Source organism: Burkholderia sp. BCC1972, assembly GCF_905339605.1.
In the GTDB taxonomy this organism is placed as follows: domain Bacteria; phylum Pseudomonadota; class Gammaproteobacteria; order Burkholderiales; family Burkholderiaceae; genus Burkholderia.
This window is the reverse complement of record NZ_CAJPGH010000035.1, coordinates 1-57,351: the sequence shown is the minus strand read 5'-3', so window position 1 is coordinate 57,351 and position 57,351 is coordinate 1. Positions and strand designations below refer to the sequence as shown.

General features: G+C 67.9%; 48 protein-coding genes and 1 pseudogene. 22 read left to right on the top strand and 27 right to left on the bottom strand.

What is annotated here, in order from left to right; all coding sequences use genetic code 11:
* Positions 1-467: 467 nt before the first annotated feature.
* From U5798_RS33290 to U5798_RS33265, 6 genes and pseudogenes are all read left to right on the top strand, one after another.
* Positions 468-1,769: pseudogene (locus tag U5798_RS33290) on the top strand (quaternary amine ABC transporter ATP-binding protein); the annotation flags it as partial.
* Positions 1,762-2,658: a choline ABC transporter permease subunit gene (gene choW, locus U5798_RS33285; RefSeq protein WP_124456470.1), complete on the top strand. Its 897-nt coding sequence runs from the start codon at positions 1,762-1,764 to the stop codon at positions 2,656-2,658. The pseudogene U5798_RS33290 and the gene choW, both read left to right, overlap by 8 nt.
* 392 nt (positions 2,659-3,050) lie before the next feature.
* A complete protein-coding gene (locus U5798_RS33280) occupies positions 3,051-4,049 on the top strand; it encodes a GlxA family transcriptional regulator (protein ID WP_124456469.1) in 999 nt (332 codons plus the stop codon).
* 103 nt (positions 4,050-4,152) lie between these two features.
* Positions 4,153-5,100 (top strand): choline ABC transporter substrate-binding protein, encoded by a 948-nt coding sequence (locus U5798_RS33275; protein ID WP_124456468.1) that lies wholly within the window; start codon positions 4,153-4,155, stop codon positions 5,098-5,100.
* A 303-nt stretch (positions 5,101-5,403) separates the two neighbouring features.
* The gene (locus U5798_RS33270) at positions 5,404-6,030 is read left to right on the top strand and encodes a trimeric intracellular cation channel family protein (RefSeq protein ID WP_322084485.1); all 627 of its coding nucleotides are present in this window, start codon (positions 5,404-5,406) and stop codon (positions 6,028-6,030) included.
* 126 nt (positions 6,031-6,156) lie between these two features.
* Positions 6,157-6,921, top strand: coding sequence for a hypothetical protein (locus U5798_RS33265; RefSeq protein ID WP_322084481.1), 765 nt, complete (start codon positions 6,157-6,159; stop codon positions 6,919-6,921).
* A 38-nt stretch (positions 6,922-6,959) separates the two neighbouring features.
* Here the strand turns inward: U5798_RS33265 and U5798_RS33260 are convergent, their stop codons facing one another.
* Complete coding sequence (locus tag U5798_RS33260) at positions 6,960-7,385, bottom strand: PACE efflux transporter (RefSeq protein ID WP_322084480.1); 426 nt, start codon at positions 7,383-7,385, stop codon at positions 6,960-6,962.
* Positions 7,386-7,532: 147 nt separating this feature from the next.
* On the opposite strand from U5798_RS33260, the gene U5798_RS33255 reads away from it, so the two are divergent.
* Positions 7,533-8,456: a LysR substrate-binding domain-containing protein gene (locus U5798_RS33255; protein WP_322084479.1), complete on the top strand. Its 924-nt coding sequence runs from the start codon at positions 7,533-7,535 to the stop codon at positions 8,454-8,456.
* Positions 8,457-8,508: 52 nt separating this feature from the next.
* Here the strand turns inward: U5798_RS33255 and U5798_RS33250 are convergent, their stop codons facing one another.
* From U5798_RS33250 to U5798_RS33235, 4 genes are all read right to left on the bottom strand, one after another.
* Positions 8,509-9,183: a hypothetical protein gene (locus U5798_RS33250; protein ID WP_124456464.1), complete on the bottom strand. Its 675-nt coding sequence runs from the start codon at positions 9,181-9,183 to the stop codon at positions 8,509-8,511.
* A gap of 184 nt (positions 9,184-9,367) precedes the next feature.
* On the bottom strand, positions 9,368-10,516 hold the full coding sequence (locus U5798_RS33245; protein ID WP_322084478.1) for an exo-alpha-sialidase: 1,149 nt from the start codon (positions 10,514-10,516) through the stop codon (positions 9,368-9,370).
* Positions 10,517-10,582: 66 nt separating this feature from the next.
* On the bottom strand, positions 10,583-10,852 hold the full coding sequence (locus U5798_RS33240) for a MoaD/ThiS family protein (protein WP_124456462.1): 270 nt from the start codon (positions 10,850-10,852) through the stop codon (positions 10,583-10,585).
* Between the two features lie 107 nt (positions 10,853-10,959).
* Complete coding sequence (locus U5798_RS33235) at positions 10,960-11,649, bottom strand: aspartyl/asparaginyl beta-hydroxylase domain-containing protein (protein WP_124456461.1); 690 nt, start codon at positions 11,647-11,649, stop codon at positions 10,960-10,962.
* A gap of 210 nt (positions 11,650-11,859) precedes the next feature.
* Here U5798_RS33235 and U5798_RS33230 point away from each other — a divergent pair, with 210 nt between their 5' ends.
* Positions 11,860-12,204 (top strand): DUF4148 domain-containing protein, encoded by a 345-nt coding sequence (locus U5798_RS33230; RefSeq protein ID WP_322084477.1) that lies wholly within the window; start codon positions 11,860-11,862, stop codon positions 12,202-12,204.
* Positions 12,205-12,275: 71 nt separating this feature from the next.
* Positions 12,276-12,551 carry a DUF4148 domain-containing protein gene (locus U5798_RS33225; protein ID WP_322084476.1) on the top strand — a complete coding sequence of 92 codons (276 nt, stop codon included), beginning with the start codon at positions 12,276-12,278 and terminating at the stop codon, positions 12,549-12,551.
* A gap of 179 nt (positions 12,552-12,730) precedes the next feature.
* On the opposite strand, the gene U5798_RS33220 is transcribed toward U5798_RS33225, so the two are convergent.
* The 3 genes from U5798_RS33220 to U5798_RS33210 all read right to left on the bottom strand — a co-directional run bounded on the left by U5798_RS33220 (position 12,731) and on the right by U5798_RS33210 (position 15,402).
* Complete coding sequence (locus U5798_RS33220; RefSeq protein WP_124456458.1) at positions 12,731-13,258, bottom strand: cytochrome b; 528 nt, start codon at positions 13,256-13,258, stop codon at positions 12,731-12,733.
* Between the two features lie 72 nt (positions 13,259-13,330).
* Positions 13,331-14,746 (bottom strand): ATP-binding protein, encoded by a 1,416-nt coding sequence (locus U5798_RS33215; RefSeq protein WP_322084475.1) that lies wholly within the window; start codon positions 14,744-14,746, stop codon positions 13,331-13,333.
* Positions 14,743-15,402 (bottom strand): response regulator, encoded by a 660-nt coding sequence (locus U5798_RS33210; protein ID WP_322084474.1) that lies wholly within the window; start codon positions 15,400-15,402, stop codon positions 14,743-14,745. The genes U5798_RS33215 and U5798_RS33210 overlap by 4 nt, the downstream gene beginning before the upstream one ends.
* A 295-nt stretch (positions 15,403-15,697) precedes the next feature.
* Here U5798_RS33210 and U5798_RS33205 point away from each other — a divergent pair, with 295 nt between their 5' ends.
* The 3 genes from U5798_RS33205 to U5798_RS33195 all read left to right on the top strand — a co-directional run bounded on the left by U5798_RS33205 (position 15,698) and on the right by U5798_RS33195 (position 18,365).
* Positions 15,698-16,048 carry a hypothetical protein gene (locus U5798_RS33205; RefSeq protein ID WP_124456456.1) on the top strand — a complete coding sequence of 117 codons (351 nt, stop codon included), beginning with the start codon at positions 15,698-15,700 and terminating at the stop codon, positions 16,046-16,048.
* A gap of 62 nt (positions 16,049-16,110) precedes the next feature.
* Positions 16,111-17,280: a bacteriohopanetetrol glucosamine biosynthesis glycosyltransferase HpnI gene (hpnI, locus tag U5798_RS33200; protein ID WP_322084473.1), complete on the top strand. Its 1,170-nt coding sequence runs from the start codon at positions 16,111-16,113 to the stop codon at positions 17,278-17,280.
* Positions 17,277-18,365, top strand: coding sequence for a lysylphosphatidylglycerol synthase domain-containing protein (locus tag U5798_RS33195; protein ID WP_322084472.1), 1,089 nt, complete (start codon positions 17,277-17,279; stop codon positions 18,363-18,365). The genes hpnI and U5798_RS33195 overlap by 4 nt, the downstream gene beginning before the upstream one ends.
* Positions 18,366-18,393: 28 nt before the next feature.
* On the opposite strand, the gene denD is transcribed toward U5798_RS33195, so the two are convergent.
* The 8 genes from denD to U5798_RS33155 form a co-directional block, all read right to left on the bottom strand.
* Positions 18,394-19,365, bottom strand: coding sequence for a D-erythronate dehydrogenase (denD, locus tag U5798_RS33190; RefSeq protein WP_322084471.1), 972 nt, complete (start codon positions 19,363-19,365; stop codon positions 18,394-18,396).
* A gap of 29 nt (positions 19,366-19,394) precedes the next feature.
* A complete protein-coding gene (gene otnI / locus U5798_RS33185; RefSeq protein WP_322084470.1) occupies positions 19,395-20,171 on the bottom strand; it encodes a 2-oxo-tetronate isomerase in 777 nt (258 codons plus the stop codon).
* Between the two features lie 67 nt (positions 20,172-20,238).
* On the bottom strand, positions 20,239-21,564 hold the full coding sequence (locus U5798_RS33180) for an MFS transporter (protein ID WP_322084469.1): 1,326 nt from the start codon (positions 21,562-21,564) through the stop codon (positions 20,239-20,241).
* A gap of 150 nt (positions 21,565-21,714) precedes the next feature.
* The gene (locus U5798_RS33175) at positions 21,715-22,353 is read right to left on the bottom strand and encodes an aldolase (protein WP_124456450.1); all 639 of its coding nucleotides are present in this window, start codon (positions 22,351-22,353) and stop codon (positions 21,715-21,717) included.
* Positions 22,350-23,651, bottom strand: a complete 1,302-nt coding sequence (gene otnK / locus U5798_RS33170) for a 3-oxo-tetronate kinase (protein WP_322084468.1) — start codon at positions 23,649-23,651, stop codon at positions 22,350-22,352. Before otnK ends, U5798_RS33175 begins: the two co-directional genes overlap by 4 nt.
* Positions 23,652-23,670: 19 nt before the next feature.
* On the bottom strand, positions 23,671-24,561 hold the full coding sequence (gene ltnD, locus U5798_RS33165; protein WP_059239096.1) for an L-threonate dehydrogenase: 891 nt from the start codon (positions 24,559-24,561) through the stop codon (positions 23,671-23,673).
* A 58-nt stretch (positions 24,562-24,619) separates the two neighbouring features.
* Positions 24,620-25,324, bottom strand: a complete 705-nt coding sequence (locus tag U5798_RS33160; RefSeq protein ID WP_322084467.1) for a FadR/GntR family transcriptional regulator — start codon at positions 25,322-25,324, stop codon at positions 24,620-24,622.
* A gap of 190 nt (positions 25,325-25,514) precedes the next feature.
* Positions 25,515-26,582, bottom strand: a complete 1,068-nt coding sequence (locus U5798_RS33155) for a GlxA family transcriptional regulator (protein ID WP_124456447.1) — start codon at positions 26,580-26,582, stop codon at positions 25,515-25,517.
* Positions 26,583-26,868: 286 nt separating this feature from the next.
* Here U5798_RS33155 and U5798_RS33150 point away from each other — a divergent pair, with 286 nt between their 5' ends.
* Genes U5798_RS33150 through U5798_RS33125 form a run of 6 tightly spaced genes read left to right on the top strand, consistent with a single transcriptional unit; the run spans position 26,869 to position 33,902 of the window.
* Positions 26,869-28,254, top strand: coding sequence for an L-serine ammonia-lyase (locus U5798_RS33150; RefSeq protein WP_124456446.1), 1,386 nt, complete (start codon positions 26,869-26,871; stop codon positions 28,252-28,254).
* Positions 28,255-28,268: 14 nt separating this feature from the next.
* A complete protein-coding gene (locus U5798_RS33145; RefSeq protein ID WP_006480591.1) occupies positions 28,269-29,513 on the top strand; it encodes a sarcosine oxidase subunit beta family protein in 1,245 nt (414 codons plus the stop codon).
* 22 nt (positions 29,514-29,535) lie between these two features.
* Positions 29,536-29,835, top strand: a complete 300-nt coding sequence (locus tag U5798_RS33140; RefSeq protein ID WP_124456445.1) for a sarcosine oxidase subunit delta — start codon at positions 29,536-29,538, stop codon at positions 29,833-29,835.
* Positions 29,832-32,843, top strand: coding sequence for a sarcosine oxidase subunit alpha family protein (locus tag U5798_RS33135; RefSeq protein WP_322084466.1), 3,012 nt, complete (start codon positions 29,832-29,834; stop codon positions 32,841-32,843). Before U5798_RS33140 ends, U5798_RS33135 begins: the two co-directional genes overlap by 4 nt.
* Positions 32,833-33,465 carry a sarcosine oxidase subunit gamma gene (locus U5798_RS33130; protein WP_322084465.1) on the top strand — a complete coding sequence of 211 codons (633 nt, stop codon included), beginning with the start codon at positions 32,833-32,835 and terminating at the stop codon, positions 33,463-33,465. Before U5798_RS33135 ends, U5798_RS33130 begins: the two co-directional genes overlap by 11 nt.
* On the top strand, positions 33,462-33,902 hold the full coding sequence (locus U5798_RS33125; RefSeq protein ID WP_322084464.1) for a dihydroneopterin aldolase: 441 nt from the start codon (positions 33,462-33,464) through the stop codon (positions 33,900-33,902). The genes U5798_RS33130 and U5798_RS33125 overlap by 4 nt, the downstream gene beginning before the upstream one ends.
* A 322-nt stretch (positions 33,903-34,224) precedes the next feature.
* Here the strand turns inward: U5798_RS33125 and U5798_RS33120 are convergent, their stop codons facing one another.
* The 6 genes from U5798_RS33120 to U5798_RS33095 all read right to left on the bottom strand — a co-directional run bounded on the left by U5798_RS33120 (position 34,225) and on the right by U5798_RS33095 (position 39,385).
* The gene (locus U5798_RS33120; RefSeq protein ID WP_322084463.1) at positions 34,225-34,926 is read right to left on the bottom strand and encodes a lytic transglycosylase domain-containing protein; all 702 of its coding nucleotides are present in this window, start codon (positions 34,924-34,926) and stop codon (positions 34,225-34,227) included.
* 218 nt (positions 34,927-35,144) lie between these two features.
* Entirely contained in the window at positions 35,145-35,540 is a 396-nt protein-coding gene (arr, locus tag U5798_RS33115) for an NAD(+)--rifampin ADP-ribosyltransferase (protein ID WP_322084462.1), read from the bottom strand.
* Between the two features lie 32 nt (positions 35,541-35,572).
* Entirely contained in the window at positions 35,573-36,340 is a 768-nt protein-coding gene (locus tag U5798_RS33110; protein WP_322084461.1) for an ABC transporter permease, read from the bottom strand.
* Entirely contained in the window at positions 36,337-37,290 is a 954-nt protein-coding gene (locus U5798_RS33105; protein WP_322084460.1) for an ABC transporter ATP-binding protein, read from the bottom strand. Before U5798_RS33105 ends, U5798_RS33110 begins: the two co-directional genes overlap by 4 nt.
* Complete coding sequence (locus tag U5798_RS33100) at positions 37,287-38,465, bottom strand: ABC transporter permease (protein ID WP_322084459.1); 1,179 nt, start codon at positions 38,463-38,465, stop codon at positions 37,287-37,289. The genes U5798_RS33105 and U5798_RS33100 overlap by 4 nt, the downstream gene beginning before the upstream one ends.
* Complete coding sequence (locus U5798_RS33095) at positions 38,462-39,385, bottom strand: ABC transporter substrate-binding protein (protein WP_124456435.1); 924 nt, start codon at positions 39,383-39,385, stop codon at positions 38,462-38,464. Before U5798_RS33095 ends, U5798_RS33100 begins: the two co-directional genes overlap by 4 nt.
* A gap of 166 nt (positions 39,386-39,551) precedes the next feature.
* Between U5798_RS33095 and U5798_RS33090 the strand changes: the two genes are divergently transcribed.
* The gene (locus U5798_RS33090) at positions 39,552-40,481 is read left to right on the top strand and encodes a 2-hydroxyacid dehydrogenase (protein WP_322084458.1); all 930 of its coding nucleotides are present in this window, start codon (positions 39,552-39,554) and stop codon (positions 40,479-40,481) included.
* 21 nt (positions 40,482-40,502) lie between these two features.
* Here the strand turns inward: U5798_RS33090 and U5798_RS33085 are convergent, their stop codons facing one another.
* Together U5798_RS33085 and U5798_RS33080 are read right to left on the bottom strand one after the other, a co-directional pair.
* On the bottom strand, positions 40,503-40,871 hold the full coding sequence (locus U5798_RS33085) for an NUDIX hydrolase (RefSeq protein ID WP_322084457.1): 369 nt from the start codon (positions 40,869-40,871) through the stop codon (positions 40,503-40,505).
* Between the two features lie 131 nt (positions 40,872-41,002).
* Entirely contained in the window at positions 41,003-42,967 is a 1,965-nt protein-coding gene (locus tag U5798_RS33080; RefSeq protein WP_322084456.1) for a Xaa-Pro dipeptidyl-peptidase, read from the bottom strand.
* Positions 42,968-43,523: 556 nt separating this feature from the next.
* On the opposite strand from U5798_RS33080, the gene U5798_RS33075 reads away from it, so the two are divergent.
* Positions 43,524-44,336: a hypothetical protein gene (locus U5798_RS33075; protein WP_322084455.1), complete on the top strand. Its 813-nt coding sequence runs from the start codon at positions 43,524-43,526 to the stop codon at positions 44,334-44,336.
* Positions 44,337-44,362: 26 nt separating this feature from the next.
* Here U5798_RS33075 and U5798_RS33070 read toward each other — a convergent pair whose 3' ends face one another.
* Entirely contained in the window at positions 44,363-45,631 is a 1,269-nt protein-coding gene (locus tag U5798_RS33070) for a lipoprotein-releasing ABC transporter permease subunit (protein WP_322084454.1), read from the bottom strand.
* A gap of 283 nt (positions 45,632-45,914) precedes the next feature.
* On the opposite strand from U5798_RS33070, the gene U5798_RS33065 reads away from it, so the two are divergent.
* Entirely contained in the window at positions 45,915-51,911 is a 5,997-nt protein-coding gene (locus tag U5798_RS33065; protein ID WP_322084453.1) for an MG2 domain-containing protein, read from the top strand.
* A 54-nt stretch (positions 51,912-51,965) separates the two neighbouring features.
* The gene (pbpC, locus tag U5798_RS33060; protein WP_322084452.1) at positions 51,966-54,377 is read left to right on the top strand and encodes a penicillin-binding protein 1C; all 2,412 of its coding nucleotides are present in this window, start codon (positions 51,966-51,968) and stop codon (positions 54,375-54,377) included.
* Positions 54,378-54,402: 25 nt separating this feature from the next.
* On the opposite strand, the gene U5798_RS33055 is transcribed toward pbpC, so the two are convergent.
* Positions 54,403-55,809, bottom strand: a complete 1,407-nt coding sequence (locus U5798_RS33055) for a methyl-accepting chemotaxis protein (RefSeq protein WP_322084451.1) — start codon at positions 55,807-55,809, stop codon at positions 54,403-54,405.
* Positions 55,810-56,047: 238 nt separating this feature from the next.
* Positions 56,048-57,118 (bottom strand): porin, encoded by a 1,071-nt coding sequence (locus U5798_RS33050; RefSeq protein ID WP_124456427.1) that lies wholly within the window; start codon positions 57,116-57,118, stop codon positions 56,048-56,050.
* Positions 57,119-57,351 lie beyond the last annotated feature (233 nt).

The window sequence follows — 57,351 nt, the reverse complement described above, 5'->3', positions numbered from 1 at the left end:
TTGCTCCCTCTCACTATCGTTATCGTCCATCGATCGCGGATCGCACCGGATCGAGGCGGTTTCAGCACGGCCGGCAGGCGAACCGGCATGCGCGTGCGGCATGGATGGACCCTGCGGCAACGTCGCGATCAGCGTGTTTGCGGGGAATGTATCACAGCGGCCTGTCGCGGATTTCCGCGGTTGGCGCGGTACCGCGGCGTGCGCCGTCCGGTGTCGCCGAACGGTTTTTTGCACGGTCATGCTTTTTACCGGTGAATGCGACGAGCGCTTTCGTCTGAACAGACGGCCGCCGGATCGGACGTGGATTTGTCGCAAAGCGACGTGCGGCCGACACGCTTTGGCGCAAAATCTCATGCGATGCGCGCCGCGCTGCTGCGCACAAGTCGGACGCGCGATGCCCGCCGTTGCTGGGTGTGCGCGTATTGCGCCGCCGCAATCGGGTGCCGCCGCGTGGCGCGGCCCGCCAGGCGGGGCTGGAGGCCGTGTCGTATTTGCGCAAGCGTTTGTCGTAATTCGTCGGCAGGTCGGGGTTTTTTCTGGCAACTATGTAGGCACGCTATGACAAGCGCGAGTCCCCGCTACACGAGGAGAAGGTTTCGATGGATGCCCCCAAGGTCGTGGTCGAAGGTCTGTGCAAGGTGTTTGGAAGCAACCCGCAGCAGGCGCTCGACATGCTCGCCGCCGGCGCGACGAAAGACGATGTGCTCAAGCGCACCGGTCAGGTCGTCGGCGTGCACAACGTCTCCTTCGATGTGCAGGAAGGCGAAATTTTTGTGCTGATGGGCCTGTCCGGCTCCGGCAAGTCCACGCTGATCCGCCTCGTGAACCGGCTGGTCGATCCGAGCGCCGGCAAGGTGATGATCGACGGGCTCGACGTCGCGTCGGCACGCCGCTCGGCGCTGACCGCGCTGCGCCGCAAGGACATGAGCATGGTGTTCCAGTCGTTCGCGCTGATGCCGCATCGCAGCGTCGTGTCGAACGCCGCGTTCGGCCTCGAAGTCGCGGGCATGGGCAAGAAGGAACGCGAGCGCCGTGCGATGGAAGTGCTCGAGCAGGTCGGCCTCGCACCGTTCTCGCACAAGCTGCCGTCGGAGCTGTCGGGCGGCATGCAGCAGCGCGTCGGCCTCGCCCGCGCGCTGGCCGTGAATCCGTCGCTGATGATCATGGACGAGGCGTTCTCCGCACTCGATCCGCTCAAGCGCCGCGAAATGCAGGATGTGCTGCTGCAACTGCAGAAGGAACAGCGCCGCACGATCATGTTCGTGTCGCACGATCTGGAGGAGGCGCTGCGCATCGGCAACCGCATCGCGATCATGGAAGGCGGTCGCCTCGTGCAGGTCGGCACGCCGCAGGACATCATCGCGAACCCGGCCGACGACTACGTGCGTGCGTTCTTCGACGGCATCGACACCAGCCGCTACCTCACGGCCGGCGACCTGATGCAGACGGGTGCGGTGCCGATCGTGTCGAAGTGCGACGCCGCGAACGTCGCGGCGACGCTGAACGGCAGTGCCGAATACGCGTTCGTGCTCGACGCCCAGCGCAAGATCCGCGGCTTCGTCACGCGCGAGGCGATCGGTCAGGACACGCCGTCGGTGCGGCCGATCGAAAGCATCCGGCGCGACGCGTCGCTCGAACATGTCGTCGCGCGTGTGGTCGCGAGCCCGAATGCACTGCCCGTCGTCGACGACGACGGCTGCTACTGCGGCTCGGTCGATCGTGCGCTCATCCTGAAGGCCATCACGCGTTCGCGAGGCTCCCATGTCTGAAATGATTCCGCTCGGTAGCTGGGTCGACCAGTCCGTTCACTACCTGCTCGACCATGACGCGAAGACGTTCGACGCGATCGGTCAGGCGATCGAAGGGCTCGCCGCATTCGTCGAGCATGGCCTGCAGGCAATCCCGATGTGGCTGATGATGGCGATCTTCATCGGCGTCGGGCTATGGCGGGTGGGCTGGCGCTTCGCGCTGTTCACCACCGCGTCGCTGCTGCTGATCTTCGCGACGGGCTTCTGGGATCAGACCGTCATCACGCTCGGCCTCACGTTGTCGTCGACGATCATCAGCCTCGTGCTCGGCATTCCGCTCGGCATCTGGGCTGCGAAGAGCAAGTGGGTCGCCGCGATCGTGCGTCCGATCCTCGACCTGATGCAGACGATGCCGGCCTTCGTCTACCTGATTCCGGCCGCGATGCTGTTCGGTCTCGGCCGCGTGCCGGGGATCCTGTCGACGGTGATCTTCGCGATGCCGCCGGCCGTGCGCCTGACGAGCCTCGGCATCCGCCACGTGAACCGCGAGATCGTCGAAGCCGGCCAGGCGTTCGGCTGCACGCCGTGGCAGCTGCTGTACAAGGTGCAGTTCCCGAATGCGCTGCCGTCGATCATGCAGGGCGTGAACCAGACGATCATGATGGCGCTGTCGATGGTGATCATCGCGTCGATGGTCGGCGCGGGCGGTCTCGGCAACGACGTGCTCGCGAGTATCCAGCGACTCGACATCGGCCTCGGTTTCGAAAGCGGTCTGTCGGTCGTGCTGCTCGCGATCATTCTCGACCGTATCACCGAAAGCTTCGGCCGCGCGCCGGGCACCGTGAAGGCGCCGCTGTTCGCCGGTCTCAAGCAGCTCTTTCGCGTGAAGGCCGCACCCGCACAGGCCTGAGCGCCGGTGGCCGGGAATACGCTCCGGCCGCTCACCCTGAATGGATAACGACTTCCGCGGCCTCGGCCGCGGGGTTGGCCCCCTGCAACCTCCTCTAGGGTCTGTTTCCAGATGGAACGCACATGCGAATGCCCGAAATCGCTCGCAGGGCAAGAAGTGAGGAGCGCCGTTTGGCCGGGCCAAACAAGCGACGAGCGACGCCGCCATGCGGGCGATTTCGGGCATTCCCGTGGAATAAATTTCAAGTTTGGGGTTGCCACGAGAACGGCCGCTCGCCGCGTTGCGCTCCTTGGCGATACGCCAAGTATTCGCGGCGTCGCGCGCCTCGCGAGCGGCCGTTCTCGTGGCAACGCATGTGCGTTCCATCTGGAAACAGACCCTAGGAGACCGATGTGACGTCCGCCGTCGCTGTTGCGCCCGCCGCCTGCGTTTCACCGGTTTCGTCCCTTGCCCATTTCGGCTTCCTGACGCTGCCGAACTTCTCGATGATCGCGTTCTCGAGCGCGGTCGAGGTGCTTCGGATGGCGAACTACGTCGGGCGTGCCGACCATTACAAGTGGTCGATCTACTCGCTCGACGGCGCGCCCGCGCATGCCAGCAACGGCATCGCGGTGCGGCCCACGCAGGCGCTCGACTACGAGAACCTGCCCGACGTGATGATCGTGTGCGGCGGCATCCGCATCCGCGACGTGGTCGACGAAGGCGCGCGCGATACGCTCGCGGCGCTCGCCGAACGCGGGCTGCCGCTCGGCGGCATCTGCACGGGTGCGTACGCGCTGATGTCGAGCGGGCTGCTCGACGGCTATCGCTGCACCGTGCACTGGGAGAACCTGTCCTCGCTGCATGCCGAGTTTCCGCAGGTCGGCTTCGCCGACGAGCTGTTCGTCGTCGACCGCGACCGGCTGACCTGTACCGGCGGCACCGCGCCGCTCGACCTGATGCTGAACCTCGTCGGCATGCGCTTCGGCCAGCAGCTGGCCGCGCAGGTGTCCGAACAGTTCATCCTGGAGCGCATCCGCAGCTCGACCGACACGCAGCCGATTCCGGTCGATGCGCGCGTCGGCTTCTCGCGCGCCGAGCTGATCGAGGTCGTGCGGCTGATGGAGGCGAACATCGAGGAGCCGCTGTCGCTCGAGGAACTCGCGCGGCTCGTGCGATTGTCGCAGCGGCACCTGCAGCGAATGTTCAAGGTGTATCTGAACGTGTCGCCGACCCACTATTACCTGACGCTGCGCCTGAAACGCGCGCGCGACCTGCTGCGCACGACCGACGCGTCGATCGCGCGCGTGACGACGGTCTGCGGCTTTCATTCGCCGTGTCATTTCAGCAAGGCCTACCGCGCGCAGTTCGGCCATGCGCCGAGCTACGAGCGCCGGTTGCCGGGGCGCTGAACGAGAAGATGATTCGGTCCGCGACGTCGCCGGGATCGTGGCGCGCGGCTTCAATAAACGGTCCCGCATTCAAGCAAACGACATCACTTTGAGGAGAAGAAAGATGAAGCGCCTATTGATCGCAGCGGTGTGCGGGGTCGGGATAACCGCGCCGATGTCGGCCGTGTATGCGGCCGATCCGCCCGTATGCAAGAACGTGCGCTTCGCGGATGTCGGCTGGTCCGACATCGCGGCGACCACGGGCCTTGCGTCGACGATGCTGCAGGGCCTCGGCTACAACCCGACGAAGACGATCGCCTCGGTGCCGATCACGTTCGCCGGGATCAAGAGCAAGCAGATCGACGTGTTCCTCGGCTACTGGTCGCCGACGATGGACCCGATCATCCAGCCGTTCACGAAGGCCGGCACGATCAAGGTGCTCGCGACGCCCAACCTGACCGGCGCGAAATACACGCTCGCGGTGCCCGACTACGTGTACCAGGGCGGCCTGAAGTCGTTCGCGGACATCCAGAAGTACGCGGACAAGCTGAACGGCAAGATCTACGGGATCGAGCCGGGCAACGACGGCAACGCGCTGATCAAGAAGATGATCGACGGCAACCAGTTCGGCCTCGGCAAGTTCAAGCTGGTCGAGTCGAGCGAGGCCGGGATGCTGGTCGAGGTGAATCGCGCGGCGCGCGACAAGCAGTGGATTGTCTTTCTCGGGTGGGAGCCGCATCCGATGAACGTCCAGATGAAGATCGATTACCTGACCGGCGGCGACGACGTGTTCGGTCCGAACTACGGCGAAGCGAAGGTGCTGACGGCCACGCCGCCCGACTATTCGCAGCGCTGCCCGAACGTCGCGAAGTTCGTGTCGAACCTGCAGTTCACGACGACGATCGAGAACCACGTGATGTTGCCGATCATGAACAAGCAAGACCCGAACAAGGCGGCGGCCGACTGGCTGAAGGCGAACCCGCAGGCGCTCGACAAGTGGCTCGCCGGCGTGACGACGCTCGACGGCAAGCCGGGTCTGCCGGCTGTGAAGGCGTACCTCGGCGTGCATTGAGCGTAACGCGGCGGGCTTCGCGGCTTCGACCGCAAGCCTGACGTGATTTCCGGGCCGGTGGAAGCAGGGTGCGCATCCTGCTTCCACCGGCCTTTTGCTTCCAGCTTCAGGTTCGGCCCGTCAGTCGGTGGACGATGCGCTAGACTGCTCGATCCCGATCGAGGAGACGGCAATGATACGCAGTGCGCTTGAGGTATCCGGATGGCGGCAGGTGGCCGGCAGGCGGCCGAGGCCGAATGGTGCGTCGGCTTGTCGCGACGCAGGCTGCAGCCGGACGATGCCGCACTGCGGCCATTCACGCGCATGAAGCGCATCGAGCAAGTGGTGCTCGCCGCCGATCTCGCGGGCACGGCGGTGTTCGCGGTCGAGGGTGCCAATGCGGCGATCGGCGCCGGGCTCGACCTGTTCGGCGTGATGGTGCTGTCGCTCGTCGTCGCGCTCGGCGGCGGCGTGATCCGCGATCTGCTGATCGGCGCGCGGCCGCCCAGCGCCGTGAGCGACTGGCGCTATCCGGCGCTCGCGTTCGCGTCCGGGCTGTTCGCGTTCGTCTTTCATGCGCGGGTGGCCGCGTTCTCGCCGTCGATGCTCACGACGCTCGATGCGGCCGGCCTCGCGTTGTTCGCGGTCGCGGGCGCGGTGAAGGCGCTCGAGTTCCGCGTCCACCCGTTCATTGCAACGCTGATGGGCGCCGTGACCGGCTGCTGCGGCGGCGTCGTGCGCGACGTGCTGCTCGCGCGGATACCGGTCGTGCTGGTCACGGACATTTACGCGAGCGCGGCGCTGCTCGGCGCGGTCGTCGTCGTTTCGTGCCGGCGGCTCGGTTGTCCGCCGGTCATCGCGGCCGTGCTCGGCGGCATCGCCTGCTTTGCGCTGCGGATGGCGGCGGTGCGCTTCGGCTGGCAGCTGCCGAAAATCGCGGGCGGGGCGTAAACGGCGTTTCAGGCACACTTCGCGCAGCCGCGTCCGCTTGCCGCGCGAAAAGGGATCGGACAGAATCGCGACGACCGACCCGGACCATACGTCCGTTTCGCGCAGCGCAGTGGATCGCAATCGGGTATGCCTATGCCGCCTCTCGTCGAAGCAATCCTGGGTTGGGCCACGGTCGCGCTGGGCGCACTGGGCTTGATCTGCATGATGATCTGGCCGTTGACGCCGGACCGGTGGGTATTCGAGGCCGGCTATGCGTGCGTGCCCGACGGCCGGGACCTGATCCTGGCGCCGCGGCGCATGCGCATGGGTCACTTCGTGTGGTGGTCGTTCGGCTTCGGGCTGAGTGCGTTGGGACTGGCCTGCATGACTGGCGTACCGCTGCTTGCCGGGAGCGTCACCGGTAATGAATTGCATGCGTGGTACGAATGGCTCGGGCTCGGCGTGTTCGGAGTGTTCGTCGTCGGCGTGGGCGTGCTGTTGATCTGGATCGGCCGCAAGCTGATGCGCGCACGCTGGTTTGCAGGCCCACTGCACGAAGCGCGTTTCTGCTGGCGCGACGAAGAGCGCTGGATCGATATTCGCACCACGCGCCTGCTGCGCAAGCCGGTGCTGAATACCTACGCGTGCCGCGAGCTGGAGCACCTGCTGGTCGGCGGCCGGAAGAGTATCGACGGCGCGGTCGTGGGCGGTTCGCTGGTGAAGATCCAGAGCGATCTGGCGCAGCTCGTGCTCGTGTTTCGCGATCGCCCGCCGGTCGACCTGATGGGGCGGATCAACGACGGCGAGCAAGCGCGCCGCATGGCCGGCATGATCGGCACCTGGTGCGGCGTCGACGTGCGGCGGGTCGATGGTTTGCCAGGCGTGACGCCGTTCAACTTCGACCGGATCTGACTCTGCCCGCCTCGCTGGATGAGTACCACGCGCCCGCCTCACGACTCCTTCGTCGCTGCCGGCACGTCGAACACGCGATCGAACGCCCACTGGAACACGAACGCGTAACAGAAGAAAAACGCGAACAGCCCGATATCGACGACGAACGCGTCGAACCACGAGATGTCGAGCCACCACGACACGACCGGCACCAGAATGAAAATCAGCCCGCCCTCGAATCCGGTCGCATGCAGGATCCGCCGCCCGAGCGTACGCGTCGGCTGCCGGCGCGACGCTTCCCAGCGCTCGAACAGCGCGTTGAAGATCATGTTCCACAGCAGCGCGATCGCCGACATCGTCGCCGACAGCGCTCCCGAATAGACGAGATCCCGCTTGAAGATCGCCGCGATCGCGGGCGAGATGCAGGAGATGGCGATCGCTTCGTAGAGTACCGCCTGCGTGATCCTGCGCGGTAGGCCTTGCACGTTGTTCCTCCGGTTCGACGGCACCCGCCGCGGCGCCGTGCCGCAACGTTCCGCAAGGCTATCCACGTTGCACGCGCGCTTCAATTCACCTAATCTCACCCCGATTGAATCGAATTCAACCCGGCCGCTTCCGGCCCGCGAGGCCCCGTGTTCTCGAAAATTCCCCTGACCGCGTTGCGTGTATTCGAAGCGTCGGCGCGGCTCGGCACGTTCAAGGCCGCCGCGGACGAACTGTCCGTGACGCCGGCCGCCGTGTCGCACCAGATCAAGTCGCTCGAAAGCCGGCTCGGCGTGCTGCTGTTCGAGCGCGGCGCGAGCGGCGTGCGGCTCACGGACGACGGAGCGCGCCTGTTTCGCACGAGCCACGATGCGTTGCTTGCGTTGAGTCGGGGACTGGACGCGGTGCGGCCGGACACCTCCGGCGAGCGCACGCTCGTGCTGACCACCACGCCCGCCTTTGCCGCGATGTGGCTGATTCCGCGTCTCGGTGCGTTTCGACGCGTCGATCCGCATCTGCACATCAAGGTCGAAACCGGCAACATGCTCGTCGATCTCGAACGCGATGCACGCATCGACCTCGCGATTCGCGCGACGTCGCGCACGTTTCCGGCGCTGCACGAGATTGCGTTGATCGACGAGTATTTCGGCGCGTATGCGGCGGCAGGCTTCGACGCGCATCGCACGGACGCGCCGCTCGACCTGATCGAGACCGTGTGGGATACGCCGCTGCCCGTGTCGGTCGACTGGGCGTCATGGTGTCGTGCGGCGGGGCGCGAAGCGTGGCTCGACCGCGCGGTGTTTCGTCATTACGACGACGAGCATTACGCGGTACAGGCCGTGCTGCACGGGCAGGGTATCGCGCTGCTCAGCTCGGTGCTGGCCGCCGAGCATGTCGAGCGCGGCGCGTTGATGCCGATCGAGCCCACGGTGCGGCTCGACGGTGCGCGCTTCGTCGCGCTGTGCCGGCCGGGGCGCGAGCGTGAGCCGCAGGTCAGGCGGTTTCTCGACTGGCTCGAAGCGGAAATCGCGCAGACGCGCGCGGCGGTCGCGCGGATGGGAGGAGCGGGCTGAGCGGGAACGCATGGCCGCACCGCTTATCACGCGCGGGCGGATGCGGCCCCAGTCATTTCTCGATTCGTATCGGCTTCGCGAGCTTCGCGTCGCAATGCCAGCTTCGGTCGCGTATTGCCGCGATCTGTGCGACAGCCGGGCTGCGCCATGCATCGGGCAACTTGCAGGTGCGGCGGGCTGTGCGTTTCGTGGGCGCTTCGTCACCAGGCAGCGGCGCGTAGCTGTCGTGTACGTCTCCCGTCAACGCATTGACGCTCGTATGGGATTCGCTGCTGCCGCCGCCATCCCAGCGGAAGTTCCAGCTGTCCTCGTCCCATCCCGCGACGATCCATTGGCCGTTGCGGGTCGTCACGCGCCAAGTTTCGCCCCAGCGCATCGAACTGCCGCCGTAATTTCGCACGAGCAGTGAACCATGGCTGATGTCGAGCGGCTGGTACGGATCGCCCATTACGCCGCCGTCGTTCGGCCCCATCGCGATCGCGTCGTTCGTGAGCACGCGCTTGCCGCCGACGAAGATGCGCAGGCGCCGTGGGCCGTCGGGCTGCCCGCGCAGCACGTCGATGCAGGCGGTTACCAGTTGGGTCGAGCCGAACCCGCCGCGGATGCTGTCGTCGAGTGTGTAACCGGTGTCGACCTTGCCGCAGGGATCCTCGGCCGTGTTGAGCGGCCCTGCGCCATGCGCGGTGGCGGAGGCGACGAGTACCGTGACCACAAGCAGCGCGTGCAAGCTGCTCGGTGCAGCGTCCGCGCGGGGAGACGACAGGAGAAGGCGCATGGCGAGAGGGCGATGGGAGACCGGGCGTGCAGTTTAAGCGATTCGGGCACGCGATCGGGGTGCGGTTTCCGTACGAACGAGCGATCGTTCCGTGCATTTCCTTGAGCAGTCCCGAAACGGGACGCACATCGGCCCGCTACCCGAAGCTGACGCAATAGACCGGCGGCAAGTGCGCCGATACCTGTTGCCAGTTGTCGCCGCCATCGGCGGAGGTCCATAGCCCGCCGGTCGTCGACGCCATCGCGAGGCGCGTGCCGGAATCGTCCACCGCGAGCCCGTGCCGGTACACGAGGTCGTATGCCGGCGCGGCCGGCAATCCGTTCGACAGGCTCTCGAAACTGCGACCGCCGTCGCGCGTGCGCGTGACGACGAACCGGCCGTTCACCGGAATCCGGCACGCGTCCTTCACGGCCGGCACGAACCACGCGGTATCCGGTTCGTGCGGATGCACGGCCACCGCGAAACCGAAGCTCGACGGTTGTGCTTCGATCCGCCGCCAGTGCTCGGCGCCGTCGGTCGTGCGGAAGATCGCGCAGTGATGCTGCGTCCACAGCACGTCCGGGTTGGCCGCGCACTGCACGACGCGGTGCGGATCCTGCATGTTGGGCTCGCCGCGCCGCTCGGGCGGCATGTAGTCGGCTTCCATGCCCTCCGCGGTCACGCGCCAGGTCGCGCCGCCGTCGGCGGTCTGCCAGACGCCGCCGCACGAGATGCCGACCGTCACGTGCCGGCTGTCGCGCGGATCGACCATCACCGAATGGATGCCCGGCGCATCGTATCCGCCGCCGCCCCATTCGGCGCGCTCGGGGCGATCCCACAGCACGCGGTTGAGCACCCACGAGTCGCCGTGGTCGTCGGAGCGGAACAGTCCGCCGGGAATCGTGCCGGCCCACAGCACGCCCGGCTCGTCGGCGCCGCCGGCTTCGAGCGACCAGATCTGCTGCAGCGTCCACGGCGGCTGCGGTGCGCCGGGCGGCGCGTCGTCCGTGTCGCCGGTGCCGGCATGCGCACCGGCGCTGGCGGGCGCCGCGTCGGCCGGTTGCGGCGGGTAGACAGGGACCGCGCATTCTTCCCAGTCGGTCGCGCCGGCGCGCTGGCGATGCAGCTTCACGCCGAAATGGCCGAGGTTGAGCGCCGCATACAGCGTGCCGTCGCGCGGGTCGGCGAGCGCCATGCTGACGGGCTCGCCGATGAAATGCGGGTCGCCCAGCGTCCAGCCGCCGCGGCCGTCGGGTTGCAGGATGAACAGGCCCTTGCGGGTGGCGACGAGCAGTCGATCGTTCATGTGCGAGTCTCCTGAGGGGCCGGCTCGGCATTCGGGCGCCGGGTCCGGGTCGATGCATCCGTCCCTTTATCCGCCCGTCAGCGCCTGGACGACGTACACGCGGCTGGCATCGCCGAGCGCATCGGACAGGTGCTGCCGGTCGCGGATCGGCTGGCCGTCGACGAACACCGACAGGTGCTTTCGCAGCGCGCCCTGGTCGTCGAGGATGTAGCCGCGCAGCCGCGGCTGCTCGCTGAAAACGGTGTCGAATGCTTCACCGACCGTGTGCGCGTCGATATCGCGCTCGGGCGTTTCGATATGCCGCTGGATCGACGCGGCGAAGAAGAGATGCGCCATGGCGGTGGCTGGCAGGAGCCGCGCGGAAGGGACGGTCTGTAGTGTAGGCGATTCGCTGGAAGCCGGAAGCCGGAAGCCGGAAGCCGGGATGGCGCCGCGCCGGCGCGCTAGACCGGAATCGACCGCCCGCGGAACCGGATCCCGAGCCGCACGACGCCGATCACCGCATTCGACAGCCAGGTGAGCGGACGCGGCATGCCGCGCCGGCGGATATCGAGCAGCAGCACGATCCTCACGGCGTCGCTGTCGTTCCACACCTCGTGCATGAACGTGTCGTCCCACAGCAGGAAGCGGCCTTCGTCGAGCCGGTATTCGCGGCCGTCGATCTTCAGCACGGCGGCCGGCGTGCCGTCCGCGCGCTTCGGCATCGACAGCACGAGATACCCGCGCAGGATGCCGCGAAACGGCCCGCGATGCGGCGGGATGTGCTTGCCGGGCGCGAGAAAGGACAACGACGCGGACAGCACGTCCGGCGATGCCGCGACGAGCGACGCGACAGTCGGGCAGCGCGACAGGTTGCGCGGGAATCGCTGGCCGTACGCCTGCATGATGAACATCCGCCAGTCGCGTGCGTCGTTGGCCGAGATGTCGTACTGCTCGCGCATGATTTCGTGGAAGCGCGGGATGCGCGGCATGTCGCGGGCGACGGCGAGTGCTTCGGCCCGGATCGCGGGCCAGGCGCGCACGAAACGCTCGGCGTCCGGGAACGCGGCCGTGTCGAGCACGGCGCCGCCATCGATATGGCGGTCGTACAGCGTGCGAAGCAGGCCGGCTGCATAGTCGTAAGCGACGGACATGGTCGATCGGATCGCGATCCCTATGAGGTGACGTCAGTCTGCCCGAACCGCAACGGGCGCTGCGTTACGTCAGGTTACGCCGGCTGACGAATGAATGACAGTTTTATGAACGCCCGGCACGCGCAGATCGACAGGCCGGGAATAAACACAGTCCCTCCGTCGTCATACGGGTGTAGCACATCGTCTCGTTGACTTCTTAAGGAGTAGAACATGAATACGCATTGGCTGGTGGCCGCCACGGTGGCGGCGATGTCTGTCGCGGGTGTCGCGACGCAAGCGTCGGCACAGGCGCTGACGCGCGCGCAGGTCACGCAACAACTGATCGACGCGGAAAACAACGGGCTGCGCTTCGTGACCGATACGTCGTATCCGGACGTGAGCCCGCTGTTCCGGCAGCAGGCCGAACAGATGCCGCAGCGCCAGGCGAGCACGGCGGTCGGCGGCGATCCGGCCGTGTCGTCCGAAGCAGGCAAGCCGGCGACGATGTCGCCGCATCCGCGCGCTGCCGCATGCGTCGGCCCCGCGAGTTTCTGTGCGATCTATTTCGGCAGCTGACGCACCCGCCTGCATCCGCAGGTCACGCATTCCCCACGGTTGATCGATACACAGGATTGAAGGAGTTCATGATGAAAACATATATCGCACTACTGACGATGGTCGCAGCGATCGTCGGTCAGTCGGCATTCGCGCAATCGGCTGCGCCGCTGACGCGCGCGCAGGTTCGCGACGAACTGATGCGTCTGGAAGCGGCCGGGTACGACCCGGCGAAGGGCGACGACGGCGAGTATCCGGCGGACATCCAGGCCGCGCAAGCGAAGCTCGCCGAGCAGGATCGTGCGCGGATGGCGGCGTCGGCCGCGCATGCGCCGGCGCCCGGCATGCCGGCGCAAACCAGCAACTAGGTGCCGACATGATCGTGTGTGAAGTCTGGCCGTCGTGTTCGCGGGACGGCACAAACCGCATGCCCTTCGCGCCACGCGCCGTGGCCGAAGGGCGCGGGCTGCGATGCCGCTCATTGCACGCCGCTTCGCGCGGCGTCGCGATCAGCTCGTCAACCGGGCGCGCTGAGCCGGGACGTCGTTCACCACGGCATCATGCGCTGCACGACCTGGTCGCGCAGCACGAAGCGGTGCAACAGCGCGGCCGCCACGTGCAGGCAGATGCCGGCGAACAGGACCCACGCGAGGATGCCGTGCACGTCGCCCATCGCGTGACCGAATCCGGAGCCGGCCGCCGACAGCGCCGGCAGCGGAATGACACCGACCAGCGTCACGGCCCATGCGCGCGACGACGCGTTGATCCAGCCGAGCAGCGGCACGACGATCAGCAGCACGTAGAGTGCGCCATGCGTGATGCCCGACAGCGCACGCATCGCGGGCGACAGGTCGCTGGCAGGCGGGCGATGCGTCGCGCGCCACAGCACGCGGCACGCCATCGCCGCGAGCAGCGCCGTGCCGACGAGCAGGTGCGCGGCGATCAGGCCGACCGGTTGCGTGTCGCGATGCACGTCGGGCATCGTCCAGCCGATCGCATATTGCGCGACGACCAGCGCCACGATCAGCCAGTGAAGGAAACGGGCGACGGCGTCATAACGGGCGGGCGCGGACATGAAGACTCCTGGCGGGAGACGGGGGGGTGACAGGGTTCGGGCGGATTCTACGGTCGAATCCTTAACGAAACGTTAAGCGCGCGGCATCGATCCACCGGTATCCGCCGACGGCAGCGTGATGGCCACGCCGAGCCCCCGGCCGCCGATACCGGACGCGAACCGCACGCTGCCGCCGAAATACTGCGCGATGCGTGTGACGATCGACAACCCGAGCCCGCTGCCGGGCGACTGCGCGCCGCTGCCGCGATAGAAGCGGTCGCCGAGCCGTTCGTGCTCGCCGGGCGCGACGCCGGGCCCGTCGTCGCGCACGACGATGCGTTGCAGTGCGCCCTCGTCGTGCACGCCGAGCTCGATGCGCCCGCCGCGGCGGCCGTACTTGACGGCGTTGTCGACGAGATTGTCGAGCAGGATGCCGATCAGGATCGGATCGGCGTCGATCGCGCGTGCGGAGCGGTCGCCGGCCACGATGGCGATGTCCTTGTCGGCGGCCTTCGCCAGATGGCGGTCGATGGCCGCATCGACGAGTTCGCGCACGACGACCGCGCGCGTCGGAATGCGTTCGTACTCATCGAGCCGCGCGAGCAGCAGCAACTGTTCGGCGAGCCGCGCGCTGCGGTCGACGCCTTGCACGACGCGCTGCATCGCCAGCTGCTTGCCCGCCGGATCGTCGGTCGCGATCGCCACCTGCGCCTGCACCTTGATCGCGGCGAGCGGCGTCTTCAGTTCGTGCGCGGCGTCGGACGTGAACGCGCGCTCGCGCACAATCGATTGCCGCAGCCTCGCCAGCAGGCGGTCGATCGCGTCGACCAGCGTGCGCACTTCGTCCGGGACGGTCGCGATGCCGAGCGGTTCGAGCGATCGCGCATCGCGCGCGCCGATCAGCGTGGAGAGTGTCTTCAACGGCGCGAGACTGCGTCCGATCGTGACCCAGAGCAGCAGCGCGAGCACGGGTAGCGCGACGATCAGCGGCAGGACGATGCCGCGTGCGATGCCCGTCGCCAGATCGCTGCGCGTATTGACGGTCTCCATCACGCGCACGCGGCGCCCCGACGCGTTGTCGCGCAGCGCGTAAGTGCGCCACTGTGCGTCGCCGATGACGATCGTCTGCGGCGCGCCACGCAGGTCACGCGCATCGGGCAACCGGGCAGCGGCAGCGGGGAGGCTCGATGCAACGACGGTGCCTTGCGCGTCGCGCACGTCGAACAGCACGTCGCGCGGCAGGCGGTCGCCGTCGTTGTCGGACCCGCGTCGCGACGCGTCGAACGCGAGTTCGACCCGCGCGTCGGGCGGCACGCGGGCAAGGCGCTCGAGGTCGACCGGTGCGAGGTTGACCAGCAGCGACGCGGTTTCGGCGAGGCGGGCATCCTCCCATTCGCCGATCTCGCGCGTCGCGTAGTGGATGCTGCCGAACACGGCGACGAGCCAGACGACGGTCACGCAGCCGATCGCCATCAGCGACACGCGGTGTCGTATCGAGCGGGCGATCATGGGAGGTCGACGACGTAGCCGATGCCGCGGACGGTGCGGATCAGTTCCGCGCCGAGCTTCTTGCGCAGGTTCGAAACATGGACCTCGATCGCGTTGCTTTCGATGCCTTCCTGCCAGCCGTACAGGCTGTCCTCGAGGCGCGCGCGCGACTGCGGCATGCCTGGGTGGCTGACGAGCTGAACGAGGATCGCCCACTCGCGCGACGTGAGCGCGATGCGCGACGCATCGCGCGTCACGGTATGCGCGGCCAGGTCGATCGTGATGTCGCGCCACATGATTTCGTCGCCGGCCCGGCCCTGCGAGCGTCGCACGAGCGCGCGGCAGCGGGCGAGCACTTCCGTCAGCTCGAACGGCTTCGCGAGATAGTCGTCCGCGCCGTCGTCGAGGCCGCGGACGCGGTCGGCCACGGTGCCGCGCGCGGTCAGCACCAGCACGGGCACCGTATCGCCCGCGTCGCGCAGCGCGCGCAGCAGTTCCGTACCGGATTTGCCGGGCAGGCCGAGATCGAGCACGACGAGCGCGAAGCGCGTCGTCGCGAGCGCCGCGGCGGCTGCGTGACCGTCGCGCAACCAGTCGACGTGATAACCGGCCTGGCCGAGGCTGATCTCGAGGCCGCTGCCGATCAGGTCGTCGTCTTCAACAAGGAGGAGTCGCATGGTCGATTCGTGTGCAGGCATCCGCGATTGTACGAGCCCGACCGCGTGCGCCGTGCAACGGAATGTAATCGGACCCTGTTCGAATGCCGTGCGATTCTGAAGAACGCTTAAGGTTTGGCGCCGGCAATCCCGCTACCATCGGCCACGACATTTCTCGGGGAGTGCTCCGCTTCCCCTGATCCCGAACCGGCGCAGGCACGTCCGGCACGAGCCGGATGCACCTGCCCGCCAATCCGCGACCCTTTCGATCGGCGTACGGTCGATGCGTGTCGCCCGCACGGGAGGTTCATTCCTGATGGCACCCTCGACGATCGAGCGATGGCGCGCCTACCTGCTGATCGCCGCACTGGCCGGCATGTTCATCCAGTGTTTCGTGCTGGTTTCGCTGCTTGCATGGCGCATACCCGAAGCATTTTTCACCACGATGACGTTTCGCATCTGGATCGTCGTGGCGGTCGCCACCGCGATCCTGTCGGCCCGTAAGCTTGCCGGCGCGGCGTTCAAGGCCGCGATGGCATGCGGTTGCGTGCGCGTAACCGGAATCGATCGCCGCACGGTAGTTGTGTCATCTGATTGCGCGTACCGTCGGTTGGTCGTCCTTCATATCCGGCTCAACGGGAACCGATACGGCGGCGTGCACGGGTGAGCCCGCGTGCGCGCCGCCTTTCCCGGGCGTCGCGGTCGTACGGGTCACCACTGGGGAGAAGCATGGTTTTGCTGCATGTGCTGCGTGCGCTGGCCGAGGCAATGTCGTTCGTCTGCGGGTTGGGCGTGGTGCTGGGCATTGCGTACACGCTCACGGCCAGCGTGCTGGTCGGCCGGTTCTTTTCGCGGGCGGCGGCGGAGCCGCGCACGTTTCCGGGCGTCACCGTCGCGAAGCCGCTGCACGGCGACGAATGGGATCTCGTACAGCATCTCGAAAGCTTCTTCGCGCAGAATTATCCAGGGCCGGTCCAGCACCTGTTCGGCGTGCACGATGCGAACGACGCCGCACTGGCGGCCGTCGAGACGTTGCGCGCACGCTACCCGGATGCGAACATCAAGGTCGTGGCCGATGCACGGCTGTACGGGCCGAACCGCAAGATCGCCAATCTCGTGAACATGCTCGAACACGCGGAGCATTCGGTGCTCTGCCTTGCCGACAGCGACGTGGTGGTCGAGCGCGATTATCTGCGCGCCGTCGTCGGCGCGCTACAGCAGCCGGATGTCGGCATCGTGACGAGCGTCTATCGCGGCGTCGCGTCGCCGGGATTCTGGCCCGGAGTCGCCGTCGCGATGACGAACTACCATTTCCTGCCGGGCGTGATCACCGGGCTCTTCATCGGGCGTGCGCGGCCGTGCTTCGGGCAGACGATTGCGATCACGCGCGAGACGCTCGAACGCATCGGCGGGCTGACGCGTTTCGCGCATCACCTCGCGGAAGATCACGCACTCGGCGAAGCGGTGCGGCAAGCGGGCGCGCAGGTCGTCATTCCGCCGTTCGTGGTCGGGCACGCCTGTGTCGAAGAGACCTTCGCCCGGCTGTACGCGCACGAATTGCGCTGGAGCTGCACGATCCGCGCGGCGGACCGGCTCGGTCATGCGGGGTCGGTGCTGATGCACCCGCTGCCGCTCGCGCTGCTGGCGCTGCTGTTCTCCGGTGGCGCGGCCGTCGCGTGCGCGCTGACGGTCGCGGCGCTGGCGGCGCGCACACTCCTGATGCTGCGAACGAGCCGCGCAACCGGCGCCGGCCTGCGCGGCGCAGGCTGGCTGCCGTTCGTCGATCTGCTGCAATTCCTGATCTTCGTATCGAGCTTCTTCTCGTCGCATGTCGTGTGGCGCGGCACGCGCTTTCGCGTCGACCGCGAAGGCCTGCTGTCGCCGGCGGGTGAATCGTGACGACCGGGACGAACACCGACGCCGCCCCTGCGGACCGGGGCGCCACGCGCGGCGACGCACGGCTTCGCCATGCGGGGCGCGCGGCGGCGCTCGGCGGACTGGCGCTCGCCGTGTGGCTGATCTGGCGCGAACATCCGCTGGATATCCTGCATCGCCTGCAGATCGCCGGCGCCGGCCTGCTGGTCGCCGCGCTCGCGCACATCCTGCCGATGCTCGCGAACGCGTGGGACTGGCGGATGCTGATCCGCGGCCCGCGCCGGCCGTCGTTCATGACGATGCTGAAGGTCGTGTGGATCCGCGAATCGATCAACGGATTGCTGCCGGTGGCGCGCATCGGCGGCGAGATCGTGTCGTTCGGCATGCTGCGGCAGGCCGGCGTGCGCCCGGCGACCGCCGTGGCCAGCCTCGTCGCCGACATGCAGCTGACGCTGATCAGCCAGTTGATCTTCGCGCTGGTCGCGATCGGCTACGTGCTCGAACACGTGTCGTCCGATGCCGCGCGGGTGGCCGCGCACCTCGCGATCGGCATGGCCGCGCTGGTGCCGGTGCTGCTGCTGTTCGCGCTGGTGCAGCATGCGCGGCCGTTCGAGCGCGCCATGCGCGTGCTCAACCGCGTCACGAGCGGCAAGGTGGTCGCGCTGGTCGGCGAATCGGCGCGGACCGATCAGTCGATCCGGTTGATCTGGAGAAAGACGGGGGTCGTCGTGCGCTACCTGGGGATCTGGCAGACGCTGCAGTTCGTGGGCTATGCGCTGGAAATCTGGCTGGCGCTGTATTTTCTCGGTGCCGATCCGACCTTTGCGCAGGCGCTCGCGATCGAGGCGCTGATCCAGCTCGTGAGCAGCATCGCGTTCCTGATGCCGGGCGGCCTGGGCGTGCAGGAGGGCGGGTTCGTGCTGATCGGCGGGCTGCTCGGGTTCGACCCGCCGACCTGCCTCGCGCTGGCCGGCGCCCGCCGCGTGCGCGACCTGCTGTTCTATCTGCCGGGCCTGCTCGCATGGCAGTGGGCGGCCGGGTCGTCGAACCGGCCGGGCGGCACGAAGCCCGCGTCGCTGCCCATCGGGAAATCCGCCCGGCCGCGTTGACGCAACCGGGCGCGACGCGGCGCGCGATTCAGCGCCGTTCGTCGGCGATATGGCTGCGGATCACGTCGGCGAACGACGTATCGCCCTTCAGCCCGAGCGCTTCCGCACGCGACGTGTCCCAGCGGCCCGGCCAGCTGCCGACGATCTTCTCGACACGCTCGTCGGGCGCATGGCGGATCAACTTCACGACGTCGTCGCCGGCGACTTCGCGCAGCGCTTCGATCATCTCGTCGACCGAGACCGACAAGCCCGGCAGGTTGATCACGCGCTTGTTGCCGAGCTTCGCGCTATCGATCTCGCAACCGGCGACGAGCGCTTCGATCGCGCCGCGCGGCGACAGCAGCCACAGCCGCGTCGAACCGGGCACCGGGCACACGCTTTCCTCGCCGTTCAGCGGTTCGCGGATGATGCCGCTCGCGAACGACGAGGCGGCGGCGTTCGGGCGGCCCGGCCGCACGCTGATCGTCGGCAGCCGCAGCACGCGGCCGTCGACGAAGCCGCGCCGCGCGTAGTCGCACAGCAGCAGCTCGGCGATCGCCTTCTCGGCGCCGTAAGACGATTGCGGGTTCAGCGCGGTGTCGTCCTGCACGACGTCGGGCAGCGCGCCACCATACACCGCGACGGAGCTCGTGAACACGACGCGCGGCTGGTGGCCGCGTGCACGGCACACTTCGAGCAGCGTGCGCGACGCGTCGAGGTTGATCCGCATGCCGAGATCGAAATCGGCTTCGGCCTGCCCGCTGACGATCGCCGCGAGGTGGAAGATCGCGCCCGTCTGCGTGTCGATCGCGCTTTCGAGCACCGTGCGATCGGCGATGTCGCCGACGATCGACGTCACGCGTGCATCGCCGAAGTCGCTGCCCTTGACGACGTCGAGCAGCACCAGCTCGTCGATCCTGCCGGTCCGGCCGTCGGGGCCGGTCAGTTCACCGCGCTCGAGCAGCTTGCGCGCGAGACGCTGGCCCAGAAAACCGGCGCCGCCGGTGATCAGTACTTTCATGTTCGTTGCCCTCTGAGGAATGCTTTGAATTACAGGTACGGCTTCAGCCAGCCGAGGCCTTCCGACGTGCCGGCCTTCGGGCGGTACTCGCAGCCGATCCAGCCGTCGTAGCCGAGCGTGTCGATCAGCGCGAACAGGTACGGGTAGTTGAGTTCGCCGATGTCCGGCTCGTGGCGCTCGGGCACGCCGGCGATCTGGATGTGGCCGATGCCCGCGAAATCGCGCTTCAGTTTCATCGCGAGATCGCCTTCGACGATCTGGCAGTGGTAGCAGTCGAACTGCACCTTCAGGTTCGGCGCGCCGACTTCCGCGCAGATCGCCTGTGCGTCGTCCTGGCGGCTCAGGAAATAGCCGGGCATGTCGCGCTGGTTGATCGGCTCGATCAGGATCGTGATGCCGTGCGCGGCGGCGGCCTGGGCCGCATGGCGCAGGTTCGCGAGGTAGGTGTCGCGATGGCGCGCACGGTCGGCGCCCGGCGCGACCATGCCGGCCATCACGTGCAGCTTCCTGTTGCCGAGCACGCGTGCATAGTCGAGCGCCTGGTCGATGCCACGGCGGAACTCGTCCTCGCGGCCCGGCAGCGACGCGATGCCGCGTTCGCCCGCGGCCCAGTCGCCCGGCGGCGCGTTGAACAGCGCCTGTTCGAGGTTGTGCGCGTCGAGGCGCGCGCGGATGTCCTCGGCGGCGAAGTCGTACGGGAACAGGTACTCGACGGCCTTGAAGCCGTCGTACGAGGCAGCGGCGAAGCGGTCGAGGAACGCATGCTCGGTGTACATCATCGAGAGGTTGGCGGCGAAGCGTGGCATGGCAGCGGGTCCTGTGAACGAGTGGGGCGGGGCGTCGTGCACCCCGCGTCGAATGAAGGCGGCCGGATCAGCGGTTCACGAGTTTCGCGGGCGTGAGCCACACGGCGATCGCACCGATCACGAGCATCGCGGCCAGCACGTACATGCCGGATGCGGTGCTGTGCGTGGCGTCCTTCAGGTAGCCGATCACGTACGGGCTCGCGAAACCGGCGAGGTTGCCGACCGAGTTGATGATCGCGATTCCGGCCGCGGCCGCGGAGCCCGCGAGGAACGCGGTCGGCAGCGACCAGAACAGCGGTGCGCAGGTCAGCACGCCGCCTGCCGCGAGCGACAGGAACACGATCGACACCGCCGTATTGTGCGAGTACGACGCGGCGACCGCAAACCCGACCGCGCCCATCAGCGCCGGCACGATCAGGTGCCAGCGGCGTTCGCGGCGCTTGTCCGCGCTGTGGCCGAACAGGTTCATCACGACGATCGCGACGACGAACGGGATCGCCGACAGCAGGCCGATCTGAAGCGTATCGGTGATGCCGGTCGATTTCACGAGCGTCGGCATCCAGAACGTGAGGCCGTACTGGCCCGTGACGAACGCGAAGTAGATCAGCGACATCCACCACATGCGCGGGTCCGAGAACACGGCCTTCAGCGAGTGGCCGTCCTTCTGCTGTTCCTGCGGCTGCGCGGCGATCTCGTCCTCGAGGAGCTGCTTCTCGCGCTCGTCGAGCCATTTCGCGCTGCGAATGCTGTTGTCGAGATACAGGATCGTCGCGATGCCGACCAGCACGGCCGGCACGGCTTCGATCATGAACATCCATTGCCAGCCGTGGAAGCCCGAGCCGCCGTGGAAGCGCTCCATGATCCAGCCCGACAGCGGGTTGCCGAAGATGCCCGACACGGGGATCGCGGACATGAACACCGCGATGATCTTCGCGCGGCGATGCGACGGGAACCAGTACGTGAGGTACAGGATCACGCCGGGATAGAAGCCGGCTTCCGCGAGGCCGAGCAGGAAGCGCAGCACGTAGAACTGCGTCGGCGTCTTCACGAACGCGAACAGCGCGGACAGCAGGCCCCACGTGATCATGATCCGCGCGATCCAGATGCGCGCGCCGATGCGGTGCATCAGCAGGTTGCTCGGCAGTTCGAACAGGAAATAGCCGACGAAGAAGATGCCCGCGCCGAGCCCGAACACGGTTTCGCTGAACGCGAGGTCCTGCGACATCTGCAGCTTGGCGAAGCCGACGTTCACGCGGTCGAGGTAGGCGACCACGTAGCAGAGCATCAGGAACGGCACGATGCGCCAGAACACTTTCTTGTAGGTGCGGTCGAGTTCGGCCGCACGGGCGGGCGCGGCGGGCGAGCGGCTTGCGGCCGCGTCGAGAGCAGTCATCGTCGTCTCCAATGATGTTATGTGCCGGTGGCGCGTACGCCGCCGGATCGTGTGTGTGCTGACGGAAGGGCCCGCGCACACGGCGGGCAGGAAATCGGTTTGCAGTCCTGCATGAAGAATTGCCGCACGATTCGTGCGATGTGCGCCGGGCTACCAGCGCGCGCCGAAGGTCCGGCGCAGTTCGTCGAGCGCGGCGTCGGGCAGCGGCTCGGGCTTCGGCTGCGTCATCAGCCACAGCCGCGCCGTTTCCTCGAGCTCTTCGAGTGCATACGACGCCTGCGATACCGACGGCCCCCACATCACGGGGCCGAGGCGGTCGAGCAGCACGCCGCGCACCTGGTCGGCCAGCGCCGCGACTTCGGCCGCGACGGCCGGGTCGCCGGGGCGGCGGTAGCGGATCAGCGGAATGTGGCCGACCTTCATCACGTAGTACGGCGTGATCGGCGGCAGCACGTCGGTGTCGCGCCACACGCCCGCGAGCGTCAGCGCGACGAGGTGCGTCGAATGCGTGTGGACGATGCCGTTCGCTTCCGCGTTGCGTGCATAGATGCCGCGATGCAGCGTGAGCGTCTTCGACGGCTTGCCGCCCGATACGGGCTGGCCGTCCGCGCCGACCTTCGCGATGTCGTTCGGGTCGAGCCGGCCGAGGCAGGCGTCGGTCGGCGTGATCAGCCAGCCGTCGTTCAGGCGCGCGCTGATGTTGCCGGCGCTGCCGACCGCATGGCCGCGCGCATACAGGCTCGCGCCGACCACGCAGATTTCTTCGCGCAGTTTCGCTTCGTCGCTCATCGTGCGGCTCCGTCCAGCGCGCGCAGCGCCTTGTCGAAAAAGTCCGTGGTGCCGAAGTTGCCGGATTTCAGCGCGAGGCCGAGCGGCTGCGCGTCGATGGTGGCCGTGGCCGGCACGCCCGGATCGATTTGCGCGCCGATCTGCAGCGCCTTCACGTCGAGCGCCTGCACGACCGCACCGGACGTTTCGCCGCCCGCGACGACGAACTTGCGCACGCCGAGTTCGCGCAGGCCGCGTGCGATCGCCGCGAGCGTGCTTTCGACGAGATGGCCGGCCGCTTCGACGCCGAGCGCCTGCTGCACGGTCTTCACTTCGTCGGGCGTGGCCGTTGCATAGATCAGCACGGGCTGCGGCAGGTGCGAGCGCGCGAAGGCGAGCGCCTGGTCGACGACGGGTTCGCCGCGCGCCGCCGCGAGCGGATCGATGCGAAAGCTCGGCCGCGTCGCGCGCCACGTGGCGACCTGTGCGTTGGTGGCCTTCGACGCGCTGCCGGCGAGCACGGCCGACAGCCCGTCGATGCGCGGCAGCGCCGCCGCGTCGTCGCGCTCGGGCAGTTGCTCCGCGCGGCGGAAATTCGCCGGCAGGCCGAGCGCGATGCCCGAGCCGCCGGTGACGAGCGGCAGGCCCGCGCACGCTTCGCCGAGCACGTAGAGGTCGCGGTCCGACAGCGCGTCGGCGATCGCGAAGCGCGCGCCTTCCGCGCGCAGCTGTTCGATCCGCGTACGGACGGCGGCCGCGCCGAGCGCGATCGTGTCGTAGCGGATCAGGCCGACCGCCGACTTCGTCTGCCGCTGCAGCACGCGCACGAGGTTCGCGTCCTTCATCGGCGTGAGCGGGTGGTGCTCCATGCCCGATTCGTTCAGCAGCACGTCGCCGACGAACAGGTGGCCGCGATAGATCGTGCGGCCGTTCTCGGGGAATGCCGGGCACGCGATCGCGAAGCCGCCGCCGGCCGCGTCGAGCAGCGCGTCGGCCACCGGCCCGATGTTGCCCGCGTCGGTCGAGTCGAAAGTCGAGCAGTACTTGAAGAAGAACTGGCGACAGCCTTGCGCGCGCAGCCATTCGTACGCGGCGAGCGATTGCGCGACGGCGTCGGCCGCGGGGATCGTGCGCGACTTCAGCGCGACGACGATCGCGTCGGCATCGGCTGCCGTGTCGAGCGCGGCGCCGTCGGCGGGCACGCCGATCGTCTGCACGGTGCGCATGCCGCTCTTGACGAGCATGTTCGCGAGATCGGTCGCGCCGGTGAAATCGTCGGCGATGCAGCCGAGCAGGGGACGGAAAGCGGAAGCGGTCATGGCAGGAACGTCGTTCGAATCAGCGGGCGGGCGGCAGCGTGATGCCGGGGAAAGTCTTGATTACGGCGGAATCGTCTTCGCCGCCGTGGCCGGCGCTCGACGCGCTCATGAACATCTGGTGCGCGGTAGCCGACAGCGGCAGCGGGAACTTGCTGCGGCGCGCGGTATCGAGCACGAGGCCGAGATCCTTCACGAAGATGTCGACGGCCGACAGCGGCGTGTAGTCGCCGTTCAGGATGTGCGGCACGCGGTTCTCGAACATCCACGAGTTGCCGGCGCTGTGCGTGATCACGTCGTACAGCGCGTCGGCGTCCACGCCTTCGCGCAGGCCCAGCGCCATGGCTTCGGCCGCCGCCGCGATGTGCACGCCGGCCAGTAGCTGGTTGATGATCTTCACTTTCGAGCCGATGCCGTGCGCGTCGCCGAGGCGGTACACCTTGCCGGCGATCGCGGCGAGCACGTCTTCGCAGCCCGCATAGGCCGCGGCCGGGCCCGACGTCATCATCGTCATCTCGCCGGAGGCCGCTCGCGCGGCGCCGCCGGACACGGGCGCGTCGAGCATCTGCAGGCCGGCGGCCTCGATGCGGGCGCCGAGCGCGACCGCGAATTCGGGCGCGACGGTCGCGCTCGCGATCACGACGCCGCCCGGCTTCATCGCGGCGACCGCGCCGTGTTCGCCGAACAGCACCGTTTCCGTTTGCGCGGCATTGACGACGAGCGTGACGACGACGTCGCACTGCGCGCCGAGTTCGGCCGGCGTCGCGCAGGCCACGCCGCCTTCGGCGGCGAACGCCTGCAGCACGGTATCGCGCACGTCGCATGCGTGGACGCGCAGGCCGGCGCGCAGCAGCGAGCGGGCGACGCCGAGGCCCATCGCGCCGAGGCCGATGACTCCAACATTTCGTGACATGGTCAACCTTGATCGATTCGGTAGAGGTTCTGGACAACGGCGGCGGGCGCCGCCGGCTTCAGCAGATGCCGGCTTCCGCGAGACGGCGGGCCGCGTTGTACATGTGCGTGCGTGCTGCGTTGCGGGCGGCCATCGGGTCGCGTGCGCGGATCGCGTCGGCGATCGCCGCGTGCTCCTCGCGCACCTGCCGCGAGAAATCCTCGCGCGTCGCTTCGTTGCTGCGCGTCACCTTCACGCCGGCTTCGAGGTACTGGTTCAGGAACTGCAGCGTCTTCAGGAAATACGGGTTGCCGGTGACGGCCGCGATCGTGCGGTGGAATGCGACGTCTTCCGCGACGCCGTCGCGCCCTTCGGCCACCGCATCGTCGATCTTGCGCAGCGCGTCGTCGATGTCGGCCATGTCGTCGGCGGTGTGGTGCAGCGCGGCTTCGGCCGCGACTTCAGCCTCGATCGCACGGCGCACCGCGAGCAGGTGCGGCAGCGAGCTCGCCTCGACGGCTTCCGCGTAGTCGATCCGCAGCGGCCGGATCGCGCCGTGCTGGTTCACGAACACGCCGCTGCCCTGGCGCGGCTCGACCACGCCTTCGTTCTTCAGCCGCGAGATCGCCTCGCGGATCACGGTGCGGCTCACGCCGAATTCCTGCGCGAGCACGGCTTCCGTCGGCAGCTTGCCGGTGGCCGAGAAACTGCCGACTTCGATCTGCTTGAGCAGTTGCTGCGCGACATGGTCGCTCATCGCACGGGCGGGGATTTTCTCGAACATGATGCTCAGGTTTGTAAGGTGATGTGGTCATCATACAAATTTGAATGAGCATCAGCATCCGGGATAACCCTCGATTTACTGTGGACAACGTCGGCGAAATTGAATGAAACCGGTTCCAAAAGCGACGAAACCGGCGCGAACGTGTGTCGTTCTACGATCGATCGGGAAAGGGGCGCGTGCCCCGCGGCCGTCAGTCGGCGATGTCCTCGACGGGGTCGGCCGTCGCCAGTTCGCCGGCCTCGGCGACGTCACCGCCACGCTCGCGATAGGTCGCCGGCGGCACGCCGAACTGCTTGCGGAATTCGCGCCCGAGGTGCGATGCGTCGGCGAATCCGCAGCTCGACGCAATGTCGGCCACCGTGCGGTCCGAACTCGTCAGCAGCCACGCGGCCGTGCGCAGCCGCACCTGCTTCGCGAACGCCTGCGGGCTCTTGCCCGTCTCGGCCTTGAACAGCCGCTCGAGCTGCCGCGTCGACAGGTCGAGCTTGCACGCGAGCTCCTCGAGCGGCAGCGCGCGCCCCACGTGCTGTTCCATCAGAAGAATCGCGCGCTTGACCTTCGGGTGCGTCGCCGGCTCGAGGCCTGGCGGATGCGGCTGCGGCGCATTGCCTTTCTGCATCTCGCCGACGAGCAGGATGCGCAGCGCCTTTTGCACCGTGGCGTGATCGAAATGGCGCAGCAGGATCGCGGCGGCGACGTCGATCGACGCGCGGCCGCCCGAGCAGGTGATTCGGCGCCGGTCGATCACGAACAGCCGGTCGGCGATCAGCAGGTCGGGATCGGCTGACGGAAAGCGCTCGATGAAATCCCAGTAGTGGAACCAGCTCACGCAGGTGCGGTAGCCGTCGAGCACGCCGGCGCGCATCAGCGTGAACACGCCGGTGCAGATGCCGACGACCGTTGCGCCGCCCGCCGCCGCGCGGCGGATGAAGTCGAGCGTTTCCGGCCCGGCCTGCGGCCCCGAATGCAGCAGCCCGCCGACCACCACCACATAGTCGAACGGCTCGGCCGCGTCGAACGTCTCCCACGGCGTGATCTGGATCCCGCAGCTCGCGCGCACCGGCGCGAGCGTCTCGCCGATCACGCTCCAGGCGCAGCGCACGGGCTTGCTGTAGTCGCCGTCGTCGGCCGACAGCCGCAGCATGTCGACGAAGCCGGAGAACGCCGTCAGCGTGAAGTTCGGCAGCAGCACGATGCCGAAGCGGATGCGCCGCGGCGCGGGTTCAGCGAGGGGGGAAGCGGGTACGTCGGGTGTCATCGCGGCCAATCTCGTCACGCCGGGCAGGCGGTCTCACTCGTTTCACACTGTTTGCGGGTTGCGGCTGCCGGAGGCGGCGCGGATGAAGCCAGCGTCGCCGATCGGCCCAGGCCGGACTTGTGGTTTTCCGTCGCGAACCATCGCCAAAACGCACTTTCGGGCCGGCCGGCACGGTGCTTGGCGGCGGTATCCCACGCCGATGCCGTTTTTGTTCTATCGGCCGATTTTACGCTTTGATGTACTGGTGCCCAACGTCATTCCACGCATGTCACCCTGAGGAAGCCAGATGAACGTCAGCGCGTTCGACCTGTTCAAGATCGGCATCGGCCCGTCCAGTTCGCATACGGTCGGCCCGATGATCGCCGCGTGCCGCTTCGCGTCGCACGTGGAGGACGCGAACCTGCTCGGCTTCGTGCGCCGCGTGCGGGTCGAGCTGTACGGCTCGCTCGGCGCGACCGGCAAGGGCCACGGCACCGACAAGGCCGTGCTGCTCGGCCTCGAGGGCCACCTGCCCGACACGATCGATCCCGACCTGATCGAGCCGCGCCTCGCCGCGATCCGCGCGGAAAAGTCGCTGTCGCTGCTCGGCAAGCAGACGGTGCGCTTCGAGGAAAAGGAGCACATCGGCTTCTTTCGCAAGCTGATGAGCGGCACGAGCATCGTGCACCCGAACGGGATGCGCTTCCAGGCGTTCGACGAGCATGGCCAGCTGCTCGTCGAGAAAGAGTATTACTCGGTCGGCGGCGGCTTCGTCGTGAACCGCGACGGCGATCGCGTGAACGGCGTGCGCGCGGCGGTCGAGGTGCCGTACCCGTTCCGCACCGGCGACGACCTGATGCGCCAGTGCCGCGAGCACGGGCTGTCGATCGCCGAACTGATGATGCGCAACGAATGCGCGCTGCGCGCCGCCGACGAAGTGCGCGCCGGGCTGCTCGCGATCTGGCGCACGATGGCCGCCTGCGTCGAGCGCGGCTGCAAGGTCGAGGGCGACCTGCCGGGGCCGATGCGCGTGAAGCGCCGCGCGGCCGAAATGAATCGCCACCTGCGCGCCCGTTCGGAAGAATCGCTGCGCGACCCGCTGTCGATGCTCGACTGGGTCAACCTGTATGCGATGGCCGTGAACGAGGAGAACGCTGCCGGCGGCCGCGTGGTCACCGCGCCGACCAACGGCGCGGCCGGCGTGATTCCCGCGGTGCTGCACTACTACGTGAAGTTCGTGCCGGGCTCGAACGAAGCCGGCATCGTCGAATTCCTGCTGACGGCCGCGGCGATCGGGATCATCTACAAGGAAACGGCGTCGATCTCCGGCGCGGAAGTCGGTTGCCAGGGCGAAGTGGGCGTCGCGTGCTCGATGGCCGCCGCCGCGCTCGCCGCCGTGATGGGCGGCACGCCCGACCAGGTCGAGAACGCGGCCGAGATCGGCATGGAGCACAACCTCGGGATGACCTGCGATCCCGTAGGCGGGCTCGTGCAGATCCCGTGCATCGAGCGCAACGCGATGGGCGCGATCAAGGCGCTGAACGCGTCGCGCATGGCGCTCAAGGGCAACGGCCAGCACTACGTGTCGCTCGATTCCGTGATCAAGACGATGCGCGAAACCGGCGCCGACATGAAGACGAAATACAAGGAAACGTCGCGCGGCGGTCTCGCCGTGAACGTCATCGAATGCTAACGAAGGACCACAACATGAGCCGCTACTCGATATTCAGCCTGTTCCGCAACGGTCTCTCGTATCACGAGAACTGGGAAAAGCAGTGGAAGAGCCCGGAGCCGAAGAAGGAATACGACGTCGTGATCGTCGGCGGCGGCGGCCACGGCCTCGCGACCGCGTACTACCTCGCGAAGGAACACGGCATCACGAACGTCGCGATCCTCGAGAAGGGCTGGATCGGCGGCGGCAACACCGCGCGCAACACGACGATCGTGCGCTCGAACTATCTGTGGGACGAATCGGCCGCGCTGTACGAGAAGGCGATGAAGCTGTGGGAAGGGCTGTCGCAGGACCTGAACTACAACGTGATGTTCAGCCAGCGCGGCGTGATGAACCTGGCCCACACGCTGCAGGACGTGCGTGACACCGAGCGCCGCGTGAACGCGAACCGGCTGAACGGCGTCGACGCGGAATTCCTGACGCCCGCGCAGATCAAGGAAATCGAGCCGACGATCAACCTGAACAGCCGCTACCCGGTGCTCGGCGCATCGATCCAGCGCCGTGCGGGCGTCGCGCGTCACGATGCGGTGGCGTGGGGCTTCGCGCGCGGCGCGGACCGCGCCGGCGTCGACATCATCCAGAACTGCCAGGTGACGGGCATCCGTCGTGAAGGCGGCGCGGTGGTCGGCGTCGATACGGTGAAGGGCTTCATCAAGGCGAAGAAGGTCGCGGTGGTCGCGGCCGGCAACACGACGACGCTCGCCGACATGGCCGGCGTGCGCTTGCCGATCGAAAGCCACCCGCTGCAGGCGCTGGTGTCCGAGCCGATCAAGCCGGTCGTCAACTCGGTGATCATGTCGAACGCGGTGCACGCGTACATCAGCCAGTCCGACAAGGGCGACCTCGTGATCGGCGCGGGCATCGACCAGTACACGGGCTTCGGCCAGCGCGGCAGCTTCCACATCATCGAAAGCACGCTGCAGGCGATCGTCGAGATGTTCCCGGTGTTCTCGCGCGTGCGGATGAACCGCCAGTGGGGCGGCATCGTCGACGTGTCGCCGGATGCATGCCCGATCATCACCAAGACCGACGTGAAGGGCCTCTATTTCAACTGCGGCTGGGGTACCGGCGGCTTCAAGGCGACGCCCGGCTCGGGCTGGGTGTTCGCGCACACGATCGCGCGTGACGAACCGCATCCGCTGAACGCGCCGTTCGCGCTCGACCGCTTCTACACGGGCCACCTGATCGACGAGCACGGCGCAGCCGCCGTCGCGCACTAACCGCACTGAAGGAGAAAGAAACATGTTGCTGATCGAATGTCCGTGGTGCGGGCCGCGCGCCGAATCCGAGTTCTCGTGCGGCGGCGAAGCCGACATCGTGCGCCCCGTCAACAACGAGAACATGACCGACCGTGAATGGGGCGAGTACGTGTTCATGCGCGAGAACAAGCGCGGGCTGCACAAGGAGCAATGGCTGCACACGCAGGGCTGCCGCCGCTGGTTCAAGGTCACGCGCGATACGGTGACCTACGATATCAAGGGCTACGAAAAGTTCGGTAGCGCGGCTGCCGGCAACGCACACGAAGAGGGTACGAGCAAATGAGCCAGAAAGACCGCCTCGGCACCGGTGGCCGCATCAATCGCGCGATTCCGTTGACGTTCACGTTCAACGGCCGCACGTATCAGGGCTTCCAGGGCGACACGCTCGCGTCCGCGCTGCTCGCGAACGGCGTGCACTTCGTCGCGCGCAGCTTCAAGTACCACCGTCCGCGCGGGATCGTGACGGCGGATGTGGCCGAACCGAATGCCGTCGTGCAGCTCGAATCGGGTCCGTACACGGTGCCGAACGCACGCGCGACCGAGATCGAGCTGTACCAGGGGCTCGTCGCGACGAGCGTGAACGCCGAGCCGACGCTCGAGAACGACAAGTACGCGATCAACCAGAAGTTCTCGCGCTTCATGCCGGCCGGGTTCTACTACAAGACGTTCATGTGGCCGCGCAACATGTGGCCGAAGTACGAAGAGAAGATCCGCGAAGCGGCCGGCCTCGGCAAGGCACCTGAAGTGCTCGACGCCGATCGCTACGACAAGTGCTACGCGCACTGCGACGTGCTCGTGGTCGGCGGTGGCCCGTCGGGCCTCGCCGCCGCGCATGCGGCAGCGACCGCCGGTGCCCGCGTGATCCTCGTCGACGACCAGCGCGAACTCGGCGGCAGCCTGCTGTCGTGCCGCGCGGAGATCGACGCGAAGCCCGCGCTGCAGTGGGTCGAGAAGATCGAGGCCGAACTGCGCAAGCTGCCCGACGTGACGATCCTGTCGCGCAGCACCGCGTTCGGCTACCAGGACCACAACCTCGTGACGGTCACGCAGCGCCTGACCGATCACCTGCCGGTATCGATGCGCAAGGGCACGCGCGAGCTGCTGTGGAAGGTCCGCGCGAAGCGCGTGATCCTCGCGACCGGCGCGCACGAGCGGCCGATCGTGTTCGGCAACAACGACCTGCCGGGCGTGATGCTGGCCGGCGCAGTCTCCACCTACGTGCATCGCTTCGGTGTGCTGCCGGGCCGCAACGCAGTCGTGTTCACGAACAACGACCGTGCGTACCAGACCGCACTCGACCTGAAGGCGTGCGGCGCGAAGGTGACGGTCGTCGATTCGCGTGCGTCGTCGAACGGCGCGCTGCCGGCCGCTGCGAAGCGGCAGGGCGTGACGGTGATGAGCGGTGCGGTCGTGATGGCCGCTTCGGGCAAGTGGCGCGTATCGTCGGTCGACGTCGCGTCCTACTCGAACGGCCAGACCGGCGGCAAGCTGCAGACGCTGCCGTGCGACCTCGTCGCGATGTCGGGCGGCTTCAGCCCCGTGCTGCACCTGTTCGCGCAGTCGGGCGGCAAGGCGTGCTGGAACGACGAGAAGGCGTGCTTCCTGCCGGGCAAGCCCGTGCAGGCGGAAGCGAGCATCGGTGCGGCAGCCGGCGAATTCGGGCTGGCCCGTGCGCTGCGGCTCGCGGTCGATGCCGGCGCGGAAGCCGCGAAGGCCGCGGGCTTCACGGCCGCGCAGCGCCCGGTCGCGCCGCAGGTCGCCGAAACCGTCGAAGGCGCACTGCAGCCGTTGTGGCTCGTCGGCAGCCGCGAGGCAGCCGCACGCGGGCCGAAGCAGTTCGTCGACTTCCAGAACGACGTGGCGGCCGCCGACATCCTGCTCGCGGCGCGCGAAGGCTTCGAGTCGGTCGAGCACGTGAAGCGCTACACGGCGATGGGCTTCGGCACCGACCAGGGCAAGCTCGGCAACATCAACGGGATGGCGATCCTCGCGGGCGCGCTCGGCAAGACGATTCCGGAAACGGGCACGACGACGTTCCGCCCGAACTACACGCCCGTGTCGTTCGGTACGTTCGCGGGCCGCGAGACGGGCGATTTCCTCGACCCGATCCGCAAGACCTGCGTGCACGAATGGCACGTCGAGCACGGTGCGATGTTCGAGGACGTCGGCAACTGGAAGCGGCCGTGGTATTTCCCGAAGAACGGCGAGGATCTCCATGCGGCCGTGAAGCGCGAATGCCTCGCGGTGCGCAACAGCGTCGGCATTCTCGACGCGTCGACGCTCGGCAAGATCGACATCCAGGGCCCGGACGCGGTGAAGCTGCTGAACTGGATGTACACGAACCCGTGGAACAAGCTCGAAGTGGGCAAGTGCCGCTACGGGTTGATGCTCGACGAAAACGGGATGGTGTTCGACGACGGCGTGACCGTGCGCCTCGCCGACCAGCATTTCATGATGACGACCACCACCGGCGGCGCGGCGCGCGTGCTCACGTGGCTCGAGCGCTGGCTGCAGACCGAATGGCCCGACATGAAGGTGCGGCTCGCGTCGGTCACCGATCACTGGGCGACGTTCGCGGTGGTCGGCCCGAAGAGCCGCAAGGTCGTGCAGAAGGTGTGCCAGGACATCGACTTCGGCAACGAAGCGTTCCCGTTCATGAGCTACCGGAACGGCACCGTCGCGGGTGCGAAGGCGCGCGTGATGCGGATCAGCTTCTCGGGCGAGCTGGCCTATGAAGTGAACGTGCCGGCGAACGCGGGCCGCGCGGTGTGGGAAGCGCTGATGGCGGCCGGCGCCGAGTTCGACATCACGCCGTACGGCACCGAGACGATGCACGTGTTGCGCGCGGAGAAGGGCTACATCATCGTCGGCCAGGATACCGACGGCTCGATCACGCCGTACGACCTCGGGATGGGCGGCGTCGTCGCGAAGTCGAAGGACTTCCTCGGCAAGCGCTCGCTCGCGCGGTCGGACACGGCGAAGGAGGGCCGCAAGCAGTTCGTCGGCCTCCTGACCGAAGACGAACAGTTCGTGCTGCCGGAAGGCGCGCAGATCATCGCCAAGGACACACAGGTGTCGGCGGTCGATCCGACGCCGATGATCGGCCACGTGACGTCGAGCTACTACAGCCCGATCCTGAAGCGCTCGATCGCGCTCGCGGTGGTGAAGGGCGGCCTGAACAAGATGGGCGAGAGCGTCGTGATTCCGCTGGCCAACGGCCGCCGCATCACCGCGAAGATCTCGAGCCCGGTTTTCTACGATACCGAAGGGGTGCGCCAGCATGTGGAATGAAACGAGAAACCAGACGCAGGTGGCGGGTGCGGGCGGCGTGACGCTTGAATCGCCGTTCGTCGGCGCGGCCGACGTGCTGAAGCCGCACCAGGCACGCGCATCGAAGAAGTTCGCGCTGCGCGAGCGGCCGTTCCTCGATCTCGTCAACGTGCGCGGCGAGTTGAGCGATCCGGCATTCGTCGCCGCGTTCGAGCGCGTGGTCGGCTGCCGGCCGCCCGCGGAGCCGAACACGGTTGCGCGCGGCGCCGAGTACGACGTGCTGTGGCTCGGCCCCGACGAGTGGCTCGTGCGCTCGAACGGGCCCGTGCCGGCCGGCGTGCTCGAAGCGAAGCTCGCGGAAGCCGTGCAGGGTTCGTATGCGGCGGCCGTCGATGTCGGCAGCGGCTATACGGTCGTCGAGATCAGCGGCGAACGCGTGCGCGACGTGATCGCGCGCGGCTGCCCGCTCGACCTGCATCCGCGCGTGTTCAAGCCGGGCCAGTGTGCGCAGTCGCACTACTTCAAGTCGCCGATCACGCTGATCCCGACCGGCGACGACACGTTCGAGATCGTCCTGCGCCGCAGCTTCGCCGACTATTTCGTGCGCATCATGCTCGACGCCGCGGCGCCGCTCGCATCATGAAGCCGTTCGACGAACCGTTCGTGGCGATCGACGCGCCGCGCCTGCGCGGGCGCGGCTGGAGCGTGTTCGTCGACGAACTGAAAGTGCCCGCGCGGATCGGCATTCATGCGCACGAGCATGAAGCGCCGCAGCCGATCGTGATCGATGCGCGGCTCGGGTATCGCTGCGAGCCGAGCGAGCAGGGCGAGTGGATCGATTACGACGGCTATTGCGCGCGCGTCGCGTCGTTCCTGTCGCACAAGCCGCATACGCGGCTGCTCGAAACGCTCGTCGCCGATATCGCGGTGCTGTCGTTCCGTGAATGGCCGGCGCTGGAATCGCTGACGCTGTCGGTGTACAAGCCGAAGATCCGGCCCGGCACGAGGCGCGTCGGCGTGTCGCTCGACTGGACGCGTGGGGATTACCTGCGGTGGACGGGGGCGGCGGGGCAGCTTTGATCAAAGGGGGCTGGATCAAGGCGCGAGGGAGGTGATCCGGCGACTCCATGGGACGGCGGCGCGAATGCGCCGCCGTACTCGTTTACCGTTCCTGAAATATGAGAATAATGGGTCGCCGCCGGCCTTTGGTGCTTTTATTCCTGAAATATCGGAACAATTGGCGATCTGGCCGACGAGCGATATGGCACGGCCGGCGGTCAGTTCGGCTGCGTCAGTCGACGACGGCGAAAGCCGATACAGGGCCGGCCGACAGCGCAGCCATGGCGAGCAGCCGGGCCGCGCAGCGTCGGACCGGAGCCGTGCGAATGCGGGTGGCCATTGCTTACTTCGCGTTGCGGTTCGCGGCCGGCGCCGCTGACGGATCGCTGACCGGCACCATGTGCGCCTTCCCATTGTTCGCATTGTTCGCATCGCTCGCGGTATTCGCGCTTTTCGCATCGTCCTCGGGTTCGAGCACGAACCGGAACGAATCGACCCGCTGCATCACTTTCGCCGCATACGCACTGGATCCGCCGCTGTAGCTCCTCAACCCTGCCTGCACGTTGCCGCCGGCCGCCTTCACGTAGCCCGACAGAATGCGCGAGCCGGCTTCGACGTTCGCATTCGGCTCGGTCAGGTCCTTCACGTTGCGCAGCATGCCGCGGTGCGCAGACGGCACGACCTGCATCAACCCGGTCGCGCCGTGCTGGCCGCGCGCTTTTTCCTGGAAGCGCGATTCGATCGAAATAATGGCGTAAACGAGTGCCGGCGGCAGCGAATATTTCGTCGCAGTGACGCTCACGATATCGGCGAGCTTCGCGGCGCGTTCTTTCGCGACGCCGAATTTCTTCGTCAGGTAGGACGTGATGCGGCGGTTTGCTTCGTTCGGCTGATCGTTGGCATCCGCGAGCGGCGCGGAGGCGACGGGCGGCGCCGATGCGACCGCTTCGGGCGCCGATGCAGGCAGTGCGGGCGCTTGCTGCGCCGATGCCTGTTGCGCGATGCCGAGCGAAAGCACGATCAGCCAGAAGAACCGTCGTCGCATGGTCGAGTGCGGGGAAATGGGAGGCGCATAGTATATCGACCAATCGCGGCGAGTGGTCGAGCGCCGGCTCGAATGAAAGCGATGTGTAGGTTTGTGGCTTTCGCAACGATCGATGCACCGATCGTTGCGCGGACACGCATCGGAGTCCGGATCATGGGTTCGCTTGTCCCGTTCCGCCTGTAGTCCTGGCCCTGTACGCGGATCGGCCGAACGGAACGCTAGTTGATGATCTCGCCCATGCCGGTTTCGATGCGGATCCTGAGTTGCCGGATGAACTCTGGATCGTAGGGTTCCCAGCTATCGAGTTCGCCGACGATTTTCAACGGCAGTGTGCTTCGATACGATCGCGTCGGATTGCCCGGGAATTTCTTGTCCGTGACGTTCGGGTCGTTTTCGAATTCCCCGGTGGGCTCGACGACGTAAACCCGCGGCTTGCCGTCGCCCCTGGCCATTTCCGCCGCAAGGCCGGCGCCTTTGGACAGGGCCGTGAAATAAATGTGATTCATCACGACACTGTCCCGATAATTCGACCTGAAGCCTGCTGTCAGCAAGTCGCCGATCCGCAAATTCGCTTTCGTGCCATGAAAAAACGGGCCGGTGTCCAGGGCAGCCATGGTTGCTCCTTCGAAAAATTTCGCAACGGCTTTTACGCGCGCCGTGCGCTCGCCACCCGCGCAAGCGCGCCGATCGCATCGCTGACGAGCACCGCGAGCAGCCCGACGATCACGCCGCCTTGCAGCACGAATGCGGTATTCGACGTCTGCAGGCCCGCGATGATCACGTCGCCGAGCCCGCGCGCGGCGACCGTCGAGCCGATCGTCGCGGTGCCGAGATTGATCACGACCGCGAGCCGGATCCCGTTGACGATCACCGGAAACGCGAGCGGCAGCTCGACCGACACCAGTTGCTGCCAGCCGCTCATCCCCATTCCACGTGCGGCATCGACGACGTCGCGCGGCACGTCTTCGAGCCCCGCGATCGTGCTTTCGAAAACCGGCAGGAGCCCGTACAAAACGAGCGCGATCAACACCGGCTTCAAGCCGAAGCCGACGGCCGGCACCGCGAGCGCGAGCACGGCGACGGGCGGGAAGGTCTGGCCGATATCGACGACGCTGCGTGCGAGCGGCAGGAAATCCGCGCCGGCCGGCCGCGTGACCGCGATGCCGGCCGCGACCGCGACGATCGTGCCGATCAGGCTCGACAGCGCGACCGTGCCGAGATGCGCGAGCGTGAGATCGAGCAGGCTCGCACGATCGTAGATCACCGGTGCGCCGTTGTCCGCGAACGGCGCGAACAGGCCCTGCAGCCACGCGGGGCGCAACAGCAGCACGAGCAGCAGCGCGAGCGCCGCGGCGCGCGCGACGTACGCGGGAAGTGCCGAGCGCGTGGATCGCACGCTGCCGTGCGCCGTCATGCAGGCTTCCTCGCGTGCGCACGGATCGCGTCGAGCGTGATGCGGCGCGCGCCGTGTCCGTGGCGGTTGCCGTCGGCCGTATCGTCGACGGGCAGCGCATCGACACCGCGCCACAGCAGCTCGGACACCGCGTCGCGCAGCGTGCGCGTCGCGGCGATCGGTTCACCGTCGGCATGGCCGGGTTCGGCCACCGTATCGATCGGCGTCAGCGCGAGCAGGCGCAGCGGCCGGTCGACGCCCGCGACGAGCTGCTCGACGACGCCGGCTGCCGGCTTGCCGAGAATCTCGGCCGGCGTCGCGACCTGCAGCAGCCGGCCGCCGTCCATCACCGCGATCGTGTCGCCGAGCTTCAGCGCTTCCTCGATATCGTGCGTGACGATCACCACCGTGATGCCGAGGCGGCGCTGCAGCGCGAACAGGTCGTCCTGCGCCTTGCCGCGAATGATCGGGTCGAGCGCGCCGAACGGTTCGTCCATCAGCAGCATCGCCGGCTCGGCCGCGAGCGCGCGTGCCACGCCGACGCGCTGCTGCTGGCCGCCCGACAGTTCGTGCGGGAGTTTGCCCGCGAACTCGGCCGGCGCAAGGTGGAACAGGTCGAGCAGCTCGTTTACGCGCGCGTCGATGCGATCGGCGGCCCAGCCGAGCAGGCGCGGCACGGTCGCGATGTTGCGCGCGACGCTCCAGTGCGGGAACAGCCCGTGCCCCTGGATCGCGTAGCCGATGCCGCGCCGCAACTGCTCGGGCGCGACGGTCGCCGTATCGACGCCGTCGATGCGGATCGTGCCGCTGGTCGGCGCGATCAGCCGGTTGATCATGCGCAGGAGTGTCGACTTGCCGCTGCCCGATGCGCCGACGAGTGCGGTGATGGTGCCGCGCTCTATCGTCAGCGACACGTCGTCGACGGCGACCACGTCGCCGAAGCGTTTGCCGGCCCGTTCGATCTCGATCATGCGGTACGTCCCTTCGCGAGCGACGTCGCGGCTTCGAACACGACGGCGGCCGCCAGTGCGAGCGCGATCGTCGGGATCGCGCCGAGCAGCACGAGATCGGCGGCCGATTGCCCGATCCCCTGGAAGATGAAGGTGCCGAACCCGCCGCCGCCGATCAGCGCGGCGACCGCGGTCAGGCCGATGTTCTGCACGAGCACGATGCGCAGGCCGCTCAGGATCACCGGCAGCGCGAGCACGAGATCGACGCGCAGGAGCCGCTGCGCACGCGTCATGCCCATCGCGCGTGCGGCTTCGGTCACATGCGGCGGCACCTGCCCGAGCCCGACCACGACGCTCGATGCGATCGGCAGCAGCGAATACAGGAACAGCGCGAGCACGGCCGGTGCGATGCCGATCCCGCGGATGCCGAGCGCGGCCGCGAGCGGCACGTGCGCGGCGAGCAGGCCGAGCGGCGCCATCATCAGCCCGTACATCGCGATGCTGGGGATCGTCTGCACGACATTGAGCACGGGCATCGCGATGGTGCGCACCGTCGAGATGCGTGCGCAGGCGATACCGAGCGGCAAGCCCGCGACGAGCGCGGCGGCGACCGATCCGCCCGCGAGCGACACGTGGCGGATCGCCTCGCGCCAGAAATCGTCGCTGCGCACCGCGTATTCGCGCATCACGGAGAGGCTGTCCCACCAGCCGCCGGCGAGCGGCACCGAAATCGCTGCTATCGCGACGACGAGCGCGACGAGCCGCCGCCACGGGCCGAACGCGAGCCGTGCGAGCGCGTCGGCGATGAGCACGGACCACGCGAACAGCAGCAGCCAGACGCCGGCGTCGGGGGAGACGCGCGCGAGCATGTCGTCGGGTGCGACGACGTGCGTCGCGGCCGCGCCGACCGCATACGCGAGCGTGGCGAGCCCCGCGCAGCCGGCCGCGAGCCGCCGCGCGGGACGGCTCGCCGTCATCGCCCACAGCGCGCCGACGGTCCACAGTGCGGCGAGCGCGGCGCCCTGCACCGGCGGCAGCGCGGCGAACACCGACAGCCCGGTGCCGGCCGCGATCCGGTTCGGCCGTAGCACCGCGAACGGCAGGCCGAACACGGCGACGATCGTCAGTACCCCGATCAGGATGCCGACCTTGTCGAGCGTGACGCGCCGCGCGGACGCCGCCGCGCGCTCGGTCATTTCACGAAGCCCTTCGCTTTCAGGTAGCTTTTCGCGACGCCGGCGGCCGGCTCGCCGTTGATCTGGATGCGGGCGTTCAGCGACTGCAGCGTCTTCAGGTCGAGGCTCGCGAATACCGGCTTCAGGTAGTCGGCGATCTGCGGATGCGCTTTCAGCACGGCTTCGCGGATCACCGGCGCCGGCGCGTAGACGGGCTGCACGTGCTTGTCGTCGTCGAGCACCGCGAGGCCGCTCGATGCGATGCCGCCGTCGGTGCCGTAGACCATCGCGGCGTTCACGCCGTCGGTCTGGTTCGCGGCGGCCTTGATCGTCGCGGCCGTGTCGCCGCCGGACAGCACGACGAGCTGCTCAGGCTTCAGCTTGAAGCCGTACGCCTTCTCGAACGACGGCAGCGCGGACGCGCTGTTCACGAATTCGGCCGATGCCGCGAGTTTCACCTTGCCGCCGCCGGCCACCCACTTGCCGAAATCGGAGAAGGTCTTCAGGTGCTGCGACTGCGCGACAGGGGCGAGCAGTGCGACGCCCCAGGTGTTGTTCGCGGGCGCCGGCGCGAGCCACACGAGATGGTTCGCCGCGTAGTCGAGCTTCTTCGCGGTGTCGTAGCCTTGTCCGGCGTCCTTCCACGCGGGGTCGTCGGCCTTGTTGAAGAAGAACGCGGCGTTGCCCGTGTATTCGGGGTAGATGTCGATCTCGCCGCTCGTGAGCGCCTTGCGCACGATCGGTGTCGTGCCGAGCGCGATCTTTTCGGTGACCGGAATGCCGTGGGCTTTCAGCACCTGCGCGATGAGATTGCCGAGCAGGTTGCCTTCGGTGTCGATCTTCGACGACACCACGACGGGTGTGTCGGCGTGTGCGCCGGGCGCGACGAGGGCGGCGGCGAACGCGAGGCCCAGGATCCGGGCGGGCAGGGCGAGCTTCATCGGGGCCAATCTCCAGGACGGGGGCGTACGCCGAAAGTTACTTGACTGAGCCGGCTTTGGCAAACCGCGTGCGGCGGCGTGCCCACAGCCGGTGTGGGGATAACCCGCATCCGTCACGCGCGCTTGTTACACTGAAATTCGTTCCTGCCTGTGGACACTTGCTGACATGAAGCCCGAGTTGCTGGTCCTCATCGCATTGCGCGGCGACGCGCAGCGCGAGATCGCCGCGTCTTTCGACGTGCGCCATGCCCCGACGCCCGACGAACGTGCACGCGCGATCGCCGAACACGGCAGCACGATTCGCGCGGTGCTGACCAACGGCAGCACGGGGCTCACCGCCGCCGAGATCGACCGGCTGCCGCAACTCACGTTCGTCAGCGCGCTCGGTGCCGGCTACGAGCATATCGACGTCGCGCATGCGAAGGCGCGCGGCGTCACGGTCGTCACGGGCGCGGGCACCAACGACGATTGCGTTGCCGATCACGCGTTCGCGCTGCTGCTCGCGGCGGTGCGCAACGTCGTGCAGCTCGATGCGAAAACCCGCGCGGGCGTGTGGCGCGACGGACTGTCGATGCCGCCGAACGTGTCGGGCAGGAAGCTCGGCATCGTCGGGCTCGGCAAGATCGGCGAGAAGTGCGCGCGCCGTGCGGCGGGCTTCGACATCGAGATCGGGTACCACAACCGCTCGGAGAAGCCCGTGCCGTACCGCTATTTTGACCGGGTGGATGCACTCGCGCAGTGGGCCGATTTCCTGATCGTCGCGACGCCGGGCGGCGCGGGCACGCGTCACCTGATCGATCGCACCGTGCTCGACGCGCTCGGCCCGGGCGGCTTTCTCGTCAACGTGTCGCGCGGCAGCGTTGTCGATACCGCTGCTTTGGCAGACGCGTTGCGCGAACGGCGCATCGCGGGCGCGGGGCTCGACGTGTACGAAGGCGAGCCCGAGCCGCCGCGCGCGCTGACGGATTTCGACAACGTCGTGCTGACGCCGCACATGGGCGGCTGGTCGCCCGAGGCGCTCGACCGGTCGGTGCAGCAGTTTCTCGACAACGCGGCGCGGCATTTCGCGGGGCAGCCGGTGTTGACGCCGGTGTGATTGCCGAAGGGCGGGCGCGAATCAGCCCGCCTGTCTGCAGAACTCCCAATAGAAATCCGGCAGGTTCGCCGGCTTGCCGCCATCGAGGTCGATCCAGCCGAACTGGTTGTGCTCGTCGCTCAGGACGATTTCGTGCCGATCGACCCGACACTCGAAGCACACGATGAGCACGCGCTTGCCCGGCACGACCTCGCACGAGCGGCTCGCCACGTAGCGGATCGCCGAGGCGACGATCCCGCATTCCTCCTGTAATTCGCGCGCGACGGTTTCCTCGAGCGATTCGCCGGCTTCGGGCCAGCCGCCCGGCAACTCCCATTCGTCGCGTGGATTGCGCAGGAACAGGACCGAGCGTCCGTCACGGACGATGGCTTTCGCGCTGAGGGGGATCATGAAGGTGCACCGTTGGCGTTCGACTTTCGCAGCGTAGCGCAGGTGTCCCGTTTCTGCAGCGATCCCCCGCCTGCGCCGACGGGCGCGCAGGCGGGGGCGGCCGTGCCGTCATGCCGGCAGCCGGCGTGCGACTACACGCCCGCCGATGGCGAAGCCAGCGGCACCGTCACCGACGTGCCAGCCGGATCGAGCGTCAGGCCCGTGCCGGGCGTCGGCCGCAGCGTCGCCTCGTAATCGCTGGAGAGGACGACGAGCCCGAGCCGGTGGCCGGCTTCCAGCTTGTAGTCGCGCGGCATGAACGTCAGCTTCAGGTCATACGGCAGGCCGGGCAGCACCGGCTCCGACAGCCACTCGGACAGCCGGTTGCGCGGGTCGGTCCAGGCGCGCGTGACGATCGTGGCCGTGCCGTCCGGTGCGCGATCGACCAGCAGCGCCGTGACGTTGGCGACGCCGGTGAAAGTCAGCCTGACGCGTGCGGTCGCGGCGCCGGACAGGCGTGCTGCCGCCGTCAGCGGGGCCGTCTCGAAACGGCTGCGGTTTTCGCCCGTCGGCGTGTTCGCCAGCGTGAGCGCGGGAATGCGCGCATCGTCGGTGAACCGCGTGAGCGGGCCGCCGCTTGGCAGCCGCAGCAGCGTGCCGGTGCTGGCGCCGTCGCCGCCCGCGAAGTACGTGACCGGCGTCGCACGGCGCGCGGCCCAGTCGGCTTCCTTCAGCAGCGTGCCGTCGGCCTGCTCGATCACCGCGCGCGGATCGCCTTCGACGCCGTTGTTGTAGCCGATCAGGTAGCGCGTGAACCAGCGGTTCACCTCCGCGGTCCACGCTTCGCCCATCGCCGGCACGCGCGTCGGATCGGTGTGCTTCAGGCGGTGCAGCCACAGCTGCGTCGGCACGCCCTGGCGCCGCATCGCGAGATACCACGACGTCGACTGGTCGACGCGCACGTTGTCGTCGGTCAGCCCCTGCGCGACGAGTGCCGGTGCGACCGCGAATCCCGTCGGGATGTCGCGCGCGGCCCAGAACGGCGAATAGTCGCCGGTCTTGCGGTCTTCCTGCTGCAACGCTTCGTCGATCAGGTGCGTGCAGCGTTCCGGATGCGCGTTCGTCAGCAGCGCCTTGATGTACACGTCGACATCTTCGCCCTGATAGCCTTCCGGCGCGCGCACGAGCCCGCCCGAGCGGTAGTAGCCGTACATGTTCGTCAGCCCGGCGATCGGCACGATCGCGTCGAGCCCGCGCGTGCGCAGGCTCGCGACCATCTTCGGCAGCGTGCCGTCGTACGACACGCCGTACATGCCGACGTGGCCCGTCGACCAGTTCGCGACGACCGTCTTGCCGTTCGCGTCCTTCGCGGTCGCGTCCCGGCCGAGCCAGCGGATCACCGACGCCATCGCGACCGATTCGTCGCGCGTCAGGATCGTCGGGCAGCCGTCCGAGCCGGCGGTGCCGAGCGAATCCGCGTAGACGATCGTGAAGCCGCGCGGCACGAAGTAGCTCTCGATCCACGAGCGGCCGGCGGCAGCCGCCTCGACCTGCTGCAGCATCCGCGACTGCGGCGCGGCGGCCAGGATGCGGGTGGACGCCGATGCCGGTGCGCCGGCGGCCGCGGCCGGATGCGGCGTGCCGTCGAGTTCGACGTCGACGTCGTGGTCGGGGCTGTCGGCGAGTCCTGCATAGTACGGGCTCGCGAGCACGATGACGGGCGTGCGCGCGCCGTTCGCGGTTTCGGACGGCCGCACGATGCGCACGTGGATGCGGTCGCGTGTGCCGTCGCCGTCGGAATCGACCGGCGTGTCGACCCAGGCGTTCTCTTCGATCGTGCCGCCCGACAGCGACGGCTGCACCTGGCCGTTGCTGATCACCGGCTTGTAGCGACCGTTGCTGGCCGGATTCGCGTACGGGACGCCGGACGGCGACACGTGCGACGCGAGCGACTGCGAATCGGCCGCCGCTGCGGCGGCCCCCTCCTGCTGGCCCTGCGCGAGTGCGGATGCACCCGCCACGCTGCCGCCGTCGTCGCCGCCGCATGCGGCGAGCGTCGTGGCGGCCACGAGCGCGGGAAGCCACGCGCGCCGGAATCCGGTTCGATGAATGTTCATTGAATCGACCTCGTCTCTTGTGATTGTCTGGAACCGGCACGGCTCGCGATACGCCCCCTGCGGCCTGGCCGGGTACTGCGTCGGATGAAGCGGAACTGCACCATCAAAAGCGGCGGGCGGGACGGATGAGGATCTCGCCCGGTGCCGGCGCGCGTCAGGCGGCGCGCATCCGGCCGGCGTCGAGGCGAGCGGATCGCCCCGAACGGAAATCGTCAGTGCGGCGGCTCGCTTAGAATGCAGGAGTACGAATCAAATACGGGCATGCCCGAGCTTCCTTCAGGTTTCGGATGAAACGGAACGGCACGATGCGATGAGGCGGGAATGTTGCGAACGGCGGTGCTGCAACGGCAGGAAAGCGCGACGCGAGTCGGCACGGCTGGCCGGATTGCTTTCCGGAAGCTTGCGCAAAAGTTATCCCAGTGAAATCTTCATGTCAAACTTTTTTAGCCTAAATCAAACAAAGTTTCGGTGGGGGTGCGGCATGCGCGCTTAACTTCCCGGCAATCCGTCCGTAAACAGGGAAAAACAGGCTGAAAACGAGAGAGAAAAGAGGGCAATGACGATACCGGTTACGGCGGCGGGCGGCCTTACGCTCGCGCAAATGGCGCAGGCGGCGCTCGACGGGCGCGAGACGCCGGACACGACGGTGTCCGGCGCGCAGCAAGACGAGCCGATCAGCGTCCGGGCAATCGATCCGCAGGCGCTGCAGGCTGGGATAACGAAACAGCTGTCGATGGTGGGCGACCTGACGTTGAAGCTGCGCGGCGTCACCGATGCGCTCGCGACGAGCCTGCAGGACATCGTCGCGAAGCGGCCGGACTTGGCCGATGCGCGGTTCGACTTCATGACCGACGACGGCCGGATCAAGGTCGTGTCGAAGACGATGACGGACAGCGATCGCGCATGGGTCGAATCGACGCTGAACGCGAACGCCGGCCTCGTGCGTGCGACGCGCGATTTTCACGAGCAGGCCGTCGATATCGCCGCGCAAGGCGCGGCCGTGCGCGGCGACACGTTCACGGACAGCGACCGCGCGGCGGCGAGCCAGGGCGCCGATGCGCGCTTTCACTTCATGAGCCTGCTCAACCGGTCGGTCGCGGACAACCCGCCGCCCGTCGCGCCCGGCGGACACTTCACGACGCAGGACGGCACGACGCTGACGATCGAGCCATCGGCCGGTACGGCGCGCGGCACGCTGGCGCTGCTGAACACCGCGCGCCAGCTGTCGTCGGGTGCGGCGATCTTCGTCGACGCATCCGGCAACAAGTCCTACGGCATGCGCGTGGAACTCGTCAACGTCGGCTTCGACGTGCTCGCCGGCTACACGCCCGACGGCGGCAACAGCGTCGGCTTCCACGAGATCGCGTAACGCCGCGCCGATTGCGCCAATCGCGCCTATTCGTCGCGCAACGCCTCGGCCGGCCGCACCCGCGCGGCGCGCCAGCTCGGGTATAGCGTCGCGACGCACGACATCAGGAATGCGGCCGCGGCGATCTCGATCACGTCGACCGCCGCGAGCTTCGACGGCAGCGAGCTGAGGAAGTACACGGACGGCGTCAGGAAGCGGATGCCGAGCAACTGTTCGATCGCCGGCAGCACCCACGGGATGCTCACCGCGATCGCGCAGCCGAAGGCGACGCCCGCAAGCGTGCCGGCAAGGCCGATCGTCATCCCCTGGATCGCGAAGATCTTCATGATCGACCGCGGCGGCGCGCCGAGCGTGCGCAGGATCGCGATGTCGCCCTGCTTCTGCGTGACGGTCATCACGAGCGACGACACGAGGTTGAATGCGGCGACCGCGACGATCAGCATCAGGATCAGCGACAGCATCCGCTTCTGCAGCCGCTCGGCTTCGAACCACGTACGGTTCTGCCGCGTCCAGTCGCGGATATACAGGTTGCCGGACAGCGTGCGCGACAGCGCGAGCGCGATCTCCGGCGCGCGCTGCAGATCGTCGATGCGCAGCCGGATGCCGGTCGGCGCGTTCACGTTGGACAGTTGCTGCGCGTCGCGGATGTGGATGTACGCGAGCGCGCTGTCGTACTGGTAGTGGCCCGACTCGAACGTGCCGACCACGTTGAACTGGCGAAACCGCGGCAGCGCGTCGCCGAGGCGCGCGGTGTTGCCGGGCGCGAAGAACGTGATGCGGTCGCCGATCTTCACGTGCAGCGCATCGGCGAGCGCGGCGCCGAGCACGATGCCCATCTCGCCGGGCACGAGCGCGTCGAGGCGGCCGGTCTTCAGCTTGCGCGCGATCTCGGATACGCGCGGCTCGAGCACCCGATCGATGCCGCGCAGCGCGACGCCCGTCACGCTGCCCGCGTTCGTCAGCAGCGCCTGCGCGTCGACATAGGGCGCGACGGCGCGCACCGCCGGGTTCTGCAGCGATTCGTGCGCGGTCAGCCGCCAGTCGGGCATCGAGCCCGACGGTGAGAAGATTTCCACGTGCGCGAGCACCGACAGCATCCGGTCGCGCACCTCGGTGCGAAAGCCGTTCATCACCGACAGCACGACGATTAGCGCGGCCACGCCGAGCGCGATGCCGGCCATCGCGGCGCCGGCGATGAACGATACGAAGCCGTCGCCGGCCGAGCGCCGGCCGCCGCGCGCGTAGCGCAGCCCGATCTGCCATTCGAACGGGAGTTTCAAGCGGTTTCCTTTCATTTCGATTCGATCCTGCCGAGCCGCGCATTCTAGCGAACGCGGCGCGACCGTGGGCAGAGGTTGCGCCGCGGCCCGAAATCCGCCCGACCGGCCGGTCGTCGGGCGGCGTTGCGCGCCGGCACACCGATATTTCCATCGTTTCGGGTCTGATCGATAATGGCGGCCAGCATCCGGTCGAACATACCAAGCAATACGGCGCAACCGGGCCGCGCCGTCACAGACCCATAACAATTCGGGGAAGGTTGCCGCATCGGCAGCATGTCCTTGACAAGGAAATAACAAGATGGATTTGCTGCGCTTCCTGCTGCTCCTGCCGATTCGTGTCGCAGGCTTCGTCTGGTGGCTGCTCGGCTGCGCGCTGCGGCCGCTGGTCGGCGACGTGTCGTGGACGGCGCCCGCGTGGATGGGCGTCACCGCCGCGGCCGTGCGCCGCCGTCCGTGGCATGCGGGCGGCCTCGTGCTGCTCGCGGCCGCGCTCGGCTACGGCGGCTATTGGTTCAAGCACCGCCCGAAGCCGCCCGAGCCCGAAACCGTCAGCTTCACCGTGAAGGCGCCGGCGATCACGACCTACGAGGTCGACGACACCGACAAGCCGAAGATCACCGTGCATCCGCTCGAAGTGGCGTTCGCGCAATCGGCCGCGCCGATCGAGCGGGTCGGCAAGCCCGCTGGTGACGGGATCGAGATGACACCGGCGCTGAAAGGCGCGTGGGAGTGGGCCGACGACAAGACGCTGCGCTTCACGCCGGCGGCCGACTGGCCGGTCGGCGCGCACGTCGAGGTGCGTTTCGCGGTGCACCGCGTGTTCGCGCCGCAGGTGGTCATGCGCGACGATCGTTTCGCGTTCGACCTGCCGGCGTTCGCCGCAACATTCGGCAACAACGAGTTCTACCACAACCCCGACAATCCGGCGGAGAAGCAGGCGCTGCTGCAGTTGCGTTTCAACTACCCGGTCGATCCGGCCGAATTCGAGAAGCGCATCGGCCTCGTGCTGGTCGGCCGCGACGGCAAGGCCACGTCGCCGCTGCGCTACACGGTCAACTACGACAAGATGAAGACGAGCGCGTGGGTCTACTCGCAGCCGCTCGAGATCCCGCGCGATCCGCTGTCGGTGCGGCTCGACGTCGACAAGGGCGTGAAGAGCGCGCGCGGCGGCAACGGCACGCCGGACGTGCTGCATGCATCGGTCGGCGTGCCGGGGCTCTACAGTTTGTCGATCGGCAACGTCGCGCCGACGCTCGTCGACAACGAGCGCTACGAACCCGAGCAGGTGCTCGTGGCCGAAACGTCCGACGGCGTGCGCAGTGCCGATCTCGCCGCACGCGCGAAGGCGTGGGTGCTGCCGAAGCGCAAGCCCGGTGTCGAGCAGTCGGACGACGATCCGCCCTACGAATGGAACGTGGCCGACATCAGCGACGCGGTGCTGAAGCAGTCGAAGCCGCTGCCGCTCGAAGCGGTGCCCACCGAGAACGATTTCGCGACGCTGCAGAGTTTCAAGTACCACGCGACGCCGGGCGACCGCGTCGTCGTCCGGTTCGAGGGCGACCTGAAATCGGCCGGCGGCTACCTGCTCGGCAAGCCCGTGACGAGCGCATTCACGGTGCCCGACTATCCGAAGCTGCTGCGCTTCATGGCCGACGGCTCGCTGCTGTCGATGAGCGGCAGCAAGCGGCTGTCGGTCGTGTCGCGCAACCTGCCGGGGATGAAGGTCGAGATCGGCCGCGTGCTGCCCGACCAGATCCAGCATCTCGTGAGCTTCAACAACGGTACGTACGCACGTCCCCAGCTGTCCTATTCGTTCAGCGAGGACCACATCGTCGAGCGCTTCGTGCAGACGCGCGCGTTCCCGGCCGGCGAGCCCGGCCGTGCGCATTACGAAGGCATCGATCTCGGCCAGTACCTGAAGGGCGGCAAGCGCGGCGTGTTCCTGCTGCACCTGTCGAAGTACGATCCGGCGGCCGAGAAGAAGAAAGCCGACGATGCGAAGGATGGCGATGCATCGTCCGGCGACGGCAGCCAGGATGCGTCCGACAACGCCGATTCGGGCGACAGCAGCGGTAACGGCGACGACAGCGACAACGCACTCGGCGATACGCGCCTGATCGTCGTGACCGATCTCGGGATGCTGGTCAAGAAGTCGCTGGATGGCAGCCAGGACGTGTTCATCCAGTCGATCCGTACCGGCAAGCCGGTTGCGGGTGCAACGGTATCGGTGCTTGCGGTGAACGGGCAGGCGCTGTTCACGCAGACCACGAGCGCCGACGGCGTCGTGCATTTCCCCGCGTTCAAGGGGCTCGACCGCGAGAAGCGGCCGCAGCTGTACGTCGTGAAGAAGGACACCGACCTGTCGTTCCTGCCGGTGGCCGGCCGCGACCGCCAGCTCGACTTCTCGCGCTTCGACGTCGACGGCGAGCGCAATGCGACGGGCCAGGGTCAGCTGTCCGCGTACCTGTTCTCGGATCGCGGCCTGTACCGGCCGGGCGATCCGTTCCACATCGGCCTGATCGTGCGCGCGGCCAGCTGGGCGCGCAGCCCCGCCGGCGTGCCGCTGCAGGCGGAGATCGTCGACCCGCGCGGCATCACCGTCGAGCGCAAGCCAGTGACCGTCGACGCGACGGGATTCACCGAGCTCTCCTATACGACCGCCGAGACGGCGCCGACCGGCACGTGGACGGTCAACCTGTATATCGTGAAGGACGGCCAGCCGGGCGCCGAGCCGATCGGCAGCACGACCGTGCAGGTGAAGGAGTTCCTGCCCGACCGGATGAAGGTCGACGCGAAGCTGTCGCAGCAGGTCGTCGAAGGGTGGGTGAAGCCGAAGGGGCTGAAGGGCCTCGTCGATGCGCAGAACCTGTTCGGCACGCCGGCCGAGAAACGCCGCGTCGCGGCGACGCTGACGCTGCGCCCCGTGTGGCCGTCGTTCCGCAGCTGGCAGGGCTATCACTTCTTCGATGCACGCCGCGCGAAGGAGGGCTACACGACGACGCTGCAGGACGGCACGACCGACGACAAGGGCCATGCCGAATTCGACCTCGATCTCGACAAGTACGCGGACGCGACCTACCAGCTGTACTTCCAGGCGAAGGCGTACGAAGCGGAAGGCGGCCGCAACGTCGCCGCGAACGCGCAGACGCTCGTGTCGAACAACGACTGGCTCGTCGGCTACAAGTCGGTCGACGACCTCGGCTACGTGAAGCGTGCCAGCCCGCGCACGGTGCGGCTCGTCGCGATCGACCCGGGCGCGAAGGCGATCGACGTGAAGGACCTGCGCGCCCAGCTCGTCGAGGAACGCTACGTGTCGGTGCTGACCAAGCAGGACTCCGGCGCGTACAAATACGATTCGCGGCTGAAGGAAGTGCCGGTCGACGAGAAGCCGCTGGCGATTCCGGCGGCCGGGCTCGACTTCGCGCTGCGCACCGATAAGCCGGGCAGCTATGCGCTCGTGATCCGCCGCGCGGACGGTACCGCGGTGAACCGGATCGAGTATTCGGTCACGGGCGCCGCGAACGTCACGCGCTCGCTCGACCGCAACGCCGAGCTGCAGGTGAGCCTCGCGAAGCACGACTTCAGGCCGGGCGAGCAGGTGGAAATCGCGATCCGCGCGCCCTACGCGGGCAGCGGCCTGATCACGATCGAGCGCGACAAGGTGTATGCGCACGCATGGTTCCATGCGGATACGACGAGCTCGATCCAGCACATCACGGTGCCGGCCGGTTTCGAAGGCAACGGCTACATCAACGTGCAGACCATCCGCGATCCGTCGTCGGACGAGATCTTCATGAGCCCGCTGAGCTACGGCGTCGTGCCGTTCTCGGTGAACCTCGACGCGCGCCGCAACGCGGTGAGCGTCGATGCGCCGGCACTCGTGAAGCCGGGCGACACCGTCAACTTCACCGTGCATTCGGCGAAGCCCGCGAAGGTCGTCGTGTTCGCGGTCGACGAGGGCATCCTGCAGGTCGCGCGCTACAAGCTCGGCGATCCGCTGAAGTTCTTCTTCCGCAAGCGGATGCTCGAAGTCGGCACGTCGCAGATCCTCGACCTGATCCTGCCGGACTTCGAGAAGCTGATGGCGATGGCCGCGCCCGGCGGCGACGCCGACGACGCGATCGGCCGCCAGCTGAATCCGTTCAAGCGCAAGCGCGACAAGCCGGTCGTCTACTGGTCGGGGATCGTCGGCGTGAACGGCGACACGCGCCTGAGCTACACGGTGCCCGACTACTTCAACGGGAAACTGCGTGTGATGGCCGTGTCGGTGTCGCCGGACCTGGTCGGCACGTTCGAAGGCGCGACGACGGTGCGCGGCGATTTCGTGCTGTCGCCGAACGTGCCGACGACGCTGGCGCCGGGCGACGAGGCCGATGTCAGCGTCGGCGTCGCGAACAACCTGACGGGCGTCGGCAACCAGCCGGTGCCGGTCGCGGTCACGCTGAAGACCGGCCCGCAGCTGCAGGTGATCGGGCCGGCGACGCAGAACGTCGTGCTCGCGCCGCAGCATGAAGGCGTCGCGCTGTTCCGCGTGAAGGCGACCGATATGCTCGGCTCGGGCGCGCTGTCGTTTGGTGCGCGCTACGGCGCGAAGGGCGCGCAGCAGCGCGTCGACGTGTCGGTGCGGCCGGCCGCGGCGTTCCGCACGCAGCTCGACATCGCGCGCGTCGATCCGGGCAAGAAGGCCAGCGTGCCGAACCTGCGGTCGATGTACGACGCGTACGCGTCGCGCGACGCGAGCATCTCGACCGCGCCGCTCGTGCTGTCCGAGGGGCTGTCGTCGTATCTCGTCAACTTCGACCACTATTGCAGCGAGCAGATGGTGAGCGCGGTCGTGCCGCGCGTGTTCGCGGCGAAGTGGCTGTCGGTGCGCGCGCTGACCAGCGCGATGCACGCGCCCGAAGCCGGCACCGATGCGGCGAACGCGAGCGCGATCGCGCAGTTCCTCGGCGTGCTGCGCAGCCGGCAGAACGCGCAGGGCGGGTTCGGGTTGTGGAGCGCGACGCCCGATGCCGATCCGTTCGTGTCCGCGTATTCGATGCACGTGCTGCTCGATGCACGCGATCGTGGCGTTGCGGTGCCCAAGGACATGCTCGACGCGGGCAATGCGTATCTGCAGAAGCTCGCCGCGAACGACTCGCTCGGCTCGCTGGACCTGCTGCGGCAGCGCGCGTACGCGGTGTACCTGCTGACGCGCCAGGGCAACGTGACGACCAACAGCCTCGCGGCCGTGCAGAAGCGGCTGCAGGATGCGTATCCGAAAGACTGGAAGAGCGATCTCGCGGCTGCGTGGCTCGCCGCGTCGTATCAACTGCTGAAGCAGGACAAGGAGGCCGCCGCGCTGATCGCGGGCCCGCAGGCGTTGCTCGAACGCAAGCGCGCGTCCGACGGCGATGACGCGACGGGCTACTACATCGACCCGCTGACGCGCGACGCGAGCGTGCTGTACCTGCTCGCGAAGCACTTCCCGGAACGTGTGAGCAAGCTGTCGCCGCGCGCGATGGACAACCTCGCCGCGCCGCTCGTCGACAACCGCTACAACACGCTGTCGTCGGCGATGACGATCCTCGCGCTCGACGCATATGCGGCGTCGAATGCGGGCCAGCTCGACCAGCTCGCGATCGACGAGGTGCGTGCGGGTGCCGGCGCGAAGGACGTGTCGTCGATCCACGCGAACCTCGTGCGCTCGGGCACGTGGGCGGCCGGCGCGTCGCGCGTCGACTTCGTGAACGGCAGCACGTTGCCCGCGTGGTGGGTCGCGAGCCAGTCGGGCTACGATCGCGGCACGTCGACGAAGGCGATCAAGAACGGGCTGGAGATCGTGCGCGACTACACCGACACGAACGGCAAGCCGCTCGACAAGATCACGCTCGGCCAGGAGATCGACGTGCACCTGAAGATCCGCGCGACGGGCTCCGCGAACGTCGGCAACGTCGCGATCGTCGACCTGCTGCCGGGCGGCTTCGATCCGGTGATCGCGCCGCCGCCCGTGACCGACGCACAGGACGGCGACAGCAACGGCGGCACGCCGGCGCCGGTGGCCGATGCGCCGTGGCGTTCGCCGATCGGCGTGACGGGTTCGACGTGGCAGCCGCAATTCGCGGACGTGCGCGAGGATCGCGTGGTGATCTACGGCACCGCGACGACCGACGTGCGCGAATTCGTCTACCGGATCAAGGCGAGCAACGCGGGCCGCTTCATTGCGCCGCCTGCTTACGGCGAATCGATGTACGACCGCCGCGTGCAGGCGCAGGCGCCGGGCGGCATGGCGCTGACGGTGGAGCGCGTGCGATGACGAGGTGGCTGCAGCGGCGTTGCCGGCCACGTCGAAAGCCGGGAGCATGCGCGCGTGGCTGAAGCATCCAGGCTCCGGCGCGCGCTGCACGGCGCCGGCCGCTGGCTGCATCGCTGGCAGAACTGGCTCGTCGGCGTGCTGCTCGTGTTCGGCGCGCTGGCCGCGTGCCGGTTGTGGCCGCATCCGCCGCTGCGCGACTGGAAGCCGTCGTCGGTTGCGGTGACGGACGCGCAGGGCCGGTTGCTGCGCCTGACGCTCGCGAAGGACGACCGCTACCGGCTGTGGGTGCCGCTCGACCGAATGTCGCCGCAGCTCGTCGAGGCCGTGATGCTGCACGAGGACCGCTGGTTCTGGTGGCATCCGGGCTTCAACCCGTACGGGCTCGCACGCGGCGCGTGGATCACGTACGTGCGCGGCGGCAATCCGCAGGGCGGGTCGACGCTGACGATGCAGCTCGCGCGCTCGCTGTGGAAGCTGAACACGCGCACGCCGGCCGGCAAGCTCGCGCAGGTCGCGCGCGCGATGCAGCTCGAACTCTTCTACTCGAAGCGGCAGATCCTCGAAGCCTATCTGAACGACGCACCGTACGGCCGCAACGTCGAAGGCGCGGGCACCGCGAGCGTCGTCTATTTCGACCGGATGCCCGATGCGCTGACGCTGCCCGAGGCGCTCGCGCTCGCGGTGATTCCGCAGGACCCGGCGCGGCGCGTGCGCGGCGGGCAGGACGAAATCAACCGTGCGCTGGCCGTGTCGCGCAACCGGCTGTATGCGCGCTGGCTGACGAAGCATCCGGGCGATGCGACGCTGAAGCCGCTGTTCGCCTTGCCGCTCGCGATGCGACCGCTGTCCGCGCTGCCGTTCGACGCACCGCATGCGGTCGGCCAGGCGCTCGCCGCGCGCAGTGCGTGGCGCACGACGTCGGGCGGCGCCGCGGAAGACGGCGGCGAAGGAGCGCGGCTCGTCACGACACTCGACCTCGACCTGCAGCGCACGCTGGAGCGGCAGATCGCACGCTATGTCGCGCGCAACGACACGCGCGGCGTGCGCAACGCAGCGGCCATCCTCGTCGATACGCGCGACATGGGCGTGAAGGCGCTGGTCGGCTCCGCGAACTTCTTCGACCGTTCGATCGACGGGCAGGTGAACGGCACGCTCGCGCGGCGCTCGCCGGGCTCGACGCTCAAGCCGTTCATCTATGCGCTCGGCTTCGACCAGGGCGTGCTCCATCCGCAGACGGTGCTGCGCGATGTGCCGATTTCATTCGGCCCGTATGCACCGGAGAATTTCGACGGCCACTTCCTCGGGCCGATCACCGCGACCGACGCGCTGAACCGCAGCCGCAACGTGCCGGCCGTGTGGGTTGCGTCGCAGCTCAAGTCGCCCGACCTGTACCAGTTCCTGCAGGAAGCCGGCGTGCGCCGCCTGGCGAGCGCGCAACATTACGGGCTTGCACTCGTGCTCGGCGGCGGCGAGGTGACGATGCAGGATCTCGCGGCGCTGTACGCGATGCTCGCGAATCGCGGCGAGTTCCGGCCGCTGCGGCTGCGCGCGGACGAGCCGGCGCCGCCCGGCCGGCGCCTGCTCAGCGCCGACGCGAGCTACATGACGATGGACATGCTGCGCCAGCACCCGCGCCCCGACGAGACCAGCGGCGCGCAGCCGTCCAGCGTGCCGGTGTACTGGAAGACCGGCACGTCATGGTCGTTCCGCGATGCGTGGACGGCCGGCGTGTTCGGCCCGTACGTGCTGGTCGTGTGGGTCGGCAATTTCGACAATTCGACGAATACGGCCTTCGTCGGCGTCGATGCGGCCGCGCCGCTGTTCTTCCAGGTCGTCGACGCGATGAATGCCGAGCGCACGCTCGTCGAGCCGCCGCGCGCGGTGCCGCCGCGGCTCAAGCGTGTGCGGATCTGTCTCGCGAGCGGCGATCTGCCGAACGAGTGGTGTCCGCAACAGGGCTGGACGTGGTTCATCCCGGGTACGTCGCCGATTCGCGTGAGCACCGTGCACCGGCCGGTCGTGATCGACGACGCGACGGGAAAGGCCGCGTGCCCGCCGTACGACGGCAAGCGCACGCATACGGAGATCTTCGAGTTCTGGCCGTCGGATCTGCAGCAGGTGTTCGCGCAGGCCGGCATTCCGCGCCGGCGGCCGCCGCAGAATGCGGACTGTCGCGATGCGGGGCAGGTCGAAGGCGATCCGCCGCGCATCACGTCGCCGCTGCGCGGCAGCACATATGCGATGCGCGTGAAGAGTACGGAGGAGACGCGCATCGCGTTCAACGCGACGGCCGATGCGAGCGCGCATGCGCTGTACTGGTTCGTCAACGATGCGTATGTCGGCCGCAGTACGCCGGGCGACGCGTTGTTCTGGCAGCCGCGGACGGCCGGCAACTATACGGTGCGGGTGGTCGATGACCACGGGCGCAGCGACCAGCGGCCGCTGGGGGTGGGGCTGGAGCAGTAGGCGCGGCCGGCCCGGCCCCGCCGGTTCAGACGCTGTAGCCGATCCGCAGGACACCCCACGGCCGTCCGCCGACGACGATCGGCGCGGACACGTCCTTCATCAGCACGAACTGGCCGTTGCCCATGTCGCGGCGATAGGTCTGCAACAGGAACGGCTTGTCATGCGCCACGGACATGCGCGCCGTCCGGTCCGTGTAGATCCGGCGGTTCCGGCAGTTCGCCGCGTTCCAGGCTGCGTCCGCGCGTTGGGGCAGCGAGAACTTCCGGTTGTGGGTCGGCAGGTAGCACTGCCGATCGAAGCTCGCGCAATAGACGACGCGTGCGTCGACGTCGAGCACCGGCTCCTGGACGGCCGGCAGCACGCGATCGGTGAATGCCGTGAAGCGCGTCATGAACTGCTGCGGGTCGGTGCCGGGAATCGGTTCGTAGTGCGTGTCGAACAGCGCGTCGAGTGCGATATCGCCACGGCCGACCGCGTCCTCGAAGAGTTTGCTGATCGCGGCGGCCGTGTTCCGCGCGGTGTCGATCAGGCGCGTGTCGGGCGATTCGATGCCGGTTGCAGCGGTGAGTTCGATCAGCGTCTCGGAGACGGTCAGCAGATTGCCGAGCCGGTCCTTGGCCTGCGAGAAGTTGTCGGCCGAGTTCTCGACGCCGGACGCCATTTCGCCCACCTGCTCGTCGAGACGGTGGCACTGCGCCTCGATCTCGTCGGTCAGCGACGCGATCTGTTCGGCTTCACCCGCGAGCTCGGTGATCGCATGGCCGGTCGCGTGCACGACCTCGCCGATCGTGCGCGTGCCCTCGCGCACGCGATGCGCGCGCGCGGCGTTGTCGGTGCCTTCCGCGAGCAGGTGTTCGGTCTGCTCGGCGAGCCGCGCGAGGGTCGTCTCGATCTGGGCCGTCGCCTGCCCGGTCTTCGCGGACAGGTTCTTGACCTCGGCCGCGACGACCGCGAAGCTGCGGCCCGACTCGCCGGCGCGCGCGGCCTCGATCGCGGCGTTCAGCGCGAGCAGGTGGGTCTGGCGGGCGATGACGGAGATTTCTTCGGACACGGCCCGCACGTGACCGAGCGCATCGCGCAGCGCGCCCATCTGGTCGCTGATCGTGGTGACGCCCTCGACGAGGCCGTGAATGTCGGCGAGCGAAGCCTCGATCGTCTGCTGCGACTGCCGGACGGCATTCGACGCGTTGGCGCTGACGTCGCGCACCTGCTGCGCGGCCTCGGCGATCCGGTGGTTGCCGCGCAGCGTGAGGGCGGCCGATTCGCGCAGCGTGTGGCAGACCTCGGCCTGCCGGGCGACGCGGGCCGCGACTTCCTCGACGTGGCCCGACACGTCGCAGATCTCGATGCCGAGCCTGCCGGCCTGCTCGGCGATATCGCCGACGAGCGCGCGAGACGAACGGCGGCCGCGGCCGATTCCGAAGAAGTTCACGTTGGTGGGTCTCCTTGAGATCATGCGCGCCGCGTTCCCGGCGGATGTTGGGCGTGCCTTCCCGACTTGACGGCCGCGCGGCCGCGGACTTGAGGTCGGGTAAACATCGAGATCGGTATGCCGGGCGGCCTGACCGGCACCGGGCAAGGCGCGTTTGCGCCACGTTTCCGTGGCGGCCGCGCCGCGATGCGGAGCCGGACGCGCGGCGCGCGGCGGCCGCCCGTGCACAGGCGCTGCGTCAGAACACGTGATGGATGCCGGCGTTGACGCCGACCGTCGTGCCCGGCAACCCGTACAGCGCGCCGCCCGTGATGCCGAGGCCCGTATTCATCGCACCGTGGTTGTTGACGACGCCGACCTGCGCATACAGGCCCGTTCGCTTCGACAGGCTGTAGTCGGCGCCGATCGCGGCAAGCAGCGAATGATTGTGCGAATCGTTGCGGTCGGTCGTGTACCACGCGCCGGTGTTCAGATCGAGCGCCGGCGTGACGCGATAGTCGAGGCCTGCGCTGTACACGTTGTTGCTGAACGAGCCGGCGACCTTGTAGCTCGTGAACGACGCCTTGCCGGTGACGGGCCCGAACGTATAGGCGGTACCGATCGTGCGGCCGACGAACGCGACGGTGCTCGGAACCGGTGTCGGCGTCGTGCCGCCGTTGCCGTCGTAGAGTGCCGCATTGAGCATGAAACCGCCGTTCGTATAGGTGACGCTGCCGGAATACTGGCGTCCCGCCTGGAAGTCGCCGGCTTTCCCGCCGAATCCGAACATCGCGCTCGCCGTCAGCCCGGCGATCGTCGGGCTGGTGTACGAAATCGCGTTCGGGTTGAAGAGCCCCGTGACGAGCACGTTGTCGACATACGGAACCAGTGCCGCGCCGAAATGCGAGACGTTGCGCGGATCCGATCCGAGTATCGCCAGCACGAACGGCGAGAACTGCAGGCCGACCTTCGTTTCGCCGAATCCGCCGTCGAACCCGACCCACGCCTGGCGGCCGAAGAAGTTGCCGTTCGAATGGCCGAACGCGCCGTCCGTGATGTTGAAGCCGCTTTCCAGCTTGAATCTCGCGTGCAGCCCGCCGCCGAGATCCTCGGTGCCCGTGATGCCGAAGTTGGTCGGCGTCATGCCCGTGTCGGTCAGCGCGAACTGGCGTCCGGCGTTGCCGCCGGTCGCCGCATCGAGCGATCGGCTCGTATAGAGCAACGCGGCATCGAGGTCGCCGTACAGCGTGACGCTGCTCTGCGCGAAACTGCTCGTGCTTGCCGCCGCGCCGAGCAGCGCCGCGCAAATGGTCCATGTCCTGCTCTTCATCGTCTGTCTCCGTTTTTTGAGTGTTGTAATACGTACGACTAATTAAAACTTCGATGGCGGAGTCGATGCTGGCCGCCTGCATGCCGTGCCGTCGGGGAACGCACGGCGCTGCTTGTCGTCGGCGCGAAGGCGGCCGCGAGCCCGACGTGGGAAGCGGGCAGGCGGCCGTGCTTCGGTGCCGCGGTGAAGCGATGCGCCCGCCGTGGCGGGCGGTGTTACATCGAGCGGTTCAA

Coding starts and splice junctions, on each gene's coding strand:
- U5798_RS33150 (WP_124456446.1), top strand. CDS start 26,869: ATGAACGTCAGCGCGTTCGACCTGTTCAAGATCGGCATCGGCCCGTCC.
- U5798_RS33245 (WP_322084478.1), bottom strand. CDS start 10,516: ATGAACGATCGACTGCTCGTCGCCACCCGCAAGGGCCTGTTCATCCTG.
- otnI (WP_322084470.1), bottom strand. CDS start 20,171: ATGCCACGCTTCGCCGCCAACCTCTCGATGATGTACACCGAGCATGCG.
- arr (WP_322084462.1), bottom strand. CDS start 35,540: ATGGCTGCCCTGGACACCGGCCCGTTTTTTCATGGCACGAAAGCGAAT.
- U5798_RS33240 (WP_124456462.1), bottom strand. CDS start 10,852: ATGGCGCATCTCTTCTTCGCCGCGTCGATCCAGCGGCATATCGAAACG.
- U5798_RS33090 (WP_322084458.1), top strand. CDS start 39,552: ATGAAGCCCGAGTTGCTGGTCCTCATCGCATTGCGCGGCGACGCGCAG.
- U5798_RS33095 (WP_124456435.1), bottom strand. CDS start 39,385: ATGAAGCTCGCCCTGCCCGCCCGGATCCTGGGCCTCGCGTTCGCCGCC.
- U5798_RS33085 (WP_322084457.1), bottom strand. CDS start 40,871: ATGATCCCCCTCAGCGCGAAAGCCATCGTCCGTGACGGACGCTCGGTC.
- U5798_RS33110 (WP_322084461.1), bottom strand. CDS start 36,340: ATGACGGCGCACGGCAGCGTGCGATCCACGCGCTCGGCACTTCCCGCG.
- U5798_RS33235 (WP_124456461.1), bottom strand. CDS start 11,649: ATGTCCGTCGCTTACGACTATGCAGCCGGCCTGCTTCGCACGCTGTAC.
- U5798_RS33225 (WP_322084476.1), top strand. CDS start 12,276: ATGAAAACATATATCGCACTACTGACGATGGTCGCAGCGATCGTCGGT.
- U5798_RS33145 (WP_006480591.1), top strand. CDS start 28,269: ATGAGCCGCTACTCGATATTCAGCCTGTTCCGCAACGGTCTCTCGTAT.
- U5798_RS33155 (WP_124456447.1), bottom strand. CDS start 26,582: ATGACACCCGACGTACCCGCTTCCCCCCTCGCTGAACCCGCGCCGCGG.
- U5798_RS33140 (WP_124456445.1), top strand. CDS start 29,536: ATGTTGCTGATCGAATGTCCGTGGTGCGGGCCGCGCGCCGAATCCGAG.
- U5798_RS33120 (WP_322084463.1), bottom strand. CDS start 34,926: ATGCGACGACGGTTCTTCTGGCTGATCGTGCTTTCGCTCGGCATCGCG.
- U5798_RS33100 (WP_322084459.1), bottom strand. CDS start 38,465: ATGACCGAGCGCGCGGCGGCGTCCGCGCGGCGCGTCACGCTCGACAAG.
- U5798_RS33130 (WP_322084465.1), top strand. CDS start 32,833: ATGTGGAATGAAACGAGAAACCAGACGCAGGTGGCGGGTGCGGGCGGC.
- U5798_RS33210 (WP_322084474.1), bottom strand. CDS start 15,402: ATGCGACTCCTCCTTGTTGAAGACGACGACCTGATCGGCAGCGGCCTC.
- denD (WP_322084471.1), bottom strand. CDS start 19,365: ATGAAAGTACTGATCACCGGCGGCGCCGGTTTTCTGGGCCAGCGTCTC.
- U5798_RS33160 (WP_322084467.1), bottom strand. CDS start 25,324: ATGTTCGAGAAAATCCCCGCCCGTGCGATGAGCGACCATGTCGCGCAG.
- ltnD (WP_059239096.1), bottom strand. CDS start 24,561: ATGTCACGAAATGTTGGAGTCATCGGCCTCGGCGCGATGGGCCTCGGC.
- U5798_RS33075 (WP_322084455.1), top strand. CDS start 43,524: ATGACGATACCGGTTACGGCGGCGGGCGGCCTTACGCTCGCGCAAATG.
- U5798_RS33135 (WP_322084466.1), top strand. CDS start 29,832: ATGAGCCAGAAAGACCGCCTCGGCACCGGTGGCCGCATCAATCGCGCG.
- U5798_RS33275 (WP_124456468.1), top strand. CDS start 4,153: ATGAAGCGCCTATTGATCGCAGCGGTGTGCGGGGTCGGGATAACCGCG.
- U5798_RS33220 (WP_124456458.1), bottom strand. CDS start 13,258: ATGTCCGCGCCCGCCCGTTATGACGCCGTCGCCCGTTTCCTTCACTGG.
- choW (WP_124456470.1), top strand. CDS start 1,762: ATGTCTGAAATGATTCCGCTCGGTAGCTGGGTCGACCAGTCCGTTCAC.
- U5798_RS33105 (WP_322084460.1), bottom strand. CDS start 37,290: ATGATCGAGATCGAACGGGCCGGCAAACGCTTCGGCGACGTGGTCGCC.
- U5798_RS33230 (WP_322084477.1), top strand. CDS start 11,860: ATGAATACGCATTGGCTGGTGGCCGCCACGGTGGCGGCGATGTCTGTC.
- U5798_RS33215 (WP_322084475.1), bottom strand. CDS start 14,746: ATGATCGCCCGCTCGATACGACACCGCGTGTCGCTGATGGCGATCGGC.
- U5798_RS33175 (WP_124456450.1), bottom strand. CDS start 22,353: ATGAGCGACGAAGCGAAACTGCGCGAAGAAATCTGCGTGGTCGGCGCG.
- U5798_RS33125 (WP_322084464.1), top strand. CDS start 33,462: ATGAAGCCGTTCGACGAACCGTTCGTGGCGATCGACGCGCCGCGCCTG.
- U5798_RS33065 (WP_322084453.1), top strand. CDS start 45,915: ATGGATTTGCTGCGCTTCCTGCTGCTCCTGCCGATTCGTGTCGCAGGC.
- otnK (WP_322084468.1), bottom strand. CDS start 23,651: ATGACCGCTTCCGCTTTCCGTCCCCTGCTCGGCTGCATCGCCGACGAT.
- hpnI (WP_322084473.1), top strand. CDS start 16,111: ATGGTTTTGCTGCATGTGCTGCGTGCGCTGGCCGAGGCAATGTCGTTC.
- U5798_RS33205 (WP_124456456.1), top strand. CDS start 15,698: ATGGCACCCTCGACGATCGAGCGATGGCGCGCCTACCTGCTGATCGCC.
- U5798_RS33050 (WP_124456427.1), bottom strand. CDS start 57,118: ATGAAGAGCAGGACATGGACCATTTGCGCGGCGCTGCTCGGCGCGGCG.
- U5798_RS33070 (WP_322084454.1), bottom strand. CDS start 45,631: ATGAAAGGAAACCGCTTGAAACTCCCGTTCGAATGGCAGATCGGGCTG.
- U5798_RS33270 (WP_322084485.1), top strand. CDS start 5,404: ATGAAGCGCATCGAGCAAGTGGTGCTCGCCGCCGATCTCGCGGGCACG.
- U5798_RS33080 (WP_322084456.1), bottom strand. CDS start 42,967: ATGAACATTCATCGAACCGGATTCCGGCGCGCGTGGCTTCCCGCGCTC.
- U5798_RS33180 (WP_322084469.1), bottom strand. CDS start 21,564: ATGACTGCTCTCGACGCGGCCGCAAGCCGCTCGCCCGCCGCGCCCGCC.
- U5798_RS33265 (WP_322084481.1), top strand. CDS start 6,157: ATGCCTATGCCGCCTCTCGTCGAAGCAATCCTGGGTTGGGCCACGGTC.